Below are 56,887 nucleotides of genomic sequence, written 5' to 3'. Positions count from 1 at the left end.
TCAGGGCATCCTGCCAGAGGGTTTATTGTTGCTGGAGTAGTCCGGTAGCGATGCGTTTTAACAGGTCGTTGAAAATCTATCTGCGTTGCCGAATACCGCGTCAAAAACAGGCTCACAGCCAAAGGCTGAACGTGCTTTAGCACGTCCCCGAAGGGGCGAGCGGAGCGAGTCAAATGCTCATTTAGTTCACTAAACTCCGCTTTTTCGCCTGTTTTTTCCTTGTCTCGGCTACCTCGATAACGTTTTTCAACAGCCTGCTAAACCAGCTTGATATCCTCTGCTCGGGTCACTCGGGCAATACGCGGGAAAACATGGTCAATCACCATGGTATGCAGTTCCGCGTTACTGCTGGTGCAGCCGTCCTCCACGATCACCACGTTATAGCCCAGCTCCCAGGCATGACGGGCGGTAGATTCCACGCCGAAGTTGGTGGCAATCCCCGCCAGCACAATGGTTCTGATACCACGGCGGCGCAGTTGCAGGTCCAGCTCAGTGCCGGTAAATGCACCCCACTGGTGCTTGGTAATCAGCAGATCCCCCGGCTCCTCCAGCCCCTCCGCCAGCTCACTCCATTCTGCTGGCAATCCGCCCTCGGGGCGCTGCGACGGACGATCCGTCAGCCCGGTCGGCATATCGGCAAAGTCATCAGCCCAGGCCACATTGACCAGCACCACCGGGGCACCCGCCGTACGAAACTGTCTGGCCAGATCCCTGCCAGTGACAAAGACATCCATGGCGTCATGGGGTTCGGTCTGCATGGCCAGAATGCCTTTCTGCAGATCGATCAGCACCAGCGCGGTCGAAGGGGCGTCAAGGTAAGTCATGGCGTACTCCTGCCAGTCAGCAACAAAAGAAAAAGCTGGAAAAGGTTGTAGCGGTATCTGTTAGCGCAAACAAGAGGCGCCGCACCCTGTTGCGGCGGCAAACGGCAAAACTGCCGGGAAATGTGGTCTAATACCGCGCGCCGCTGCCGCATCACTGCGGCAGGCATTGAGAAATGACTCTCACCTTACAAGCAAAAGGACATCGCTATGCGTCGCCATCTACTGGCTATGACCGTTGCAGCTACCCTGCTGGCCGGTTGCTCCGAACATGATCTCCCCTACTATCAGTCTCATCTGGATGAAGCCCAGACCAAGGTCAACGAGTGTAAGGATGCGCTCAAGACGGCCTTTGTCGCTCAGGACAAGGACGCCCTGAAAAAAGTGGCTGAGGATGGGGAATGCCGGGCTGCCGATCAGGCCCGGCGCGAATACCAGCAACAGCTGGCCGAGCAGGAACGGACCCTGCGGGAAGAAGAAGCGAAAAAGCAGAAAGCGGAAGCCGAGCGGCAATATGCGGCGGATTACGAGCAGGCCAAAACCGATCTGGCCGGGCTCAGCGATGACGCGTTTTTCGATTACAGCAAGCAATGCAAACTGGTCATCTTTGGTCAGCCCAGCGCACAGTGTAAAGCCTTCACGGAGCTGGAACCCGCACGTACAGAAGCGGCGGTGGTGGCATTGATCACCCGCTTCCCCAAAGAACAGCTGATCACCTACAAGAAAGACCACTGTCAGGGCATCAACTTCAGCGAAAGCCAGTGTCAGCTGTCAGAAAAGGCGGTGGATAAGCAGCACGACGATCAGATTGCGCTCTATCTGAATAACCGCGACCAGCTCAAAACAGACTTCAACAGCTGCAACGAGCAGATCACCCAGCTCAAGAAAGAGCGCAAATACGATGAGTCTTCCGAGTTCGCCCACACCTACCAATGCAAACTGGCACTGGAAGCGGCAGGACATATGAAGGTGTATGGCTACGGCAAGCCGCTGTAAGCACGGTACATCGTCGCTGCGGGTAAGGCACTGCCCGCAGCCTTCAGGACTTATCCCATCAAGGAACAGATGCAATGACTGCTTCACCAAGAAAGCCATGGAGTGCTTTCCTGCTATCGATACTGACCACCGGTGTCGGCCAGATCTATGCAGGGTATCCCCTGCGCGGAATGCTCATACTGCTGGCCAAGTATGTCCCTTATGTCGCTATCGGGCTGGCAGGCGGCCTGTCTACCCTGTCTGGCTTTATCGCTGCCACCGTCATTACCGCCAGCATCCATATCATCGCCCTGGTGGATGCGGTGTTGCTGGCCAGAAAGGGCCGCACCTATACCCTGCGCGCTTTCAATCGCGGGTATGTCTATTTACTGGCAGCCATGATGGCGATTGCGATGCTCTGCACGCTGACGGTCTATCGCATCCCGCTATTTGGCTTTGGACACTATCGTATTTCCAGCAATGCCATGGCCCCCACCCTGTCAGCGGACGACCAGATACTGGTGGATACCCGGGCCACCTCAGCCCACATCGGCGACATCATTATTTTCAGGCCGCCACAGCACCCTGACACGCTTTACAGCATGAGGGTTGCCGCCACAGGTGGTGATCGTCTTGCTATTCAGAATGGTGATGTTCTGGTGAATGGAGTGGCACAGCCCGCACTGACCGTTACTGCAGACCAGCGGCAACTCCCCCAGTCAGTCACTTTCCCTGAGCTGGAAATTCCGCCGGGTCAGCTGTTCGTGCTGGGTGATTATCGGGACAACAGCAATGACAGCCGCTACTGGGGTTTTGTGCCGGAAGAGAATGTGGTCGGGACCGTCACAGCCATCTTTTACTCAGCCGACCTGCACAAAATTGGCACCCTGAAACAATGAATATCCTCCGCAACGCCTTGCTGTGTGTGCTACTGCTGGCAGGCAACGTTGCCTCGGCCAGTCCCCTTCTGGCAGAGGCCGAGGGCGACCTTGATCGTGATGGTATGGCTGAGCGGGTGACCGTTGAAAATGTGCCCCCTTCACGTGCATCTGCACCGCCCGCGGGGCAACGTGTGATCAATATCTACCGACGTCATGGTACGCAGTGGCAGCTCTGGCACAGCGCCAGCGGTGCCGTTATGTCAGAGGGCAGTGGCGGGATGCTGGGTGATGCCTTTGACAACCTGACGATTGAACGCGGCTGTCTGGTGGTCAGTCATTATGGCGGCGGAGGAGATGCCCGCTGGGGCATGACCCACCGGTACCGCTATGATCAGGGCCGCTGGCGGCTGATTGGTGCAACCATTGAGCATACCGAACTGTATAGCAGCAGACGCACACTGGACTTCAATCTCGCCACCGGCAAGGCCATCTATACCGAAGCCCGTCAGGACGACTCAGGGCAGGATCATCACACCTACTCAGTGACCTGGCATGTTGCCGTCAAGCCTGTCCCGCTGGGCTATACGCCCGGCAGCCAGCAACTCCGCATTCCCGGTCGTTCATTCAGCATCGGCTATTAACTGAGGTTCCAGCCGCCCTGCTGCATCGCCAGCAGGGCATTTCGCCTTATTAGAACTGTTCACATTCTTACTAAATCTGCGCCCAGCTTGTTCGTCTTACCTCTCTGTAGACTACCTCCCCCTATCGTCCAAGCTGGCTATGTCTGACAAAACCACTTTATCTACGGCGCGCCTGATCAGCCGCCGACGGCTGCTGTGTGCGCTGGCGACAGCCCCCGGCTGGCCGCTGCTGGCACACGCAGCCAGTTCTACACCAGCCATGCAGCGCATTGCCGCGCTTGACTGGGCCAGTGCCGAAAACCTGCTGGCACTGGGCATCACGCCCCTGACCCTGCCGGAAATCGACCGTTACCGCCAACTGGTGATGGCCCCTGCCGTGCCCGACAATGTGCATGAGCTGGGCCTGCGTTCAGAACCCAATATGGAGCTGCTGCAGGCACTGCGCCCTGACGTGCTGGTGATGAATCCTGAGCTGGCGCCATTGCAGCGACAGCTGGAGCAAATTGCCCCGGTGGTGCAGTTTGAAGCACAAGGGTTCGCGGGGGATCTGCGACTGGCCAGCAACCAGCCCATTGATCAGATCGAACATGGCAGTCAGGCACTGCAACAGCTGGCCAGTCAGCTCGGCTATGGCGAGCAGGCGGCGGCTTATATCGCCGATGCCAGTCGCCAGTTTAGTGAGGCCAGAGCAACACTGGCGCCTTACGCCGGTCGTCCGCTGTATCTGATCAGCCTGATTGATGCCCGCCGTACGCTGGTGTTCTGCAGCAATAGCCTGTTTCAGGACGTCTTCAACCGGCTGGGCCTGCGCAATGCCTGGACCACTCCCGGCTCGGCCTTTGGCCACCTGACGGTCACCCTGGACCAGCTGGCAGCCAACAGAGAAGCGGTACTGGTCAATATCGGCAATGAGCGTCTGGTTCAGGGTGCGCTGGCGATGAAAATCCCGGTACTGAACAGCCTCCCTGCGGTGCAGCAGAAACGCGTCGTGCTGCTGCCACAAACCCTGTTCTACGGTGGCCTGCCTTCGGCCCTGCGCCTGACTCAGTTACTGGCCAGCCGTCTGCCACTGGCTGAAGGAGCCCTCCATGGTTGATCACGCTGTTGCCAGCAACGCCCCGCTGCGCGCGACGCCTGTGCGCCTGTTGCCTGCACTGTTGGGTGTCGGCGCCCTGTTGCTCTGTGTGCTGCTGATCTGGGCCAACTTTCAGCGGCAGCTGCCCGGCACGCTCTGGTGGCAGGCGATTACCCAGCCTGATACCACCGCCACCGATCAGGTCATGCTGCACTTTACCTATCTGCCGCGTCTGGTGGTGGCCGTGCTGGCCGGAGCTGCACTGGCGCTGGCCGGTGCCATCTTTCAGCATCTGCTGCGTAACCCGCTGGCCGAACCCGCCACCCTCGGTATTTCTGCCGGAGCCCAGTTAGCCCTCAGCATCGCCACGGTCTGGTTCCCTGCTGCGCTGTATATCGGCAAGCTCTGGGTGGCCATGGCCGGCGCAGGCATTGCCCTGTTTGCGGTGATGGGGCTGGCCTGGCGACAGGGGCTGTCGCCGGTGACCGTCACCCTGACCGGGCTGATTGTCAGTCTCTACTGCAGCACCCTGAGCGCCGTGATTGCCTTGTTCAATCACGACATGCTGATTGGTCTGTTCCTGTGGGGAGCGGGCTATCTCGATCAGAATGACTGGAGCAGTGCGCTCTACCTGCTGCCGCGCCTGAGCGTGCTGGCGCTACTGGCACTGGTGCTGTTGCGGCCACTGACCATTCTCGGTCTGGATGACAGCAGCGCCCGCTCGCTCGGCGTGCCTGTCAGCTGGTTCCGCTTTGCCGCGCTGGCCCTGTCGGTGGCCCTTACCGCCATGACCGTTGCTGTGGTCGGGGTGATCAGCTTTATCGGGCTGGCAGCGCCTGCCGTTGCCCGCCTGCTCGGTGCCCGTCGTCTGGGGCAACAGCTGCTGTGGTCGCCGGTCTGTGGCGCCTTGCTGCTGCTGACCACCGATCAGCTGGTGCAACTGCTGCCCACCACCTATCGCGCCTTCCCCACCGGCGCCATGACCGCCCTGCTCGGCGCGCCGCTGCTGCTGGTGTTACTGCCCCGGTTGAAGGAAGCACAACCCCTGCTGCACAGCGCCAGTCAGGCCGTGCGCCGGGTACAGCGCCCGCTGCTGATTACTCTCAGCCTGTTGCTGCTGGTGCCGGTCCTGCTGTGGGTCGCCCTTTGTGCAGGTCACGACGCCAGCGGCTGGCACTGGCTGGCCAGCACCGATGAACTCAGTCAGGGGCTGCTGCAGCTGCGCTATCCCCGCGCTGTCGCGGCGTTCTGCGGCGGTGCCATGCTGGCACTGGCCGGTGGCATTCTGCAGCGGATGACCGGCAATCCCATGGCCGCCCCGGAAGTGCTGGGCATTGCCTCCGGCGCCATGCTCGGCGTTATCGTGCTGATGTTTACCGCGGTGGCACCGACCCGCGCCATGCAGATTGGTGCCGGTGCAGCCGGTGCACTGCTGGTCCTGCTGGGGATGTTACTGCTGTCCCGCCGCGAACATTTCTCCGGCTCTCGCCTGCTGCTGGCTGGCGTGGCGATCAGCTCGGTTTCCGGTCTGATCATGGCGGTGCTGAAATCCGCCCAGGACCCACGCCTCGGGCAGCTGCTCTCCTGGCTGGCGGGGTCGACCTATCACGTGGTCGCTGCTGAAGCCCTGTGGTCTGTGCTGGTGCTGCTGGTGGGGATGGCACTGATACCACTGATTGCCCGCTGGCTGACCCTGCTGCCACTGGGAGTACAGACCGCCGCCAGCCTTGGCCTCAACCGCCGGGCTGCCAGCCTCAGCCTTTTGTTGCTAACCGCCATCCTGACGGCCGCTGCCACCATCAGTGTTGGCCCGCTGAGTTTTGTCGGTCTGATGGGGCCACACTTTGCCCGTATGGCCGGTTTTCAGCGGGCCGGTAGCCAGCTGCTGGTCGCTACCCTGTTTGGCGGTCTGGTTCTGCTGGTATCGGACTGGCTGGGCCGCACCCTGATTTTCCCCTTCCAGATTCCTGCCGGGTTGCTGGCGGCCATTATCGGTGGCCCCTTCCTGCTGCATCTGATCGCCCGACGCACCTGACGCCCGAGGACGTACCATGAATAGCCAGACTGCTGTTTCCCAAAGCGAGCCATCGCAGGCCGACGCCACCCCGGCTACTGCCGAAGCCCCGCAGAATCTCTACCGCCCGCTGACGGTGCTACGCAGTGAAGTGCTGTCGCCGGAAATGCGGCGCCTGACACTACAGGGCGAAGACCTGTCACCCTTCGACACCCTCGATAACCTGCATGTCCGTTTCTATGTGCCAGTGGACCTGTCACTCCCCTGCGAGTGGCCCACTGCCGATGAAGAAGGCCGCCCGCAGCTCACTAAAACGCAGGGTGCCAATAACGTCACCATGCGTTACTACACCATCCGTCGTCTGGATGTCGCCCGCGGCGAGGTGGATATCGACTTTGTGACCCATGGCCATGCGGGCCCGGCCTCCAACTTTGCCCGAGCCGCCAAACCCGGTGACCGCTGCGCCATGTCCGGCCCCTGTGGTTTTAGCGTCAAGCCTGCCGACTGGTATCTGCTGGCGGGGGATGAAACCGCCCTGCCCGCCATCGCCCGCCTGCTCGACAACCTGCCGGCCCATTGTCAGGGCAGTGTGCATATTGAAGTTTCCCGCCCCGGCTGTGAGGTGGTAATGCCCAGCCATCCCGGCCTGCCGGTGCAGTGGCACTATCGCAACAGTAACCTTGCTAGCAGCAATCGCGCTGCTGATAACCATAGCGTCGCTGACAGCCCTAGCGCTGATCATGACGCTGGTGTTGCTTATGAAGACAGCGGCCTGTCAGATCTGCCACAGGCGCTGGCCAGTGTCCGCTTCCCCGAACAGCCCGACAGTGGCTTTATCTGGGTGGCCGGTGAATACGAGCTGCTGCGCCGCTGTCAGGCAGCCGCACTGGCTGATCGCCACTGGCCCAAAGAGCGCCTGCTCGGCGTCCCTTACTGGCGCCGCAAAGCCGATAACTAAAGCAGGCGCGTATCCGCTTGCCGCGTATTCGTACTCCTCTGCAGCTTCCGGCTGCAGAGCACTCCCGGAACTCAGCGATGAACCCAGCCATGAACTCAGCCGAGACGACGCCCAACACCAGCCGCCCCCTGCACCTTTTTACCCTCGATAAGGTCAGCTTCGACGTTCCCGGTCGGCAGCTGCTGGCACCGCTGACGCTGGCACTGCCCGCCCGCAAGATCATCGGCCTGATCGGCCACAACGGCTCAGGGAAATCCACCCTGCTGAAAATTCTGGCCCGTCAGCAACAGGCCAGCGGCGGCACCGCCCGCTTCGAGGAAAAGCCCCTGCAACGCTGGAGCGAACGTGACTTTGCCCGCAAGGTCGCCTATTTGCCGCAGTACACCCCGGCAGCCACCGGCCTGTCGGTGCGCGAGCTGATTGCCCTAGGGCGTTATCCCTGGCACGGCGCACTAGGCCGCTTTGGCAAGCAGGATGCCGACAAGGTGGAAGAAGCCATGGCGCTGACCGACGTGACCGCACTGGCAGATCAGCTGGTCGATACCCTGTCAGGCGGCGAGCGCCAGCGGGTCTGGCTGGCCATGCTGGTCGCACAGGACACCGAATGCCTGCTACTGGATGAGCCGATCTCGGCGCTGGATATTGCCCACCAGATCGACGTGCTGGCACTGGTGCAGCGACTGTCGCAGGAAAAGGGGCTGGGGGTGATCGTGGTGCTGCACGACGTCAATCTGGCCGCCCGTTACTGTGATGAAATCATCGCCCTGCATTCCGGCAGGATGATCGCACGCGGCACGGCAGAAAAGATCATGACGCCGGAACAGTTGCAGGCCATCTACGGCCTGAAGATGGAAGTGATTCGCCAGCCGGGTACCGGCCATACCGTGGCACTAGCCTGCTAGACAGCAGCGACGATTCAGGATGACGACCCTTCTCCCGTCAGGGGCGGGTCAGCGCTCTCAACAATGCGTCATCAAAATCCTAAATAATAACGATTTGTATTCGTCTCCTAATCTGTGGCGCCTTAACCGCTTTGCCGAACCCAGGCAGCAAGGGTTCAATTTCCCCAAAAATACAGTAACGACAGACCTGTTTTGGCGCCCCCCACCATGTTGAGCAACGTGATAACGCCTTATAGGACCTGACTCCATGAAATCAGCTGTACCCTTCACCGCCCTGAGGAAGACCCCTCTCAGTCTGGCCGTCACCCAAGCCCTGCTATTGAGCCTCGGTGTAACTGGCCATGCACTGGCTGCCAGCACTGGCGAAACCACGCTGGAGCTGCCGACGCTGGATGTCAGCTCGGAAGCACTGAAAGCACAGGGCGGCGCGGAAGATGGTTACAAGGTCGATACCGCCACCGATATCGGCTTCCTGAAAAACCGGGAACTGAAGGATACGCCCTATTCGGTACAGGTGATTTCCAAGGAAGTTATCCAGAACCAGATCGCCTCTTCACCCGATGATCTGCTGACCCGCAATGCCTCGGTCAATATTGTTGCCCCGGATAGTTCCAACTCCATGCAGAACATGAATATCCGTGGCTTTTCCGTCTATTCCACTTCCGGCTCCGTCGCTATCGATGGCCTGCGCACCCTGTATCTCAAACGTATACCCACCAGCAATATTGAAAATATTGAAGTCTTAAATGGTCTGTCGGGCTTTCTCTACGGTGCGGCCCTGCCTGGCGGATTTATCAACTACCAGCTGAAAAAGCCAGTCTATGAGCGCATTACCAATGTCACCGTCGGTAATTACGGTGGCAGCAACTACTTTGCCCATGCAGACCTCGGCGGCTCACTGAACCAGACCGATACCCTTGCCTATCGCCTGAATGTGATGACACGCAATGGTGATACGGCGATCGACGGGAATAACGTTTCGGAAACCAATATCGACGGCGCACTGGAATGGAAAGTTACCGATAAAGTGACAGCAGAGATTGATGCCAGCCATAACAACAATCGAACAGAGCGAGGGACCACTTTCTGGCAATTGGGACTGGAGCCAACCACACTGGATACCAACAAAAACTGGTCACAAAAGTGGGTAACAGACAAGCTCACCACTGATCGCATTGCCAGCAAGGTGACTTGGGATATCAACGATATATTTTCCGTTCGTGGAGCCTACGCTTACACCGAGAACCGGCGTGATACCGTACTCAGCAGTAGCAACGTTCTTACCAATGCCTTCGGTACCGTGGATTTGATCCCCGCATTGTCATTGACTGGGGCTTCACATATCAAAGAAAACTCCTACTACCTCTATCTCGATTCAAAATTCAATACAGGGTCTGTTGAACACACGCTGACGACCGGACTATCAGGTGTAGACAACAAATGGTTGCGAACCCAAAGTACCACTGTTCCCGTATATACCCAGCGTGAGAGCTGGCCAACACTGAATTATTTTGATTTACCCGCTTATTCCACCAGTGATGAGGAATATATGGGTACTCATACCAAAATGGATAACGTTACCATTGGTGATCAGATCAAGCTGAATGACCAGTGGGAAGTACTGGCGGGTGCTACCTATACGTCGATTGATTCCACCTATAAAGCCAGTGCATCTGGCACTCCCAAGAATTATGACGAAAGCAAAACCACGCCCAGTCTGTCTCTGGTATACAAACCCATGCCCTGGCTCAGCACCTATGCCAGTTATATGAAAGGTGTAGAGGCCGGTGGTGGCAGCACATCTGACTCACCACTTCCCCCAGCTATCAGCGAACAGTATGAAATCGGTGCCAAAGCCGAGCTGGGTGGCAGTCTGGTGACCGTAGCACTGTTTGATATCGACAAGCCTTATGACTATCTGACCAGTGCCAGCACCTATGCGCGTAATGGTCGTGAGAGACACCGCGGTATTGAACTGACCACCAGCGGCAAGGTCACCAACAAGCTGACACTGATGGGTGGCGTAACCCTGCTTGACGCCAAGGTGGAAGACACCCAATCCGGTATAGAAGGTAATCAACCTGTGGCCGTGCCTGAAGTGATGGCCAAGGTGTACGGCGAATACGCGATCAGTGCGGTACCCGGCTTGACTGCGACTGCCGGGGTCTACTACACCGGCTCTCAATATATTGATACCACCAACAACTATAAGCTGCCGTCCTACACCATCGGCGATATCGGTGCTCGTTATGAACTTAACCAGTTCAAAACCCCGGTTACCCTGCGCATGAATGTGAAGAACGTCACCGACAAGGATTACTGGCTGAGCCCCTACTATCTGGGATCACCCCGTACTGTCGCCTTCTCGGTGGAAACGAAATTCTGATAAGAGTTCTCTGACTAAGAAAGTAGTTTCAGCAGAAATAAAGAAAGGGCCGAAAAGGCCCTTTCTTTATTATCGTGTGAATTGCAATACCTGCTGGTGTTTTTCAATTCTTATTCACGCTGAGAACCAAAGACCTAATACTGTATTTGATGGCAAATAAATCACAGCGCCATCGTTGCGATATTTTAATGTTGGCAGACCATTAACAAAAATAGTTACGCCATCTTCTGACCGAAAGCAAGCTGTGCTCTATTTATGCAACAATGCCCGGCCGGAGTGCACTTGAGTAACTTGTTATCTGTTTTTGTTTGAACCATGCAATGCGACCACCTTGCCAGATTTGTTTTTATTTGGCTTGACCGTCTTTACCTTACTTATCAGTTGAGGCGACACGTTCCATTTTTGACCAGACTCAGTAATGACCGTAACCGTTTTCTTGTTGAATTTTGTAAGTATGCCTATTTGGCGGTCACGCCCCGGAGGCTGGAAACTCACCTGTTCACCAGGAGAAAATTGCATCATTTCTTTATGATTATGAAATGATTCGATAAATTTTAGTCTCTCAACAATTCTATGATTTAAAGAAACAAGTTCTTCTTCCGTTAATTCGTCAATATCAATTTCTATAGCCATGATCAGGTCTCGATTCTTTTTTACACATAACGCCGCGCTCTACAGAAAATTTGGAGCGCAGCGTAAAAACTGTCCGACAGCAGCGCTTTTTTAGCCGATTTTTGCACCGATACCCCGCTGAAAGTCTTCAATGACTCTCTTTTCAAATACGCTATCGCCAAAACGACTAAGCTCTCGGTTACGCAGGTTATTCACAACAACATCTAGAGAATCGTCTTTCTTAAAAATCCGCTCATTCAAAAATTTCTCTGAAATTTCAGTGGGCAGTCCATATTCTTCAAGTGCAGAAAAAGATGAAGGCTGAAATAGATGCTCAATCGTCATGGCAAAAGGTAAATAATTGCATGAGCGTAACCCCTTTAATTGCAGCACATGATTCGCAACGTCATTAAGTGCTATCAAATATTTAGGATAATTGAATGATGCCCAGCCCCTCAAAAAAGCAAGTACATTTTCCACTGCCTCATCTGGAGAGGTATTCCGCACTATTTGGTTTGATATCATTTCCCTCCTAAATCGTGGAACATTGCGAGATGCATACAGCTTCCACACCCATAGAGTCATCATGCTTGCACTGCGCATAGCGCCCTGTCTGGCTGACGGCGCCCCGCCTAGTTGCGTCCAGATAATTTCAGAAGTTAGTTTGATGTCATCGTATTGAGGCTTTGAAGACCACGCAAATCTCTCTAAATCTCGATAGCTAGATTTTAGCAAGTGATTTGCAGTATCCAATAGATATTCAGGTTCGATGCCAGAGTGTCTCTTGAGAAGCTCAATCGGAAGAAGCTTTTGATTTAGTATAGTTTCAACTTTTTCTCTAAGAGACGCTGGAATATCTTTCGCAGGAAGATTAATAAGTAGACTGCTTGGAGTGTTCTCTCCAGGGTTGATGGCCGGCATATCGACAAAAGGAAGCTCTTCTTCAGGAGGAGCATCAAAGACAAAGATATTTCCAATGAAATGACGAAACATTCGACCTGTTCGCCCTTTGATATTACTAAACGTGAAAAAATCTAGGGATTTTTTATTAAGTTTATTGTCATAAATAACTACATTTTTAGCAGAAGTATTTACCCCCTCAATTAGCGTAGATGTACAGAGTAATACCTTTATCTTGCCTTCTTCGAACGCACGAATCATAAAACGACCAAGTGAGCGCGGGAGTCGTCCATGATGAATTCCGATTCCGTGCCGAAGAGCTACGGATACTAACCACTTATCATGGTAATTTTCAGAAGTCCACTTTGCCGCCTCCAAAAGCTCTTGGTCTTGAGTTATTTCCAGCTTCCGTATATCAAGATATGATTTGATTAACTTTCTGGTGCTTGCAGGAGATTGACAGTAAACCATCGTTTGGCCTTCAATTTCATCCAAAAGCTTGGCCAATGCTTCATTTCTGTTTGGTTTTTTCCTCAGAAAGTGAAGCTCAATGGCTACAGTTTGAAAGTCTTCTACAAGAAATTTACAGTTTAGTTTTTCTTTTACGACGTCTGGTATGGACTTAATTGAAGGGCCCAATAAATAAAACTGAGCTCCAGTATTGCACAGTCGGAGGAACGCCTGATTTAAAAGTGTGGATCGCCCTCCATCATTTGATATAGACAACTTGTAGAATTCATCTATGACAAAGAAGTCAGCTTCAGGAATTTCTTCCTCCATAGAAAGATAACGCTCTTGCGTAAGGACAAAGATATTTCTTTCTGTAATTTTTTGGTTGCTAGAAGTGACTATCGAATATTCTTCAACAAACCTCGACATCCTTCGTCTCGTTTCTTCTACAAGCGCTAGCGTTGGAACAATCAAAACAACATTGTCAAACTTTTTAGCCGAAATAATTATATCAATTAACAGGCTTTTACCGAATGAGGTTGGGGCACTCAAGATGACGGAACTTCCTGACATGAGCCAGTGCAAGACACGAGCCTGTGATCTATGTAGAACATAGTCTCCCATTATGCCATCAGCCCTATGCGCAGCATGCATAAGCGCATTTCTTAACGATAGATCTCCAAGATTTGAAACATATGGATAAAGTCCTACTTGCATAGTTAGATCATTAAGTATTTCTCTATAGGCGAGACCAAGGGAATCTTGGTTTTCGAGAGCACGGATCACGAGATCACGACCCATATTGATGTTAGAGGAACAAATACTAGCTATATCAGAAAGCAAAGAGAAAGGATCGTCAGTCCACTTCTGTGACTTTATTTTTTCACGAATTTCAGCAATGTTACTCATATTTGAAGCGCCTTAAGTCGTTCATCAAGTGCTGCTATGAGCTTCTTTTTTTCTCTTAATGGGACAAGAATGACGTGGGCAGTGAGCGGAAAATCTTGGGTGAACCTATTTTTATACTCGGAACCAATCTTTTCCCTTAGACGGGCATACGTATTAATAAGCTCGCCTCTAATTTTCTCCCTATATTCATCGTTACTCACTCCACTGACTCCAACCACGTCACTGTCATAGGTGAGCAATATTGGAATGCAGGCTTTTTTGAAAACCTCATCCAAAGATGTATTTGCATGCAATAGTTTCTTTAGCTTTTCTGCTTCCGGCCATGAGGGATCAATTTTATTTTTTATTAGAATAAATTCTGACCTTAAATAATCGGTCTCCAAATGATCAACAATCTCTTTTGAAACATCATAAATAGCTTTTGTTATATTTTCATAAAACTTTGTTTCTCCGATCCACAATTCAAGATCGTTGTCCTTTCTCACAACATGCACAGCATCAAATCCCTTTACTGTTTCGTTAACGGCACTTTTGTAATAAATTTTACTAACAGCTGGTAGAGTTTCGTAAACTTGGCGGATTGCTATATGTAGTAATAGTTCACCGAACTCACCTCTCAGTCCATACTTTTCTGTTTGATAAACAATTTTTGCTGCTTTTTTTGTCATCCGCAGCGCATTAGCGTGACCAATTTCACTTAACTCTGAATATTCAAGTGCGAATTCCGGCAGCCATTCCATCATATGATCTGCTAACTGCTCATTTCTCCATTGCCCACGCTCAAATCCAGCACAGAGAGCCAAGTCGTCACCTGTTTCACTGATCTCATGGAAGATGATGTTTAAAAAACTGTCTGGATGTTCCATTTGGTCTCTTTTTCTGTCGTATTCAGATAGCTGAACCTTATCGGCTAACGCCCAAAGCAGCGAGGTCCAGCCCCGTAGGGGCGATGCTGCCTTTGCTTGTTAGTTTACTCATCTGGTTGTTCGGGCGTTTTAGCAATTGTCCATTTATCACCAACCTTGTTTCTCCAAGCATGGAAGCCAGGTTCAATTGTGGCGACCTCAAATACAGTAGGATCAATTTTTGTAATTTCTTCTAGCCCAACTAGCTTGGCATCTTCTATTGTGTATTCAACATTGCTTACAAACTGCCAACCATCATCCTCTAGATCGTGATACACAACCTGAATAGGACATTCACCTACGATGATTTGACGAATTGTGAATACGGCGCAGTTCTTTGGCTGGTCAAATGGCCACTCCACTTCCTTTTTCTTAAACATTCCGAACATTGCTCGATCCTATTTTAAATAGCTAACAGTATGTTAATGAAGTCTCCGACCTCATAACAATTATTAAAAGGTATACCTTTTAGCAAGCCCTATCTTAAAAGCAGTCACGTAAGACTTTGATTTTAAGAGAAATAATAAATTAACCAACACAAAGATGACTCATTAAAAGGTATTTAAATCAACAACAGACCATCCAAAAGGTATACCTTCTTTCAGATTTTTCAAGGATGAAATACTCGGAGCTTGCATACCACAACTTCCCATTCTCACGGGTGGGGAACACTGCTTCTACCGCGATTATCTCATGGCTACTCTGAACATCAGGCGTTAGCTCAAGTCTGTTGCGGCAAAAACTCGGACGGACTGCCAGTTGCCCGTGACACTTACTTTTTTGGTTACGCGTTAATAGACCAGAGAACATCACTCTTTGGCTTGATATTCGCTATCGATCATCCTAGGCTCTTTTACAAATTTAAAAATCTGAAGAGTAGGCAATAATAAAACTGAGTGAATTATTTTCTACTCCGACATTAAAACCATCAAACTTAATACTCCCTCCACCTTTGAGTTTAATAAGTAAAATGCTCACAATAAAGAATCAGCCTATTCTTGCCATCGCCATTTTTATAGCGATAGCTCTGATTATCTACGCAACGTTTGTAAAACATATTTCTGAGTTGGAATACAAAACGTTTATCAAACCCGGTGGTGAATATCATATTACGGTTTACAGCTATACCAGCCTGATTTCACTGATGCCAGGAAGCTCAGGTGACAGACCCGGAGTGATAAAACTCTATAACAAATCCAACCAGTTAGTTGCAGAGAAAGATATTGAGATGCTGCAATTGATTGATAATGTGGAATGGTCTGACACCGGCGTACATATACCACTTATGGTGGATTGGGCACTACCAGTAAATTCCAGAAAAGAGACCATTAAAAAGAAAAGGGCCAAAAGGCCCTTTATGTAACATAAACATCATATGATGTTTCACACTGAGTTGATAGATTGCAGCCTTATTGGCCATTTTTAAGGAAGATCAACTCCGCCATTGGGTTGCTTACAGCGAGAAATGCGGTTTATAGACTTAATCCAACCTCTCACAAAACCATATTTATTCAGTGCTATTACTGCATACTCAGAACAAGATGGATCAAATAAGCAAGAATTTCTCAAAGACTGCGGAGCTATCACTCTATAAAACTCTATGAGTTTTATCGAAAGCCAGACCAATTTTATTTTTCCTTTCTAAACGTGATCACGTAGTAGCTGTTACTCTCTGCTTTCTTTCCACTTAGCGCATCAAAACAACCAGGCTGGACTTGCACACCTATACTATCAACACGATGAAAGTCCCATCCATCAGCAGCATATTCATTTACGACATTTTCAAGATATGCAGCGGCTTCATTGCCTCTATGAGCTTTCATCTGGACTGCAATATTTGGCGGAATCTGAACCATTTTATATTCAAACATATTTACCCCTCTAGCTTTTTTCAGTTATTAAAAAGCGACGTTTCTTGCATACCTTTTTTCCAGCCATATCTCATAAGGAAGAAAAATATTTCCCAAATACAAGAAGGCTAGCCCAAGTATTGATACTGCTGCGAACAACAAGCCGCATTTTTCCATTACTCCATGAGCATTTTTAAACGTCATCAGTGACGTAAAAAATAATAGAGCACAAGAAAAAACCACATAGTAAAAATTTATACTGGTGTGGTTTTTCGTATGACTTGGCACTCTCCAATTAATGCCAACTTAGTATAAAAGTACAGTACTAGCCAATATAAAGCTTATTGAACTGCTAAATTTTAAAATAGCACACACTTTCAAAAACTGGCTTCCGCTTCATCTGGGCACTGAGCATAATTAGGTAAATCTTCCACTTTTTCAGGCATAGCAATAAACATATCTTTTATTAGCCATCGCCCTTGTTCTTTTGTATAAAGCAGACTGAAACTGACTGGGGAGTTAGAAGACTCATAGCCATTAACAGTTAAGCAACCAACATCGCCGTCAGCAGCCGTTTTTTCAAAATGTGATATTTCATTTTTCATAATGTGCGGAAACGATAAATTTGATACTACCTTATCTTCTGCATCTCCCTTTTTTATATCACTAAGAGCCTGATCAACCACTTCTTTAGCAAAGTACCCGACAAGTCCATCTATTTTATTTGACCTGTCCTTTATATGCTCTTCAAAGTTTTGATAGCTCTCGTACAAGGCTACATTAGCGGCACAGGCATAGACGGGAAGAAGGAAAAGAAGTGTAAGTATCTTCTTCATTATTCAGTTCCCCAAAATTCTTTTTAACTCAGCATCATAACTTGCATGTCTGAACTTAAGTGCTTTGGCTGCCCTGCATAGTAAACCAGAGCATGAGGTAATCATTTCATCCAAATCAAAATCACCCTTCACTTTCATACGCCCAAACTTCATATTTAGCGTGAGTGTATATCCTATCTTCATATCCTCTTCATTAGAAAATGAAATATTTATCGTTTTTATGTTTGCACCTATATTTTCCAGTACAGGTGAACCATTAAAAACCAATATACCGGCCTTACCTGAAAGCTTCGCATGCCCTTGTTCATCAACAGTAATGCTAGCACCGCCTGATAATAGAAGCTGGGTCGTTAATCCCTTATCTTTTGAATAGGCAATGCTAATAAACTTTCCAACAGCAACCTTTAATTCTGGACTACTCAATTCCATTTAATTCACCTTCCCTAATATAAGCAATAAAGGCCGTTAACCTGCCATAGTACATAATAGCTGTCAATGCGAGCCACGCTCTTCCAGTCATATCTCCTCAGCCAGCAGCCCGGCAATGGTGGGCTTCTGCATCAGATCACGCAGTTTGATGCTGACGTCGATGGCGTCGCTGCTGCGAATCTTGCTGATCACTTTCAGGCTCAGTAAGGAATCGCCTCCCAGTTCGTAGAAGTTGTCGTGGCGCCCTATCCGCTCGACCCCCAGCACCTCGGCCCAGATGGCCGCCAGTGCCTGCTCGGTCACCGTGCGCGGGGCTTCATAGTCAGTCGCCACAGACGGTGCCACCGCCGACAGCGCGGGCAGCGCATTGCGGTCGACCTTGCCATTGGGCGTCAGTGGCAGTTCGGCCAGCGCCACAATAGCCGCGGGCAGCATGTAGTCCGGCAGGGTGCGCGCCAGCTGTGCTTTCAGCCCGGCTTCGTTGAGGTCGGTGGTATCACGCAGCACTACATAGGCCAGCAGCCGTGGGCCATTGGCGGCCTGTTCTACCGTCACCACAGCATTAGCGATGTCGGGCTGTGCCAGCAGACAGGCCTCGATCTCCCCCAGCTCGATACGGAAACCGCGGATCTTCACCTGATGGTCAAGACGACCGAGGTAATCCACCGCGCCGTCTTCACGCCAGCGCACCAGATCGCCAGTGCGATACAGGCGCTCGCCCTGTGCAGAGAACGGGTTGGGCACAAAACGCTCGGCACTCAGGCCGGGGCGCTGGAAGTAGCCACGGGCCAGTTCACCGCCCAGATAAAGCTCACCGGCCACACCGACAGGTACCGGCTGCAACTGCGCATCCAGCACATAGGCCTGACGATCCCCCACCGGGGAGCCGATAGGCGCGTAGGCCGTATCCATCTCGGTGCTGACATCGACCTTCCACAGTAACGGCGTCACCACGGTTTCCGTCGGCCCGTAGCCGTTGATCAGGGTGCGCGGCCTGAGCGCACGGCGCACCAGATCATAGCTGTCACGGGGCACCGCCTCGCCACCAAAGCAGTAGGTCGCCACGCCCGGCGCTTCCCCTGTTGCTTCGGCCACTTCTGCCAGCTGGCGCAAATAGGCAGGCGGGAAGGCCACGGAGGTAACCTGCTGCTGTTTGAGCACCGCCAGTGTCTGCTCCGCGGTCCACAACTGGGCATCGCGCAGCACCAGCTTGCCGCCGCGGCTCAGGGTGGTCAGCCAGCGCTCATGGGCCCCGTCGAATGCGAAGGACATAAAGTGCAGCTCGCAGGAGTGGGTATCCATGCCATACAGATCGGCAATGGCGGCACAGTGCCGGGCAATGCTGCCCTGCGTTACCGCCACGCCCTTGGGCTGGCCGGTGGAGCCAGAGGTATAGATCAGATAAGCCAGCTGCTCAGGGTGAATGCTCAGCTGCGGCGCGGTAGCGGCCGCGCTCTGCCAGTGCGGCTCATCCAGCCACAGCACGGCGGGCGGCTGAGATACCAGCCCGCTGTGCGCATCGGCTTGCGGGTCAGAGGGCGGCAGCAGATGGGCCAGCGACGACTGGCTGATCACCAGACTGCAGCCACAGTCGGCCAGCATATACGCCAGTCGCTCACGAGGGTGAGCCGGGTCAAGAGGCACGTAAGCCGCACCACTTTTCATCACCGCCAGCAGGGCCACGGGCAGCTGCAGATGGCGCTCCAGCAGCACTGCTACCCGCTGCTCAGCGCCGATACCTCGGGCCAGCAGGGTGTTGGTCAGCTGATTGGCCTGCCGGTTCAGTTCGGCATAACTGAGGCTGTCACCACCATCGGCGCTGCTTAAGGCAATGGCCTGCGGCTGGCGCTCTGCCCATGCCGCCAGAGTGTGTTGCAACAACGGCGTCTGCCCATAACGCGGCGGATTGATACCGTAGCGCTGCAACTGCCCGGCTTCCTGCTCCGGTAGCAGTGTCACATCTGCCACACAGGCCTCTGGACGGCTCAGCAGGCACTCGGCCAGCTGCCCGATCAGGTGCAGCAACTGCGCCTGCAGGCGGCGCGCCACCGGCTCGGCAAAGCACTCACGCTGCCAGATCATCTTGATGCTCAGCTGCTCGGCCAGATGCACTTCGATATCCATCGGATAGTTGGTGACATCCACCGTGCCCTGCAGGCTAAAGCGCAGATCATCGGCACTGCCCTGACGCAGCGCGGCATCCACCGGATAGTTTTCAAACACCACGATGGAATCGAACAGCGCCTGCCCCGGCTGCCCGGCCCAGCGCTGCACGTCGGCCAGCGGTGTGGTTTCATGGTCACGCAGGGCCAGATTGGTTGACTGCAACTGCTGCAGCCAGACCTGCAACGGCTGCTGCGGCTCGCTGCCTGCCACCACCGGCAGGGTGTTGATATACAGCCCCAGCGCCTGTTCGGCTCCGGCCAGCGCCGCCGGACGCCCCGCCACCACCGAGCCAAACACCACCTGCGCCTTGCCGCTGTAACTTTGCAGCAAATGCACCCAGGCCGCCTGAATCAGGGTATTGAGAGTCACGCGAGCGGTGCGGGCGGCGCTGCTGAACACCGCCGTCTGCTCGCGGCTCCAGCTGTGCAGCAGCACGCCGTGGCCTGCTGCCGTGGCAGAGCCGGGCTGGACACTTTTCACCGTGCTGGCCAGCAGGGTCGGGCCATCCAGACGGGTAAGCTGAGTGCGCCACCATTGTTCACGCTGCGCCCGTACTGCAGGCTGATCGGCCGCTGCCAGCCAGCCCAGATAGTCGCCGTATTGCGCGGTGACCGGCGCCAGTGGCTGGCCACGGTAATGACGCAGCACTTCACTGATCAGCAGGGCATTACTCCAGCCATCGGTGATCAGATGGTGCTGGGTCAGGATCATCTGATAGCGGCCCTGACCGCAGCCCACCAGCATCACTTTCACCAGCGGCGGGCAACGCAGATCAAAACCACGCTGCAGTTCCGCTGCGGCCAGATGCTCCAGCGCTTCGGCACTGGCGTGCTCCTGCTCCACCACGGTCAGCGGCATGGTCACCTCACGGGCGATCCATTGCAGTTGTTGGCCGTCTACCTGCACAAAACCGGCACGCAGCGCCTCATGGCGGTCCAGCACTGCCTGCCAGGCGGCGCGGAAGCGTTCAACATCCAGCCCGTCGATATCCACCCGGGTCTGGATCAGATACGCCTGCTGCCCGGCATCGCCGCTGTGCAGGCTGTGATAAAGCATACCCTGCTGCATCGCCGACAGCGGATAAAGCTGGGCGAGCTGGGCCCACAGCGACGGCTGGCGATCCAGCGGCTGTCGATCCAGCGCTTGGGGCAACTGGTCCAGTTGCGTCTGGCTGAGCCCGGCCAGCGGCACATCACTGGGGGTCAGGCCACGGTGGGGCTGGCGGCAGTGTTCCAGCACGGCCAGCAGCTCAGTGCGATAGGCCTGCATCACCGCCTCGATGGCAGCCGGGGTATGGCAGTCACTGCTGAAACTCCAGCTGCAACGCAGCTCGCCCTGATACACCTGCGCGTTGATGGTCAGCGCATGCAGCAGCGGCGAATCGGCGGCCACCACGGCACCGCTGGCTTCGGTGGCGATCTGCCAGGGGCTGCCTTCACCAAAGCTGTTGTCGAACTGGCCCAGATAGTTGAACACCACCTCGGCGCGAGCGGCGGGCAGCTGCTGGCTGACGCGGGTCAGCAGGCCATAGCCGATGCCGTTATGGGGAATGGCACGCAGTTGCTCCTTGGTCTGTTTGATGCGCTGCCCCCGTTCACCGCCCTGCAGCACCAGCGGATAGAGGCTGGTGAACCAGCCGACGGTGCGGCTGAGATCCAGCGACGGCAGGCCGGGCGGGGTTTCGCGGCCATGGCCTTCCAGCTCGATACGCAGTTGCGGCTGGCCGCTCCAGTCACACAGCACCTGCGCCAGCGCCGCCAGCAGCAGGTCATTGATACGGGTGCGATAGGCCGCACCGGCTTCTTTCAGCAGCGTCCGGGTGTCAGCCTGATCAAGGGTGAAACTGAGGCTGAGCCGTTGGGCTTCGGTGCGCTGCCCCTGCGGGTTATCCAGCGGAATAGCCGCACTGACGGCCTGCACCTGCTGCCAGTAAGGCAGCTCACGGGCCAGCACAGCGGAATGGGCATAGTCATGCAGAGCCATCGCCCACTGCTGCACACTGCAGGTCTTGTCTGGCAAAGGCTGTGGCCGTGCCTGAGCTTGCGCCTGATAAGCCTGCTGCAAATCTTCCAGCAGCACCCGCCAGGACACGCCATCCACCACCAGATGGTGGATCACCAGCAGCAAGCGGCATGGCTGTTGCTCGACCTCGAACAGCACCGCCCGCAGCAGCGGCCCCTGCTGCAGATCAAGGCTTTGCTGCGCTTCGCCGCAGCGTTGCTCGATCTGCTGTCTGACCTCAGCCTCATTGCCCTTGATCGCCACGCGCTGCAGCACGGGCTGCGCACTGAATGGCGCGTAATGCTGTTGCCAGCGGCCCTGTTCATCCTGCTGATACACCATGCGCAGCGCATCGTGATGACGCAGCAGTTGCTGCAACGCCTGCTCCAGCAGTGCCGCATCACAGGGCATCCGGCTCTGTAACAGCAGCGCCTGATTCCAGTGCTGGCGCTGTGCCATCGGCAGGCTGAAGAACAGCTGCTGGAATGGCAGCAGCGGTACTTCTTCCGCACTGATGTCAGCGCTGATGGTCGACAGGGCAGATGTGGAATCTGCGCTGGCCAGAGGTTGTGCCACTGCCGCCACCGCCTGCAAGGTTTGCCGCTCGAACAGATCACGGGCACTCAGCTGCCAGCCAGCGCGCGCCGCACGGGAGACAATCTGCAGGCTGAGAATGGAATCGCCGCCCAGCTCGAAGAAGTTATCCAGCTGGCCGACCCGCTCCACTTTCAGCACTTCACACCAGATCGCCGCCAGCTGCTGCTCGGCCTCGCTGTCTGCCGCCCGGTATTCTGCCTGTTGCAGGGCGGGGGCAGGCAACGCCTTGCGATCCACCTTGCCGTTGGCACTCAGGGGCAGTTGCGCCAGGGCTACCCAGGCGGCAGGCAGCATGTAGTCGGGCAGCTGGGCCGCCAGTGCCTGCTGCAAGTGCGCCTGTTCAGCTGTTCCCGCCCAGTAGGCCACCAGCTGATCACCGGCGCTGCCACGCAGGGCCACCACCACCGCATCGGTGACCCCCGGCTGCGCCCGCAGCAGGCTGTCGATCTCGCCCAGCTCAATGCGCAGACCACGAATCTTCACCTGATGATCAAGGCGGCCGAGGTACTCCAGCACCCCGTCCTCGCGCCAGCGCACCAGATCGCCGGTACGGTACAGCCGCTCACCGCTGGCCAGCGGATGCGGCACAAAGCGTTCGGCACTGAGATCCGGGCGCTGCACATAACCCCGGGCCAGCCCCGCGCCGCCCAGATACAGCTCACCGGCAATACCCACCGGCAGCGGGTTGAGGTCCGCATCCAGCACCCAGGTGCTGACGTTGGCAATGGGCGCGCCGATGGGCACGCTGCTGCGTCCGCTCTCTGCCCGGCACTGCCAGAAAGTGACATCAATGGCGGCCTCGGTCGGGCCATAAAGGTTATGCAGGGCCACCTGTGGCAGACGGCTCAGCACCTGCTGCTGGGTTTCCAGCGCCAGCGCCTCACCACTGCAGATAATCCGCCGCAGCGACGGGCACTGGCTGGCCGCCTCAAAGCCGATAAAGGCATTCAGCATGGACGGCACAAAATGCAGGGTGGTGATGCGCGCGGCGTTGATTACCGCCACCAGCTGCGCCGGATCACGATGGGCACCGGGTGCCGCCATCACCAGCCGGGCACCGCTCAGCAGCGGCCAGAAGAACTCCCACACCGACACGTCAAAGCTGAATGGCGTCTTTTGCAGCACCGCATCCTCTGTATCCAGCTGATAGGTCTGCTGCATCCACCACAGGCGGTTGAACAGCGCCGCGTGACTGTTACCGACGCCCTTGGGCCGCCCGGTGGAGCCGGAGGTATAGATCACATAGGCCAGCTGTTCGCCATGCACCGGCAGCGCCAGATTGCTGTCGGCCTCGTCACTGAGGGCCAGCTGATCCAGCGCCAGCAGCTCACACCCCGCCAGCGGTGCAGCCAGCGCGGCAAGCAGATGGGACTGGCTCAGCACCAGCTGCACAGCGCTTTGCGCCGCCATATAACTCAGGCGCTCGGCGGGATAATCCGGGTCCAGCGGCACATAGGCACCACCGGCCTTATGGATAGCCAGCAGGGCCACCACCAGCTCGATGGAACGCTCTGCCGCCACCCCCACCAGCGTATCGGCGGTGACGCCACGGCGGCGCAGATAATAGGCCAGCCGGTTGGCCTGCTGGTTCAGTTCGGCATAGCTCAGGCTGCGTTCACCGGCCTGCAGAGCAATGCGCTGTGGCTGGGCAGCGGCCTGCTGCTCAAACAGCTGAAACACCGGCTGCGCTGCGGGGTAAGGTTGCGGGTTCGTGCTCCACTGCTGCAGCCGGGTCTGTTCATCGGCGGCCAGCAGTGACAGGCAGGCCAGTGGCTGACCGCGCTGCTGCAGCTGGGGCAATTGCTGCAGGATGGCCAGCAGGTGCGCCGCCAGACGTGCCATCTGCGCGTCGCTGAACTGGCTGTGCTGGTAGCTGAACGCCAGCTGCAAACTGTCGTTGCCCTGCACGATCAGGGTCAGTGGATAGTTGGTCTGCTCGTGGATGGCAACCTTGCGCAGTTGCAGGCCATCCTGCCGTGCCTGTCCCAGTGCCTGATCGACCGGGTAATTCTCGAACACCACCAGCGTATCGAACAGCGCTTGCCGCGCCGCACTGAACAGCCGTTGCAGCTGATACAACGGCAGGTACTCATGCTCGCGCGCAGCCAGATTGTGCTGTTGCAGCTGCCGCAGCCAGTCACCGACCTGCTGTTGCGGGTCAATGCGGCTGATCAGCGGCAGAGTGTTGATAAACAGCCCCACCTGCTGCTCGATACCCGGCAGTTGCGCCGGGCGCCCGGCCACGGTGGCACCGGCACAGACCGTGCTCTGCCCGCTGTAGCCCTTGAGCAACTGCAGCCAGGCGCCCTGCACCAGCGTATTGAGGGTGACTTTCTGCTGCCGGGCGAACTGATAGAGCTGTGCCGTCTGCGCCTGATCCAGCTGCAGCTGATGCAGCCCATAGCCACCCTGAGCATCCGACTCAGCCTGAGTGCTGACGGGGCGTGCCAGGGTTGAGGCCAGATAGGTCGGCTCATCCAGCTGCGCCAGTTGCTGCTGCCACCACTGCAGGCTGACGGCCTGATCCTGCTGTTGCAGCCAGCCGATATAGTCGCGGAACTGCCCCTGCAGGGCGGGCAGCTCGGCGCCCTCATAGGCACGCAGCACCTCGGCCAGCAGCTGGCTGGTACTCCAGCCATCCAGCAACAGATGGTGGACGGTCCAGATAAAGTGGTAATGCCCTTCGCCCAGTTGCAACAGGGTCAGACGCATTAGCGGCGGTGTGGTCAGATCAAAGCCCTGCTGCAGGATGGCAGCAGCCACATCTTCCACCTCCGCCACGCTGCTCTGCCGTACTTCAAAGGGCAGCGCTACGGCCGCGGCGACCCACTGCAGTGACTGCTCGCCCTCTTCCCCGGCCAGACTGATAAAGCCCGTGCGCAGGATGGCATGGCGCTCCATCACCTGCTGCCAGGCGGCGCGGAAGGCATCCACATCGAGGCCGTGCATCTCTACCTGCAGCTGGTTGATATAGGCCGATGAGCCGGGGTCATAAAGGCTGTGGAACAGCATGCCCTGCTGCATCGGCGACAGCGGATAAAGGTCGGCCAGTGCCGGATAACGCTGCAGCGCCTGCTGGCGTACTGCGCCGCTGACCAGCTCAGCGCCTGTGTGAAGCGCCGCGCTGCCGGTGTTCTGTTCACTGTGGCTGCTTTCATCCGTGGCCAGCACCTGAGCCACCGCCGCCAGTGCCATCAGCGTCTGGCTGGCGAACAGCTGTTTCGGGGTCAGCAGCCAGCCTGCCTGCCGGGCACGGGCGACAATCTGCAGACTGAGGATGGAATCACCGCCCAGCTCGAAGAAGTTATCGTCGCGGCTGACCTGCTCGACTTTCAGCACCTCGGCCCAGATGGCCGCCAGTGCCTGCTCAGCAGCCCCTTGCGGAGCGGCAAAATCAGCACGCTGCAGTTCAGGGGCAGGCAGTGCCTTGCGGTCCACCTTGCCATTGGGGTTGAGAGGCAGCTGCGGCAGACACACCCAGGCAGCAGGCAGCATATATTCCGGCAGCAGCACCGCCAGTGCGCTGTGCAGCTGCGCGGCGGTTGCTGGCCCTGACCAGTAGGCCACCAATTGGAAGCCGGCCGGGCCGCGATGGGCCACCACCACGGCGTCATCCACCCCCGGCTGGGCCCGCAGCTGGCTGTCGATCTCGCCCAGCTCAATACGCAGACCGCGGATTTTCACCTGATGGTCGATACGGCCCAGATACTCGATCACGCCGTCGTCGCGCCAGCGCACCAGATCGCCGGTGCGGTACAGCCGCCCGCCGTCCAGCGCAAAGGGATGCGGCACAAAACGTTCAGCGGTCAGCCCCGGCTGCGCGGTGTAGCCTTCCGCCAGACAGATGCCACCGAGATACAGCTCACCGGCGATACCCTGAGGCACCGGCCGCAGTTGCGGGTCAAGAATCCAGGTGTGGACGTTGGCGATGGGCGCACCGATGGGCACGCTGTGCTGGCCTGCCTCCTCCCGGCACTGCCACCAGCTCACTTCGATGGCGGCTTCAGTCGGCCCGTAGAGGTTGAGCAGCTGCGCCTGTGGCAGGCGCGTCAGCACCTGCTGCTGGGTCTCCAGCGCCAGTGCTTCACCGCTGCAGATAATACGTTGCAGGGAGCGGCACTCCGCCGCCTCGCGGTAGGCCATAAAGGCATTCAGCATCGACGGCACAAAATGCACATGGCTGATCTGCTCGCGGCGGATCACCTCGGCAATCTGCGCCGGGTCGCGATGGGCACCGGGAGCAGCCATCACCAGACGGGCGCCGGTCATCAGCGGCCAGAAGAACTCCCACACCGACACGTCAAAACTGTAGGGCGTTTTCTGCAGCAGGCTGTCGCCCGCCTGCAGTGGCCACTGCTGCTGAATCCAGTACAGCCGGTTGTACAGCGAACGATGGCGGTTGCCCACGCCCTTGGGCCGTCCGGTGGAACCGGAGGTGTAGATCACATAGGCCAGCTGATCGCCATGCACCGGCAGGTCCGGGTTGTGCTCCGGCGCGCCATCGACCGCAGCCAGCACCTCGGGCTGCAGCTCGATAACCTCGCCGTCAAAGTCAGGCAGCTGCTGGCACAGGTGCAGCTGGCACAATACCAGTTGCACCCCGCTCTGGCCGATCATGTAGGCCAGTCGTTCGGCAGGGAAATCCGGGTCCAGCGGCACGTAGGCGGCACCGGCTTTCTGAATCGCCAGCAGACTGACCACCAGCTCCACGGAACGCTCGGCGGTAATCCCCACCACCCCGTGCTGACGGGCACCGCGCTGCAACAGCTGATGAGCCAGACGGTTGGCCCGCCGGTTCAGCTCGCCATAGCTCAGCTGCTGCTCCCCTGCTGTCAGGGCAATGCGCTGTGGCTGCAGGGCCTCCTGTTGCTCGAACAGCCGGAATACCGGCAGTGCCTCCGGGTAAGGCTGAGGGTCAGTGCTCCATTGCTGCAGACTGCTGAACTCTTCAGCAGCCAGCAGGCTGATCTGCGCCAGCGGCTGCTCTGCCTGCTGCAGTTGTTGCAGCAAGGTCAGCAGATGCTGGCCCATGCGCTCAATCTGGGCCTGACTGAAATGCTGGCACTGGTAGCCCAGCTCCAGACTCAGGCTCTCCTGCTGCGCACCGCCCGTCAGCTGCACAATCAGGCTGAGGGCGTAGTTGGTACGTTCATGGCTGACCAGTCGCTGCAACTGCAGGCCATCCGGCTGCTGCGCCAGTGCCTGCTCCACCGGATAGTTCTCGAACACCACCAGCGTGTCGAACAGCGCCTGCCCGGACTGACTGAACAGGCGTTGCAGCCGCGATAGCGGCAGGTATTCATGTTCCCGCGCTTGCAGCTGCTGGTGCTGCAGGCTGCGCAACCAGTCGGCTGACAGCAGCGTGGGCTGCGGCACACTGACTAGCGGCAGGGTGTTGATAAACAGACCGATCTGCTGCTCGATACCGGCCAGCACCGGCGGACGGCCAGCCACGGTCACGCCGGTACAGACGCTGGACTGGCCGCAGTAGCCCTGCAGCAACAGCAGCCAGGCGCCCTGCACCAGGGTATTGAGGGTAACTTTCTGCTGCCGGGCATAGTCCTGCAGCAGGCGGGTGTGCGCCGCGCTCAATGCCAGCGTATGCACCCCGTGCGGTTCGCCCTGCGGGTCAGGCTGTGGCCGGGCCACGGCATTGGCCAGATAGGTCGGCTCCTGCAGCTGGGCCAGCTGTTGCTGCCACCAGTCGAGGCTGCGCTGCTCATCCTGCTGTTGCAGCCAGCCGATATAGTCGCGGAACTGCCCCTGCACCGGCACCAGCGGCTGCCCCTGATAGCAGCGCAGCACTTCCGCCAGCAGCAGGCTGGTACTCCAGCCATCCAGCAGCAGGTGATGCACAGTCCAGATCATGCGCCAGCACTGTTTACCCGGCGCTGGCGTCTGCTCCACCAGCGCCACCCGCATCAGTGGCGGGCAGGCCAGATCAAAGCCTTGCTGCAGCTCTTCCAGTGCGACCTGCTCGGCATCACCGCGTACCTGCCGGAACGGCACCTCCACCTGCTGAGCCAGCCATTGCAACGGCCGCCCCTCCACCGTGATAAAGCCTGCCCGCAAGACACCGTGACGGGCTGCGACCTGATTCCAGGCCGCCTGAAAACGGGCGACATCCAGCGGCTGTGCAGCCGGGCTTTCAATCAGAATCTGCAGTTGGTTGATATAGGCCTGCCCGGCCTGCTGCTGATCACTCTGCTCAAAGCGGCTGTGGAACAGCAGCCCCTGCTGCATCGGTGACAACGGATACAGGTCCGCCACCGCCGCCAGCGGCTGACCGGTCAGCGCCGGCAGCTGCTGCAACTGGGCGGTGCTCAGCCCGGCCAGCGGCACATCGCTGGGGGTCAGCCCCGCCACGCCGCTGCAGCAGTGATCCAGCAGCTGACGCAGCTCGTCGGCAAAACGCTCGATCAGGCGGCTGATGGTGGCATCGTGATAGCGTTCGCGGCTGTAACTCCAGTTCAGGGTCAGACAGCCCTGATAAATCTGGCCGTTGATGCTCAGCTCATGGGCCAGAGGCGAGTCAGGCGCCACACTGCGCCCGGCCGGTTCACGGGCCTGCGTCCACTGGCTCTGTTCGGTATCGCTGAACTGCCCCAGATAGTTGAACAGCACCTGTGCCTGCGGCATGGCTGCCAGTGCCTGCTGCTGTTCGGTGCTGCCCAGATAGCGCAGCACGCCATAACCCAGCCCCTGCTGCGGTACGGCACGCAGCTGCTCCTTGACCCGGCACAGCGCCTCGCCCAGCGCACCGACCGGCTGTAACGCCTGCGGATAGAGGCTGGTCATCCAGCCAAGGCTGCGGCTCAGGTCCAGCTCCGCCGTGCCGGTCAGTTCGGCAACGGTGGCTGCTTCCCGGCCATGGCCTTCCAGATCAATCAGCACCGTGTCACTGTCCTGCCACTGACACAGGGCACGGCCCAGCGCAGTCAGCAGCAGATCATTGATACGGGTACGGTAGGCGGCCGGTGCCTCACTGAGCAGGCGCCGGGTATCAGACTCGCCCAGCACAAAGCGTTGCTGCTGTTGCTGCGCCTGAGTGGCACGGCCATCGTCATGATCACAGGGCAACGGTGTGGCGGCTGCGGCCTGCTGCTGCCAGTAGGGCAGCTCGGCGGCCAGTGCCGGTGACTGTGCCAGTGCCTGCAGCGCACGGCCCCAGGCCTGCGCACTGCTACTGCGAGCAGGCAGCGAAGGTGTACGCTGCGGCTGGGCCAGCAACGCCAGATAAAGTGACTGCAGATCATCCAGCAGCACCCGCCATGACACCCCGTCCACCAGCAAATGATGGGCCACCAGCAGCAGACGCCAGCTGCAGTCTTCCACCGCAATCAGCACGGCCCGCCACAGCGGCCCCTGTTCGATATGCAGACTGCGCTGCGCCTCATCGCAGATGGCGGCAATTTCCTCGGCGCTAGCGGCCTGACACTGCCACAGCAGTTCGCTGGTCGGCACCTCATCCACCGCCTGATAATGTTGCTGCCAGCCCTCGGGTTGGCGCTGATAGCGCAGCCGCAGGGTGTCGTGATGCTGTTGCAGCAGGTCCAGCGCGCGCGTCAGGGTATCAGCATAGATGGGCTCATCACTGTGCAGCAGTACCGCCTGGTTCCAGTGATGGAAATGCGCCATCGGCAGGCTGAAAAACCACTGCTGCAACGGCAGCAAGGGCGTGTCGCCTGCATCCGGCAACCCCGCTTGCGTCTGCTGTTCACGCCGGCAGGCGACCTGCGCCAGCTCTGCCAGCGTCTGATGCTCAAACAGCTGACGTGGCGTCAGCTGCCAGCCCGCGCGGGCAGCACGGGAGACAATCTGCAGACTGAGAATGGAGTCGCCGCCCAGCTCGAAAAAGTTCTGCTGACGGCCAATCTGCGGCAGCTTCAGTACCTGCTGCCAGACCTGCGCCAGCGCCAGTTCCGCCTCGCCCTGCGGTTGCTGTTCGGCCTGCAGTAGCTGGTCCGCCGTCGGCAGGGTGATGGCAGGCAACGCATTGCGATCCACCTTGCCATTGGCATTAAGCGGCAGCTGCGGCAGTGACTGCCACAGGCTGGGCACCATGTAATCCGGCAGCTGCGCGGCCAGCCGCGCTTTCAGCCGGGCTTGCGTGGTCTCGTCGCCCTGCTCGCCTCTGGCCACCCAGTACACCGCCAGACGCTTACCCTGTGTGCCCTGCTCTACCGCCACGACAACGGCCTGTTCGACTTCCGGCTGCGCCCGCAGCAGGGTTTCAATTTCCCCCAGCTCGATGCGGAAACCGCGAATTTTCACCTGATGATCGACCCGACCGAGGTAGTCGATATTGCCGTCACGACGCCAGCGCACCAGATCGCCACTGCGGTACAGCCGCTCGCCGCAGGTACTGAACGGATTGGGCACAAAGCGCTCGGCACTGAGGCCGGGGCGCTGCAAATAGCCGCGCGCCAGCCCGTGCTGGCCGCCCAGATACAGCTCACCGGCCATGCCGACCGGCAACGGATTCAGCTCGCTGTCCAGCACATAGGCCTGACGCTCGCCCACCACCGAACCAATAGGGGCATAACTGGCGCTGCAGGGCTGTTGTGGTGTCACCCGCCACAGCAGCGGTGTCACCACGGTTTCCGTAGGGCCATAGCCGTTGACCAGAAACTGCGGCCGCAAGGCCCGCCGCACCTGATCGAAACTCTCACGCGGCATGGCATCGCCACCGAAGCAGTAGGTGCGCACCGGCGGCGGGTTGCCGTCACGCTCGGCCCAGTCAGCCAGCTCGCGAATAAACACCGGCGGGAAGGTGGCCTCGGTAATGCCGTACTGCCACAGCGCCTGATAGGTCTGCTCCACTGACCACAGCTCATCGCCGCGCATCACCACCTGACCGCCGTGGGTCAGGGCGGTCAGCCAGCGTTCATGGGCACCATCAAAGGAGAAGGACATAAAGATCAGCTCGCGGCAGCTGTCACTCATGCCATAGCGCTCACCAATGGCGGCGCAGTGCATGGCAATACCAGCGTGGCTGACCAGCACGCCCTTGGGCTGGCCGGTGGAGCCGGAGGTATAGATCACATAGGCCGCCTGCTCAGGGTGCCATGCCAGTGCGGGTGCCTGTTGCAGGCCATTGAGCCGGGCTTCGCTTTCCAGCTGGTGCAGATCCAGCCGCTGCACGCCCGCGACTTCCGGCAGGGTCGCCTGCCGCTCACTCAGTACCCAGCCCATGCCGCTGTCGCTCATCATGTAACGCAGGCGTTCGGCAGGATAATGCAGATCCAGCGGCACATAGGCCGCCCCCGCACGCAGGATACCGAGGAAAGCCACCAGCAGATCAACACTGCGCGGCAGCGCTACCCCCACCAGGGTTTCCGGCCCGACGCCCTGTGTGGCCAGCACCGCAGCCAGCGCATCGGCACGGCGGTTGAGTTCACTGAAGCTCAGCTGCTGCTGCCCGTCACGCACGGCAATGGCATCGCCCTTACGTTCACCCCAACGGGCAATGCGCTGCTGCACCAGCGTATCGTCGGGCTGCTGCAGCTGACCTGTGCCCCACTGTTGCAGCTGTTGCCACTGCACGTCAGTCAGCAGTGAGACCGAGGCCAGACGGCGGCGACCATCGCCCACCAGCGCCTGCAGTAACTGCAGATAGTGTTCGGCCATGTCGGCGATGGTCTCGGCGGCGAACAGCTCACGGGCGTAGATCAGCGACAAGCGCAGGCTGCCGTCAGCGCCTTCTTCACTGGCCGCGACCAGCTCGAACTGCGCCGCGCCCCTGTCGCCCTGCTCGGTGTACAGACGCAAACCGGGCAGCTGCCAGCTGTGCTGGTTGCTCACGTCATGGCTGCGCAGATGGTTGAACATCACCTGAAACAGCGGGTTATGGCTGAGGCTGCGCGGCAGTTGCAGGCCATCCACCAGTGCATCGAAGGGCAGCTCCTGATGGGCCTGCGCCGCCAGCACAAACTGACGGCACTGGCTGAGCAGATCATCCACGCACATGGCGCTGTGAAACTGCGCAGGCATCACCTGCGAATTGACGAAGAAGCCGATCAGCTCCTGAGTTTCCGGGCGTTGACGGTTGGCCACCGGCACCCCGACCCGTACCTGCGACTGGCCGCTGTAGCGCTGCAGCAACCACTGGAAGCCTGCCAGCAACAACATAAAAGGCGTCATCCCCCGTTGCCGGGCGGTCTCCTGCAGCTGCTGCGCCAGAGCATCCGGCACCGCCACGCTCAGGGTATCCGCCTGATACTGCCCCTGCGGATGACGCGGATAATCCGTCGGCAGTGCCAGCAGCGGATGTTCCTGACCCAGCTGTTCGCGCCACCACTGCAGATGGCGCTCGGCCTCACCGGCCTCCAGCCAGAGCCGCTGCCAGCGGCTGTAATCGGCGTAGTCCACCTCAGGCGGTGTCACCTCGTGATCCTGCCCTGCCGCCGGACCGCAGCGACGGCGGTAACTGTCGCAGAAAGCAGCAATCAGCAGCGGCATGGAGGCATCGTCAGCGATGATATGGTGCATCACCAGCTGCAACAGATGGCGCTGCTCGCCGGTGCGATACAGACCGATGCGCAGTAATGGCCCTTGTTGCAGGTCGAACGGTTCCGCAACCAGCGCCGCCGCCCGCTGCCTGGCCTGCTGCACAGCCTGTCCGGCATCTGCCGCTGCAGACAGGCAATCCACTTCCTCATAACGGGGCGCCAGTTCCGGCAGTACATACTGCAGCACCTGCCCCTCGTCATCGGCGCGGAACAGTGTGCGCAGCGACGGCTGCTGCTGGATCAGCTCGGCAAAGCTGTCCTGCAGTGCGGCTACATCCAGCTGTCCTTCCAGCGTAATGCCTGCCTGCAGGTGATAGGCGTTGCTGTCTGGCTGCAGCTGCCAGAGAAACCATTGCTGCTGCTGGGCAAATGACAATGGTGCACTGTCTTCCCCTTCTTCCTGCCGCGGGCGGGCCGGAATCGGCAACTGCTCAGGGCGAATCCCCTGCTCGGCCATCTTCTGCAGAAATACCCGACGCTGCTCCGGATTCAGTTCGGCAAAACGCTCAGCCAGACGACGCAGTTTGTTCAAATCCATGGATCACAGCCTCGGTATTTCTCGTCAGAAAAGGGGGAAAAGCCGCACAAAACGTGCGAACAGCGCCTGCCCGCATACAGCAGACGTACCCAGAGAGGACGATGGATCAGGAGGGAAATTTAACCTTGGCAGGGGGCGTGAAAGGATCGAAAAAGAGATGAGAAAGAAGTGAGAACGGGGCTGAACAGGCGCTGCGCCGCTGGCAGCAGATACATTTCCCGCCTTGCCGGAACGGTATTTACCACTAGAATCGGGCGGCGGTTTGAGCGGCGGGAAGCCGTGGAGATGTATCTTGCCTCATACCAGGGACATCCATGCAGCCAGAAGGAGCTAAGGAAAGATGGCACGCATTCTCGAATACTTTGTCGGCGGAGGCGCGGATAAAGGGGATTTGCTTTCAAAAGTGGTCGGCGCGACCAATAACATCAAACTTCATGCTCAGGCTTACCGTGATCAGCAAAAGACTCCTGTTATTACTGATCACTACGGGCACGAGGAATACACTCAACTATTAATCCGCATTCAGGCTGACCTCAAGCGCGGCGATACGGTGAATCTGACGGGGCATAGCTGGGGTGGCGGTGCCGCTATTCGTATTGCGCAGAAACTTAAACAGCAGGGACAAAGCGTCAATATTCTAATTACTCTCGACCCGGTTTCTCTGCTGCCTCTGACCAGCCCGGTGGGTGCTCGTATCTGGGTCAACGTCTACCAGAAACAAACACTGGTCGATGCTATCGCTACCGTACCCGTGGTCGGCAACGCTGTTGCCGGTATTGCTTCTGCATTTAGTGCGCCTTTTGCTGACGATGCCTCTGACACCATTGCTACCCTTGGCGGTCAGCTGGGTTATCAGAACAAAGCCAATATCAATAAGGAAACAACAGTAGGCCATGCAGAAAGCGGTCTCATGTATATAGAGGCGCTAAATGCACTCACCGCCAAAGGGGAGCGAAGCTATTGAAAGCTTTATCTATTTTATTTTTAGGGATTGCATTAAGTGGCTGTGCAAAGAATGTAAAAGTCACTCCACTTTCCCTAAGCCCTGCAATCCTTATCAGTTATGCGGACTGTGGTGAGTATCGCGATGATTATTTAAGGCTGCACGTGCGTTTTGATTCACCCATGAAAACCTCAGCGGGGGCATTTGCAGCATGGGCTTATATCGACAGAGATAAAAACCATCCAAGCGATAATTCAAATGGGGATACGCGCGTTCTCTACAATGAGCAGGGCGAATATATTGATACCCTGATGGATGAAAGATCTCGGTATAAGGTATTCAGTGCCGGAGAAGAAGCTGATGTTCTCCTCTTTTCTGAGCTGATTGTTCCGACAGATAGTTCTCATGATCCAACTCAGCCGAAGCAAGGCATCAGTCTTCTGCACGACAACTATGATCAGTTACGCGTACAGATTCGCCTGACCAATATAGTAGGGGGCGCTGACAGCAACACCATGACGTTTAGCCGTGATGAAGTCATAAAAGCGCTAACTAATCAGTCAAAAACAGAAATCCGGGTGCCACTCAGCCCTCATGCAGAGTGCCCTAACAACACCAAATAGACGGTAACCAAGGCGAAATGCTGCAATCGTGGCATTTCGCTTTTAAGTATTTAAATAGGTAGCCAAAAGGAAAATAGGCTATTGAAAACACTATGGATATTAGCTCTTGGCGCCACATTGGCTGGCTGCACTAAGGAAATCAAAGTCACCCCTCTGTCACTCACGCCTGTCACTCTGGTTCGCTATGCAGACTGTGGTGAATATCGTGAAGACTATCTCAGGCTACACTTCCGTTTTGATTCGACGATCAAACCTGTAGATGGATCTTTTGCCACCTGGGCTTATCTGGATAACGACAAAAACCACCCCACCACCTCCGACGACTCAGGCAGCATGCTGCTCTACAAACAACAAGGGCAATTTGTTAGCCGTTATAACGGAAAGACCTTCCAACCCGGGGAAGAAGCGGATGCGCTCGTGTTTCAGGGGCTGACGGCAAAAGTGCCTGATGAACATGACACCTTTGACCCCGAACATCCGAGAGAGGGTATTAACCTGCTCAGGGATAACTATGATCAAGTGCGAATTCAGATTCGCCTGACCAATATCGCCAAATGGGCTGACAGCAACACCATGACGTTTAGCCGTGATGAAGTCATAAAAGCGCTAACTAATCAGCCAAAAACAGAAATCAGGGTGCCACTCAGCCCTCATGCAGAGTGCCCTAACAACACCAAGTAGACGATAACCAAGGCGAAATACTGCAATCGTGGCATTTCGCCTTATTTATTTTTAGCAGACAGCCAAAAGGATCATTGGCCATGCGCACTGTCAGGGATACTAATCAGAGCAAACGGGATTTGCTGCTCAAACGCCGGAATAACCGGAAACGCGCAGTAAAGCCCTTTTTCCAGTCATCGTTTTCTGTGCTGATGCCGCTGGCCATGCTTGGTATTGCTGCCAATACCTTTGTGCCGCACCACTTCAAACCCGGCGCGATGGTCAACGACTACGCCCTGCCCATCGTCATTACGGCACTGCTGGCCATTTATATGATGGGTTCCTGGATACTGGAGAAATGCAACCGCATGCTGTTTACCAGCAGCTCAGTAAAAAACCTGCTTATTTGCCACGGTCTGATGCTGCTGGCTGGCTATCTCTTGCTGAAACCACTGGTGACCTACTCCATTCCGTCACTTATCAATATGCAAACAGGCATAATTCAAACCGTCAGGGACAGTGCGCAAAAGCAAAAGGTGAGTACAAAGTATTGCCACTATGAGCTGAACCCAGAATCTCTGAAATCCGTCCATTTTCAGAATTGTATAGAGTGGCAAACCTACTCGGCATTACCAGAGGGTGAGCTGGCAATTGAAATGGACATTAGATCGTCGGCGTGGGGGATGACATTGCAGAGAATCAGGCGGGTCAATAATAAGCCTTATCCAGCCCATTAAAGTTTGAGCCCACTAACGTTTCAGAAAGGAAAGACGCACCGGCAAAGTCGTGCTTTGCCGGTAAAGAGCAGGTCCGGCTACTGGCCAGAACCCGCAGTTACTTCGACTCGATACGAATACCCTTCGGCTCGGTCTTGTCGATATACAGCTCGTAGCCCTTGTCCTTGTTCAGCACCACGGTGCCGTTGTCTTCGACCCGCTCCACCTTGTAGCCGGCCTTTTCCATCTGCTGCTGGGCAAAGTCCAGTGCGCTGTCGGGGGTGCCTGCCTTAAAGATCAGCTTTTCTGTCACGTTGTCCTCATGGAAGCCGTATTCATAGCCGGAGAAGCGGTCTTTGCCGACCATGGCTTCGATATTGACCACATCGGGGCCAGACAGAATCCAGTAAGCCAGGGTATCCGGCGTGGTTTCATAGTGCTCGCGAGAGCTGAGGCTGACAGCGTAGGCACCAAACAAACCAAGCACCATGATCAGAATGATGTTGCCTAATACAAAGGCCTTCATTGGGTTTTTCATCAACAAAACTCGGCATCAATACATTGAATCTCCCACAACCCAGCCTTCTTTATGGTCAGCCGGACCAGCCTGTGATCATGGGAACGGAGAATGGGGCCAGACTTTACTTGATTGACGAGTGAATGGGCAGGGTTAACAGGCACTGTTCATCCCGCTGGCGCGCATCGACTTGCTCGAAGCATCATTTGAAGCTAGCTTTAGCTAACTTTAGCTAAGGTGAGATAAACCCATGCAGGTCAATATGCACGAAGCCAAAACTCAACTCTCTAAACTGGGGGAGAAAGCCTGGGCTGGCGAGAAGGTCGTCATCGCCAAATCAGGCAAGCCCTATCTGGATCTGGTGCCGCACCGAGAACACCAGGCACCCCGCCAGCCTGGGCGCCTGAAAGGCCAAATTTCAATTGCAGAGGACTTTGATCACACGCCAGCTGACATTATTGCTGCCTTTGAAGGTGAACTGTGAAGCGGTTATTGCTGGATACACACGTCCTTTTATGGTGGCTGACAGACGACCCCATTCTGGGGGAGAAAGCCAAAGCCGCCATTCAGGACATACGCAATGAAGTGTACGTAAGCGCTGCCAGTACCTGGGAAATTTCCATTAAAAAGTCGTTGGGTAAGCTACAGGTGCCTGACGATATGAGCACCATGATTGAGGACGAAGGATTTATTGGCCTGCCTATCTCCCTCTATCACGGCGATCAGGCAGGCTTGTTACCCAAACTGCACAATGACCCATTTGATCGCATGCTGATCGCCCAGGCTCAAGCAGAAGGACTCATCTTGGTTACCCATGATGCGGCCATCATGCAGTACACCGTACAGACACTGGCAGCAAGCAAATAGCCTGCAAGTGCCAGAGCCTGCCCACTATCTGCGGTACAACAAATATTGGACATTGGCCTGTATCACCCGCTCCCCCATGCACTGATCAATCCATAAAACTATCCATCAGCGCCTCCAGCTCATCCAGCTTGTCTGCGGTCAGGCCCTGCCCCTGCTGACGATCGATGGCCGCCGCCAGGTCTGCCAGCTGCGGCTGCTCGTACACCAGCCGTACCGGCAGTGACAGCTGATGCGCTTCATTGATCCGGCTGATCAGGCTGACGGCCAGCAGTGAATGGCCACCGAGATCGAAGAAATGATCCTGCCGCCCCACCTGCTCCCGTCGCAGCAAGCTGCCCCACCACTGCGCCAGCTGCTGTTCCGTCGCCGTGGCAGGCGGTTCATAGAGGCGCTGCGCCTGCTCGGGCTGCGGCAACGCCTTGCGATCAACCTTGCCGTTGGGGGTCAGCGGCAGCGCGGGCAATACCGTCAGCGTAGCGGGCAGCATATAGTCAGGCAGCTGACTGGCCAGATAAGCGCGCAGCGCCGTCAGCGTCAGCGCCGGTTCTGTCGCCTCGGCATGAGGCTGGACATAGGCGGCGAGGAAGCTGCCCTGCGCCCCCTCCCGCACGCTGACCACCGCCTGATGCACGGCAGGATACCGCTCCAGCAGGGTTTCGATTTCCCCCAGCTCGATGCGGAAACCGCGCACCTTGACCTGATGATCAATGCGGCCCAGATACTCCAGCGCGCCGTCCACCCAGCGCACCAGATCGCCGGTGCGATACAGCCGCTCGCCATGGTCACTGAACGGACTGGCGATAAAGCGCTCGGCACTCAGTGCCGGATGACGGAAGTAACCGCGCGCCAGCCCCTCGCCACCGATCAGCAGCTCCCCGGCCACCCCGTCAGCGACCAGCTGTAGCTGCCGGTCCACCACAAACAGTGCGGTGGCCGCCAGCGGCTGGCCCAGAGTGATAGCATCGGGCTGCACCGCCGACAGGCTGGACCAGATGGTGGTTTCGGTCGGCCCGTACATGTTCCAAAGCTGCACGCCCTGCCCCAGCAGACTGTCTGCCAGTTCCACCGGCAGCGCCTCACCGCCACAGAGGGCACGAAAGCCCGTGGGTGCCTGCCAGCCGCTGTCCAGCAGCAGGCGCCAGCTGGCCGGTGTGGCCTGCATCAGCGTGATCTGCTGCTGATCAATCAGCCGCGCCAGCTGACGGCCATCACGCCGCTGTTCGGCATCGGCCAGCACCAGCGTGGCACCGCAGACCAGCGGCAGATACAGCTCCAGCGCCGCAATATCAAACGACAGGGAGGTGACCGCCAGCAGCCGGTCACGGGCATTCAGCCCCGGCTGAGCCGCCATACTGTGGAGGAAGTTGCCCAGCGCGCCGTGGCGCACCATCACCCCTTTGGGTAAGCCGGTCGAGCCGGAGGTATAGATCAGATAGGCCAGCTGGTCGGGATGAATAGCCAAGGCCGGATCAGTGCTGGGCTGGTCGGCCAGCGGCAGCTGATCCAGCGCCAGTGCCTGTACCCCGGCAGGCAGGAAGTCGACCTGCGCCAGCAGCGCCGACTGGCTCAGCAGCCAGCGCATACCGCTATGCTCTGCCATATAGCGCAAACGCTCAGCGGGGTATTCCGGGTCAAGAGGCACGTAGGTGGCTCCGGCCTTCAGCACCGCCAGCACGCTGATCAGCATCTCCGGGCCGCGCGTACAAGCCACGCCAATGGCCTGTTCGGCGCCTGCGCCCGCAGTCAGCAGCCCCGCAGTCAACAGATAGTGCGCCAACTGATTGGCGCGGCGATTCAGTTCGGCATAGCTCAGCGACTGCTGGCCAGAAACCAGTGCGGTTCGCTCAGGCTGCTGCCGTGCCTGCGCTTCAAACAGACGATGGATCAGCCCCTGCCCGGCACAGTCCGCCAGCGGTTGCTGATCATTACGACCACGCTGCAGCAATGCCTGCTGCTGCAGCGGGTTCAGCAGCTGCAGGTCAGCCAGCGGCAGCCGCGCCTGCTGTGGCCGGGTCATCTGTTCCAGCAAGCTCAGCCAGTGCTGGCCGAGCTGCTCAATCTGTGCCGCGCTGAAGCTGTCATGGCGGTATCGCCAGTCAAAGGTCAGACCCTCGCCGATGTAGATGGTCAGGGTCAGCGGATAGTGGGTCTGCTCGTGGTTAGCCACCTTCTGCATGCGTAGCGCACCACGGGCCGAGGGTAGCGCGATGTTGCGCAGTGCCGTGTCGACCGGGTAGTTCTCCACCACCAGCAGGGTATCGAACAGGGCCTGCGTCGTGCCGCTGGCAGCCAGACGCTGCAGCTGGGCCAGCGGTATATGTTCATGCTCGCGCACATGCAGCTGCTGTTGCTGCAACGCCTGCAACCAGTCGCCCAGTCGCTGCGACGGTGCCGGAGTGGCCACCACCGGCAGGGTATTGATAAACAGCCCCAGCACCTGCTCAATGCCGCTGATCTCCACCGGACGCCCGGCTACCGTCGCCCCCATGCACACCGTGGGCTGCCCGCTGTAGCGCTGCAACAGCAGCAGCCATGCGCCCTGCAACAGGGTATTGAGGGTAATGTGCTGAGCACGGGCATACTGCTGCCAGTGCGTGGTCTGGGCCGGAGTCAGTTGCCACTGGCGCTGCCCATAACCCGCGGCGGCGACCGGACGCGGCAGGCAGTTGGCCAGATAGGTCGGTTCACTTAAAGGTTGTAGAGCCTGCTGCCACTGTTCAAGGCTGGCATCGTTATCCTGACGCTGCAGCCAGCCGATATAGTCGCGGAACTGCGCGCGGGGTAGCGGCAGGCTTTCTCCGGCATAGAGCTTCAGCACCTCGGTCAGCAGCTGCGCCGTGCTCCAGCCATCCAGCAGCAGGTGGTGGACCGTCCAGATCAGCTCATACTGGTGCGCTGCCCTCGCCACCAGACACAGGCGCATCAGTGGTGGCTGCTGCAAGTCGAAGGGCCGGGCCAGTTCCTCACCGGCAATCACATCTGCATCGCCTTCGCTCAGGCGCAACGGCAGCTCCACCGCCGCCGCCAGCCACTGCAGGGGCTGTTGCTCATGCTCGATAAAACCGCTGCGCAGCGCGCCATGACGGGCCACCACCTGTTGCCAGGCAAAGCGGAAGCGGTCCAGATCGAAGCCTTCCCCGGTGATCGCCACCCGCAGCTGATTGACGTAGGCTCCACTGTCATCAAAGCGACTGTGGAACAGCATGCCCTGCTGCATGGGCGACAGCGGATACAGGTCCACCAGCGGATAGCGCGCCGCCACGGCACTGCGCACCTCCTCACTGACCAGGGTTTGCACCGCCTGTGGCGCAGCGGCTTGCTGCAACGGTTCCATCACGGTGGCCAGCGCCTGCAGGGTCTGATGTTCAAACAGCTGCCGTGGCACCAGCTTCCAGCCCTGCTGCCGGGCACGGGAGACAATCTGCAGGCTGAGAATGGAGTCGCCGCCGAGGGCGAAGAAGTTATCCTGCCGCCCGACCTGCTCGCGCTGCAGCACCTGCTGCCAGATCGTCGCCAGCAGCTGCTCCATCTCACCCTGCGGCGGCTGATAGCTCTGCGCTGTGGCAGGGTCAGCCTCGGCCCGCGCCGCCAGTGCCTTGCGATCCACCTTGCCATTGGGCGTCAGCGGTAGCTGCGGCAACAGCGTCAGGGTGGCAGGCAACATGTAATCGGGCAGATGCTGGCTGAGATAGTGACGCAGCTCCGCCAGCTCCAGCGTGTGCTGCGCTTCCACACAGGCCGCCAGATAGCCGCCACGCGGGTTGTCGCGCACCAGCACCACGCCCTGACGGACCGCCGGATGACGGTTGAGGTGCGCTTCGATCTCGCCCAGCTCAATGCGGAAACCGCGCACCTTGACCTGACTGTCGATGCGCCCCAGATACTCCAGCCGCCCGTCATGGCACCAGCGCACCAGATCGCCAGTGCGGTACAGGCGCTGGCCCTGCCCGCGGAAAGGGTCCGGCAGGAAACGTTCGGCGGTCAGGGCCGCGCGATCAAAATAGCCGCGCGCCAGCGCATCGCCGCCAATCAGCAGCTCTCCGGCAATACCGGCAGGCAGCAGGTTCAGTTCGGCATCCACCACCCGCAGATCCGTCGCAGCCAGTGGCTGGCCAAGATGGATGCTGTCCAGCCCGACGCGGGCGCAGGCCGACCAGATGGTGGTTTCGGTCGGCCCGTACATATTCCACAGCTCAACGCCCTGCTGCAGCAGGCTGTCGGCCAGATCACGGGGCAGTGCCTCGCCGCCGCAGAGCGCACGAAAACCGCGTGGCGCACGCCAGTGCTGATCCAGCAGCAGGCGCCAGCTGGCCGGGGTGGCCTGCATGACGCTGATCTGCTCGGCCTGCAGCAGGGCGGCCAGTGCCGCACCGTCCTGCCGCTGGGACTGACTGGCCAGCACCACGGTGCCGCCGCAGATCAGCGGCAGATACAGCTCCAGCGCGGCAATATCGAATGACAGTGACGTCACCGCCAGTAACCGCTCACCGGCGTGCAGGCCGGGCTGCTGCGCCATGCTCAGCAGGAAGTTGCTCAGCGCCTGCTGACGTACCATCACCCCTTTGGGCAGACCGGTGGAGCCGGAGGTATAGATCATATAGGCCAGCTGTTCAGCATGAACCGGCAGCGCCAGCCGCTGTGCGCTGAAGCAGCGCAGGTCGAGCTGATCCAGCAGCAGTGCCTGTTCTGGCGGCAGCGGCAGCTGATCCAGCAGCGAGGACTGGCTCAGCACCGTCGCCACCCCGCTCTGCTCCACCATGTACGCCAGCCGCTCACGGGGATAGTCCGGGTCCAGCGGAATATAGGCGGCACCGCACTTGAGCACGGCCAGCACGGCGGTCAGCAGATCGACCTGCCGGTCGAGAGCGACACCGACCCGGCTTTCACTGCTGATACCCCGGGCCTGCAGGGCATGGGCAAGCTGGTTGGCGCGCTGATCCAGCTGCCGATAACTCAGCCGCTGCCACGGCGCGGAGTGGTCACCTGACATCGGTGCTTCGGCGGCGAGTGCCACCAGTGCTTCAGCGTCAGGAGTGCGGTCTGCCTGTGCCTCGAACAGTTCGATCAGGGTCGGCAACACCTGCGCCCCAGGTTCACCGCAGCCCTGCTGCTGCCACGCCGCCGGGGTCGCCAGCGCCAGCTGTTGCAGCGGCAACGCCTGCTGCTGTTCATCCACCAGGGCGTGCAGCAACTGCAGATAGTTCTCCGCCAGCCGGGCAATGGTGGCCTCTTCAAACAGCTCGGCGGCATAGCTGAACGTCAGCTGCATCTCGCCGTGGTTATCCTGCAAAGCGCTGCGGCTGGCCTGAAGAGCGCTGCGGCTGTCCTGACAGGTCAGGCTCAGCTCGAACTGGGCCGCATTCTTGTGACTGGCCAGCGGCGTGATGGTCACACCGGGCAGATTCAGGGCCGCAGCCGCCGGTTGATGCAGATAGTTGAACAGACTCTGGAACAGCGGCGGATGGCTGAGGCTGCGTTCTACCTCCAGCCCGTCGACCAGCATGTCGAAGGGAATATCCTGATAGTTCTGTGCCTGCTGCACCTGCTGTCGCAGCTGCTCGGTCAGGCTGGCGACCGTCATGCCCTCACTGAAATGCAGTGGCAGCACCTGCGTATTGACAAAGAAGCCCACCAACCCCTGAGTTTCACCGCGCTGGCGGTTGGCCACCGGCACCCCGACCCGAATCTGCGTCTGCCCGCTGTAACGCTGGAGCAGCCAGTGCCAGGCCGCCAGCAGCGGCACAAACAGGGTCATACCCTGCTGCTGCCGGGCCTGCTGCCAGTGCTGCAGAGCCTGGCGCAGCGGTGCAGGAATGCTGAGTACGTAGTCGGCGCCCTGATATTCGGCCTCGCTGCGCCGGGGATGATCCACCGGCAAGGCCAGCAGCGGATGCGGTGCGGGCAGCTGCTGACGCCAGTACGCCAGCTGCCGGGTCTGCTCACCGGCCTCCAGCCAGTTGCGCTGCCACAGGGCGTAGTCGGCATAGTCGATGGGCAAGGGCGGCAATGGGCTGTCGGGTTGCGCATACAGCCGGGTAAATTCTTCCATCAGAATCTGCAGCGACCAGCCATCGGCGATGCTGTGATGCAACACCAGCAGCAGCTGATGTTCCGTTGCACTGAGGCGCAGCAGAGCGACACGCAGCAACGGGCCGTGCTGCAGATCGAAAGGTGTGCTGATCAGCTGTTGTTGCAGGCGCTGGCGCTGTGACGTTCTCTGCTCCACGGTCAGCAGGCTCAAATCCTCATAGCGCCACCACTGCTGGCGCGGCCAGTCGGGCTGCTGGAACTGCCGCAGCTGGCCGTCGTCGTCTTCAGCAAACACCGTGCGCAGGGCACCGTGACGCAGGATCAGGCTATGGAATACCGCGGCAATGCGCTCGGCCTGCACCCCGTCAGGCACCTCTGCCTGCAACTGTACCCCGCCATGAATATGGTAAGCGGCGCTGTCGGGCTGCCACTGCCACAGGAACCACTGCCGTTGCTGGGCGTAGGAAGGCAACACCCCCTGCGCCCAGTCATGGGGCTGGGCAATGATGGGCAGACGGGCAAAATCCAGCCCCTGTTTAGCCAGCGCCTGCAGAAACTGGGCGCGCTTGTCCGCAGGCAGAGCCGCAAAGCGACGGGCGATCAGCTGGCTGTCTGGCAGCGCGGCTGCAGCGGCATGTTGGGCATTCATCAGTCGTTCTCCAGGGCATCCAGCAGGGCACTCATGGCGTCCAGCTCGTCATGCTGTTGTTGCGGCTGCTGCTCAGCCAGACGGTCAAGCTCGGCGGCCAGTGCGGCCAGTTCGCCGAGCTGATACAGCGACTGCAGGCTGATCTCCAGCCCCAGCTGCTGACGGATACGGCTTTGCACCTGAATCAGTGCCAGTGAGTGGCCACCCAGCGCAAAAAACTGGTCATGACGGCCAATCTGGGTGTGCTGCAGCACCTCGCGCCAGATCTGCGCCAGTGCTATTTCACTGGCACTCTGTGGCGGTTCGGCACGGGTGCTGCTCAGCTGTGGCGCAGGCAGGGCACGGCGGTCCACCTTGCCGTTGGCATTGAGCGGCAGGCGCGCCAGCGTGACCCAGGCGGTGGGCAGCATATAGTCCGGCAGCTGGGCGGCCAGGGCGCTGCGCAGCTGTTCGCTGTCGAGCGGGCTGCTGCCACTCCAGTACGCCACCAGCTGCACACCGGCGCCGCTGTCACGGGCACAGACCACCGCTTCGCGCACACCGGCCACGGCACGCAGGCGGGCTTCGATCTCACCCAACTCGATCCGCTGACCACGCAGTTTGAGCTGATGATCCAGCCGCCCGAGGTAGTCGAGTACGCCATCTTCACGCCAGCGCACCAGATCACCAGTGCGGTACAACCGCCCACCTGCAGAGAAAGGATCGGGGATAAAACGCTCGGCACTGAGATCAGCCCGGCCGATATAGCCACGGGCCAACCCCACACCACCGAGATACAGCTCACCGGGTACACCCGGCGGCAGCGGATTAAGATCGGCATCCAGCACCCAGCAACTGACGTTGGCGATAGGCGCACCGATGGGCACCTGAGTGCGGCCCGGCTCGTCGCGGCACTGCCAGGCAGTGACATCAATGGCGGCCTCGGTCGGGCCATAGAGGTTATGCAGCTCCAGCTGCGGCAGCAGGCTCAGCAGCTGCTGCTGGGTCGACAGCGCCAGCGCTTCGCCACTGCAGATCACCCTCCGCAGGCTACTGCAGTCGGCGGCCAGCTCCGCAGGCTGATCCTGCCGCCCGGTAAGGAAGGCATCCAGCATCGAGGGGACGAAATGCAGGGTAGTCACGCCCTGCTCACGGATCAGCCGCCGCAGCCGTGCCGGGTCAGCCTGCGCTCCCGGTTCGGCCAGCAGCAGCCGGGCACCGCTCATCAGCGGCCAGAAGAACTCCCACACCGACACATCGAAGCTGTACGGGGTTTTCTGCAGCACCACATCATCGGCCTGCAGGGCATACCGCTGCTGCATCCAGAACAGCCGGTTGAACAGCGCACCGTGCTGGTTGCCCACGCCCTTGGGCGCGCCGGTCGAGCCGGAGGTGAAAATCACATAGGCCAGCTGTTGCGGCTGCACCGGCAGGTCGGGGTTAAAGACCGGCATGGCACTGACATCGACCTGCTGCAGGTCAATACAGTTCACCCCGGCACCACTGCCCTGACGCAACGCCGACGCCTGCGCCATCAAGGCCGTCAGGCTGAGGACCAGCCGCACGCCACTCTGCGTCACCATCGACTGCAAGCGCTCGGCCGGATAGGCCGGGTCCAGTGGCACATAGGCCGCACCGGCCTTCTGCACCGCCAGCAGGGCCAGCACCATTTCCACCGAACGCTCGGCCATCACCCCGACGCAGTCGTCAGGCTGTACGCCCGCCGCCAGCAGGGCATGGGCCAGTCGGTTGGCACGCTGGTTCAGCTCGGCATAACTGAGGGACAGATAGCTGCCCCCGGCATCGCTGCTGGCCAGCGTCAGTGCTACCCGTCGCGGCGTCTGCGCGGCCTGCTGCTCAAACAGCTGGAATACCGGCCGCGCAGCGGGATAGTCCGCCGGCGCCAGTGCCAGCCTGTCGCGCGGCTGGGTGCTGATGTGCTGCACCTGCTGCCGCTCTGCAGCGGGCAGCAGTTCGATCTGCGCCAGTGGCCGTTGCGGCTGCTGCAACTCATCCAGCAGCTGCAGCAGATGCTGGCCGATGCGCTCCACCACATCAGGCAGGAACACGCCGGGCTGATAACTCAGCTCGCACAGCAATCCCTCCGGCTGCTGATGCACCACCAGCAGCAACGGATAGTTGGTCTGCTCGCGACGGCTGAGGTTGCTGATGGCCAGCTCACCGGCCAGCTGCTGCAATGCCTTGTCGACCGGGTAGTTTTCAAACACCAGCAGGGTATCGAACAGCCCCTGACGGTTGTGCTCATGCTGTTGCCCCCATGCCGCCTGCAGATCAAACAGCGGCGTATGTTCGTGCTCACGGGCAGCCAGATTGTGCTGCTGCAATTGGCGCAGCCAGTCACCGACGGGCTGTTCCGGGCGCACCTCGGCCAGCAGCGGCAGGGTATTGATAAACAGGCCGGGCATGGCTTCCACCCCGGCCAGTTCCGCCGGACGCCCCGCCACCGTCACCCCGGTACACACCTGACGCTGGCCACAGTAACGCTGCAACAGCAGCAGCCATGCGCCTTGCAGCAGTGTATTGAGCGTCACCTGCTGGCTGCGGGCAAACTGCACCAACGCCTCGGAGCGCGTCGCCGTGACCGGCACCGTCAGGGTGACGGGCGCCTGTTCATTACCCGCTGCCGGGTTGCCAACAGCGCTGGCCAGATAGGTAGGCTGCTCCAGCACACTCAGCTGCTGCTGCCACCAGTCGAGACTGAGGGTGCGATCCTGCGCCTGTAGCCAGCCGATATAGTCGCGGTAGCTGGCGGTCTCGGCAGGCTCATAGTCGGCACCCTGCTGATAGCGCCGCAGCACTTCGGCAAACAGCAGCGAGGTGCTCCAGCCATCGGTGATCAGGTGATGCAGGGTCAGAATCAGGTGATAGGCGCCGCTCGCGGCTGTGGCCACCAGCGCCAGTTTCAGCAGTGGCGGCTGGCGCAGGTCGATGCCCTGCTGCAATTCTTCAGCCGCCAGCATAGCCAGCGCGTCCGCTCCCCATTGCGACTGCAATGCCGCCAGTGACAGGCGCCGCACCGGCAGCGGCTGCTGATGCGCCACCCACTGCAGGGGCACGCCTTGCGGCCCCTGTACGATGGCCGAACGCAGCACCGGGTGCTGATCCACCGTGGCCTGCCAGGCGGCAATAAAGCGCTCGGCGTCCAGCCCCTGCAGATCAAAGCGAATCTGATTGAGATAAGCACTGCCGTCCGGCTGATACAGGCTGTGGAACACCATCCCCTGCTGCATCGGCGACAGCGGATAGATATCCGCCAGATTGCCCAGCGGCTTGCCTTCCCGATGCACCGCCGCGGGCCAGTCGAGCGGCTGCAGTTGCGCGGTGGTCAGCCCGGCCAGCGTCAGATCCGGCGCAGCAGGTTGCCGGGCCTCGTCCACCAGTGCCAGCAGCGCCTGCTGCAGGGCGGCGGCAAATCCGGCCATATCATCTGCCGAATAGAGATCGGGCTGATAACGCAGGCTGAAACTGAACTGCCCGTCTACCACCTGAGCATCGATGATCAGACCATGGCTGGCCCGTGCCGCCGGGTCACGGCTGTCACCGCAACCTTCAGCCGCCAGCTGCAGACCCTGACCCTGCCCAAAACTAAATTGACCTAAATAGTTAAACAGCAGCGGTGCCTGTGGCAGTGCGGCCAGCCGTTGTTGCTGCTGCGCCGTTCCCAGCCAGCGCAGCAGACCAAAGCCCAGCCCCTGCGATGGCACGGCCTGGCGTTGCTGCTGCACCGCCTGCACCCGCGCCGCCCAGTCGGCCTGTGCATCAACGCCCAGCCACAGCGGATAAATCGCGGTAAACCAGCCGACACAGCGCGACAGATCGGGCTGCTCGGTATGGGATTCATTGTTGTTCGCTAAGTTATTGCTCGCTTCGTTATTGCTCGCTTCGTTATTGCTCGCTGCAACGTTGGGAAGTGGCCAGTCGGCAGGCCAGTCACGACCGTGACTTTCCACCTCCACCCACAGCCCATGACCACGCCACTGCTGCCAGGCACTGGCCAGTGCCGCCAGCAGCAGATCGTTGATCTGTGCCGAGAAATGACCGACACATCGGCTCAGCAACTGACGGCTATTGTGCTGATCCAGCGTCAGCTGCAACTGCCGCTGTTCGGCCAGCGTGGAGGTTACGGCAGTCTGTGTAACCTGTTGAATTGCAGCACTGTCTGCCAGCTGCTGCCAGTAGCCCAGCTCGGCTTGCAGTACCTCACTGGTCAGCTGTTGGTGTTGCAGCTCGGCATACTGCCAGGGCGCGCTGCCAGCGGGCAGTGACACCGGCTGGCCCTGTGCAAGCACTTGATAAGCCTGCTGTAAATCTTCCAGCAGGATGCGCCATGACACCCCGTCCACCAGCAGATGATGAATCACCAGTAACAGTCGCTGCTCACCTTGCGGCAGGTCGATCAGCACCGCGCGCCAGAGTGGCCCGTGTTGCAGATCCAGACTGCGCTGTGCGTGCTCACAGAGCTGGGTCAGCTCCTCCGTGCTAGTTGCTTCGCGTTGCCACAGCAGACCCTGACTGGCACTGGCCAGCGGCGCCAGATGCTGCTGCCACTGACCGCCACGGTCACGTTTAAAGCGCGCGGACAGCACCGGGTGAACAGCCACCAGCGCCACCAGCGCCTGTTGCAGCAGCTCGGCATCCAGCCCCTGCCCGTCCTGCTGCCACAGTGATGGCCTCAGCAGTAGCGCCTGATTCCAGTGCTGACGCTGGCTGACAGGCAGGGTAAAAAAGCGGGCCTGTAATGGCAGTAACGGCAGGCTGTCCGCTACAGACTGACTGACCGCAGGCTGACTGACCGCGGTAGCCGCCACCGCCGGTGCACTCGCCTTACGGGCAAAGGGGCTACCCTTGCCTATCTTGCTGGCAAAGGCAGAGCCTGTACGGGCGGGCGCTGCGCTGGCCTGCGCCAGCGGCGTCACTGCCTGCGCCAGGGTGGCAATATCACCGCTGTCGAATAACTGTTTGGGCGTCAGTTTCCAGCCTGCCTTACGGCAGCGGGCAACGATCTGCAGACTGAGAATGGAGTCGCCACCCAGGGCAAAGAAATTATCCCGACGCCCGACACGAAGCTGGTTCAGCACCTCGCCCCAGATCGTCGCCAGCAGGGTTTCCACCTCGCCCTGTGGCTGGTCGCTGCTTGGTTCGTCACTGACCGACTGCAGTGGTTGCTGGCGCTGCTGTTGTGGTAGCTGTTGGGCAAAACCCAGCAGCCCCTGCCGGTCAACCTTGCCATTGGCGGTCAGCGGCAAAGCGGGTAACAACAGCAACTGTGTCGGCAGCATATAGTCGGGCAGCGTGGCGGCCAGTTGCTGCAACAGCGTCGCGGGCTGCAACACCCGACCACTATCGGCGACAACAAACGCCAGTAACTGGGTGCGCCCTTCCGTCTGCTGCGCCAGCACTTCGGCCTGCCGCACGCCCGGCTGGGCCAGCAGCTGAGCTGCTACTTCCGCCAGTTCCAGCCGGTAACCACGTACCTTGACCTGATCATCGGCCCGGCCCAGATAGTGCAGGCTGCCGTCGTCCGCCAGCCGTGCCCGGTCGCCACTGCGATACAGGCGCTGGCCTGCATGCCAGGGGTCAGGAATAAAGCGTTCGGCGGTCAGTGCCGGGCGCTGCAGATAACCACGGGCCACACCGGCACCGCCCAGATACAACTCCCCCGCCACCCCCGGTGGCAGCGGTTGCAGGTCGGCATCCAGCACACAGGCAAAACAGCCTTGCAGCGGGATGCCGATAGCAGGGCCAGCCTCCACTGACTGCCCGGCAGGCAACACGCTGGTGAGTACGCCCACGGTGGTTTCCGTCGGGCCATAGTGGTTGATCAGCTGGCACTGCGGCGCCAGCGTACGCAACTGCGCCACCAGTGAGGCACTGAGGCTTTCACCACCGCTGATCAGCCGGTGGCGCGGCAGCAACTGTGCCGCGTCCTGCTCGGCAGCATGCAGCAGGGCGGCCAGATGACTGGGGACAATTTTCAGCACATCCGCCGGGTGACGCTGCAGGTAGTCCAGCAGCGCATGGGTGTCGGTCACCACCGGCTGCGACGGCAGGCTCAGGCTGCGGCCACTGCACAGGGCACCGAAGAGCACGGTATGGCCCAAATCCGCCGCCGGGGTGGAGACCATCATCATGGTAGTAGCGTCATCCGGCAGTGCCAGCCGTGCCAGCACCGCCGTCACGTAGTTGGCCAGCGCGCCGTGAGAAATCACCACGCCCTTGGGCTGCCCCGTGGAGCCGGAGGTATAGATCACATAGGCCGCCTGCTGCGGGTGCAGTGGCACCCTGAGCCACTCAGGCCGCATCGAATTATCGCTGGGGACGGTCAGAGGTAAACGCGGTAGCGCAGCGGCCCAGTCGGCCTGCCCTGTCTCTTCTTCTGTCTCTGCCGCCAGCAACAGCACCGCACCGCAGTCCTGCAGCTGATAGGCCAGACGCGCAGCAGGCAGCGCCGGGTCGAGGGGCACCCACACTGCGCCCACCTGCAGGATCGCCAGCATAGCCATCACTGCCTGCGGCGAGCGCTCGGCCAGCACCGCCACCCGTTGCTCCGGCTGCACACCGTACTGCCGCAGGCGCTGACTGAGCAACGCCACCTGTTGCTGCACCTCGGTCAGTGACCAGCGGCGTTCGCCATCGAGCAGCAGCGGACGGTCATCCGCCACCTGTGCCCAGGCTCGCTGCCAGCGTTCGGTCACGGGCAGGAACTCGCTGCCCTGCTCAGCAGATTCCATTGCAGGCTCCGGCAGCAGACTGAGGGGCTCCGCCAAACGCAGCTGATCCAGCGGCTGATCCTGCCGGATAGCGATCTGCTCCAGCAGCGCCTGCAGCTGACGGCCAAGCATGGCCAGAGTGGCAGGGCGGAACAGATCCGTGGCATAGGTAAAGCCCAGCTCAATGCCATTGCGCTGCTGGCAGACATCCAGACTGAGATCGAAATGCACCAGCCCGGTGAAGTGCTCGCGCAGGGCAAACTGCACCCCGCCAAACTCGGCACGGGGCATCGGCTGCTGCTCGGTCATCTTGATCTGGAACAGCGGGTTGACCCCGGCCTGGCGCTCCGGTGCTACCGCCTCGACCATCTGCTCAAAGCTGAGATCCAGATGCTGCTGCGCCTGTCGCAGTTCATCATTCACCTGTTGCAGCCACTGCGCCACGACGTAGTGCGGCTGCGGCTGCTGACGCACCACCGCGACATGGGTGAGATAGCCGACCAGTTCGGCGCTGTGGGGGTAATGTCGCAAGGCGCAGGGCACGCCAAGGCGAATATCACGCTGCCCGCTTAAACGGCTGAGCAGCACTGCGAAAGCGGCCTGCACCAGCACAAAGACGGAACAGTGCTGCGCTCTGGCCAGAGCCTGCAGGCTGGCGGTCAGCCCGGCAGGCAGCAGATGGTGATAACGCTGCCCCTGTTCACTGCGCGGGGCAGCGTGAGTCTGATCAGCAGGGGAATAATCCGCTGCCAGCGGCCGCGCTGGCTGCTCGCCACCCAGATGCTGTTGCCAGTACGCCGCCTGTCGCTGCGCCAGACTACGGCCCTCGCTATCGCACCCGGCCAGCTGTTGCTGCTGCCACTGCGCGAGATCAGCAAACTGCACCGGCAGTGCTGGCTGCGCGGGCTTCTGGCCCTGTGCATAACACTGATAGGCCAGACCAAAATCATTGAACAGCGCCTGCACCGAGGCACCGTCGGCAAGAATATGGTGGATCACCAGCACCAGCTGATGATGATCCTCGGCCAGCTGCAGCAGTCCGGTACGCACCGCAGGCGCCTGATCCAGCGCCAGTGGCTGGCGGCCCCATTGCTGCACCTGTGCGGCAGCCGCTGCGGTGACATCCACCTGCCCCAGCAGCGACAGCCGTTGTGGCTGCCACAATGCTCTGACCTGTTCGTCTTCGAGGCTCAGCAGCTGCTGACACAGCTGCCCCTGTTCTTCCCTGAACACCGAGCGCAGCGGCTCATGGCGGCTGCACAGGTAACGCAGTGCCTGCTGCAGAGCAAAGCCATCCAGCACACCCTGCAGGTCAATCACACCAACCATGTTGTAGGCGGCACTGTCCGGGTCCAGCTTCCAGGTCAGCCACAGGCTCTGCTGCGCCGCCGAGGTCGGCAGTGACTGCTGACGGTCAAGCAGCGTTACCGGCGGCAACGCCGGTTCGGCCAGCTGGCGCTGCTCGATCTGTGCGGCCATATGATCCAGCCGGTGAAACTCGAACACTTCACGGGCACTCAGTTGCACCTGCCAGCGCTGGGCAATCTGGCTGCACAGCGCCACGGCTTTGAGGGAGTTGCCACCGAGAGCGAAGAAGGAAGCATCACGGGTCAGCAGCAGAGGGCGACGCTCATCGTCCTGCAGCACGGTTTCCCACAACTGGGCCAGCGCAATCTCCACGGCGCCACGGGGGCTGATACCGCCCTGCGTCTGCCCTTCACTACGGCTCGGGCTGCCTGTGGTGACGCTATGGTTCAGGTGACGCAGCTGCCCCTGCTGATAAATGGCGTAGGCATCCAGACTGCCTTCCTGCCAGCCGTGGCGACAGGCGGACCGTTGCAGTTTGCCGCTGGAGGTTTTCGGCAGCGCACCGGGCTGCAGCAGGACAACCACTGCCAGCGGTTCCATCCAGATGCGGCTGACCACTTCATCCAGCGCCTGTACCAGCGCACCGGGCGCGGTGAGCTTCTGCACACTGCGGGAGACTTCCAGCGCCAGACCAATGCCTTCGCGACGCTGGCCCTGCTCATCCAGCGTGACGGCAAAGGCCGCCACCCTGCCCTTGCGTACCCAGTCAAGCTCGGTCTCGATAGCCGCTTCAATGTCCTGTGGATAAAGGTTCTGGCCACGAACGATGATCAGATCCTTGCAGCGCCCGGAGATGTACAGCTGCTGGTTGTGGATAAACCCCAGATCGCCGGTACGCAGCCAGCGGCGCCCCTGCCAGTCGACAAAACTGGCGGCGGTAGCCTCGGCATTACGCCAGTAGCCCTCGGCAACACTGGGGCCGCTGAACCAGATTTCGCCCACCTGATCCGGCTCGCGTTCAGCGAGGGTGGACGGGTCAACAATGGCCAGCTGGTGATCGGCCACCACGGTGCCGCAACTGACCTGCACACTGGCATTGACCTGCGTGGGCACTGCCTGCGCCTGCCCGCGGGCCAGTGCCTCTGTGGCAAAGGGCAATGTCAGCAGCCCCTGCCGGGCGGCTCGGGTGCTGACCATCAGGGTGGCTTCCGCCAGCCCGTAGCTGGGCATCAATGCCTCAGGCTCAAAGCCGGTGCCGTCCATATGGCTGACAAAATCCTGCAGGGTGGCGGCCCGCACCGGCTCAGCACCGGAGAACGCTACCCGCCAGTGGCTGAGATCCAGCCCCTGCAGCTGGCTGCGCCGCACCCGGTCAACACAGAGGCGATAGGCAAAGTCAGGCCCGCCCGATACCGTACCGCGGTGTCTGGCCACGGCCTCCAGCCAGCGACTGGGGCGCTCAAGAAAGAACTTCGGTGACATCAGTACCAGCGGCCGACCACTGAACACCGGCAGCAGCAGGCCACCGATCAGCCCCATGTCGTGATAGAGCGGCAACCAGCTGACAAATACGTCATCGTCCTGCACCTGCAGCTGGCGATACATCGCCACTTCATTGGCCAGCAGGTTGTCGTGGCTGACCATCACTCCCTTGGGCGCCGAGGTGGAGCCGGAGGTGTACTGCAAAAAGGCCAGATCACCCTGCTGTGGCTGCCAGTGCTGATAGTCCGCGGCCTGATGCAGATCGGTCTGATCGACTGCCACCACGTCGGCGGCCGACAAGCTGACTCCCGCCTGCTGCAGCGTCGTTGCCACCTCGCTGCTGGTCAGAATCCATTTCGCTGCAGCATCTTCAGCAATGCCCCGCAGGCGCTGCAGATGCTGCTCGCGCACCGACTCCGGCGGAAACACCGGCACCGCCACCACGCCGCTATAGAGACAGGCGAAAAAACCGGTGACGTAGTCCACCCCGGAATCCATCAGCAGCAAGGCCCGCTCGCCCACACAGGCATTACGCTGCAACTGTGCCGCCAGCGCCTGCGCCCGCTGCTGCAGAGCGAGGTAGCTGTAGGTGGTATCACCGCGGGCATCCACGGTAATCAGCGCCGTGGCCTGAGGACGAATGCGGGCAAAATGACTCAGGCTCTCGGCCAGAGAAGCAGCAACAAAGGGGGTGGCAGACATGGTGGACTCTCGTTCAGGCAGGGCAGAAGTGCCGGTCACAGGCAACGCAGGAGCAAGCGTTCAGAACATGTGCACGATCATGTGAGCTGGGCCAGACAAGGCGCAAAGCGCTGAGGAAGTATCATTCACTGGTCAGTCAGCGACTGGTCGCCGTGTGATTCCGCAGGCTTTTCCACGCCGGATGGCCGACGTGCAGCAGATCGTGAGCGCGTTCCTAGCGTGGACAACCAGAGAGGCAACGGAATGGCAGCGTGAGGGTAATAACGGCAGACAGCATGACGACTCCTTGGTAATCCTTGAGGCGCTCACAGAGGTGAGAACGTTTCTTATTTGTGATTGACGATGGAGTGCCGGAGGAATTTAGCGGGGGGATGGGGTGACTACTATGCTGCAGACAGGTTCAGCGCCTGCCACTAAGCGCTGACAGCCTGCAATGGATCACCAGCACACAGGCCTGCAAAAAAGTCATCGAGACGCTGTGCTATCAGGATATGGTCATCAGGTTCAGGAGAAATGACATGCTGGCGTCGCTGTGATCGAATCAGCGCATCGCTCAACACCATTTTTTCCTGTTGTTTCAATACATCCATTACTTCTCTTGTCACCGGTGATAACAACGCCGATACGTCGTACCCCAGCAGAAAAGCACCAATTCGAGCTTCCTGATATTCCAACTGCTCCAGTGGCAGAAAGGACTCCCACAGCCGATCTCTTTGCAGATACGGGTATTGATCAAGCAGGGTCAAAAAGTCACTGGCGTCTTTGTTGCTTTGTTGCCGTCGCTCCCGCCACGCCACCAGCTTCAGTAATGCCAGCCCTGCCATAGAGCATACTTTCAGTTCTGTCGAACCATCCAGTTCAACGGTGATCGCGGCAGCGAATGCTTCCTCAAATCCAGCAACCGACATTACGGTTTCAAACTCGGGTGGCCAGGCTATTTCCCCTTCAGCAGAAGCAATGCCACCAAAGGGGATGATGTCTACCGGCAATCCGCTGGGTTGATGATACAGACGGTGCGGCTCACGAGTAGCTGTCAGTCCTGCTGCCACCAGCGCAGAGCGTACTGACTGATATTCAGACCAGTCTGCAACCATAATCGCGGTATCAATATCTTTGGTCTGCCGGCCCGGATCACGACCAAAGACGTGGAACAGTAGAATCCCCCTCCGTCGCACCTGCAACAAAGTAGGCGCCCCCACCGTCCTGCAGACATCAATGAGCAGCCGTAATACCGGTTCAAACCCAGGGCGCAGGGAGTGTTTTAAGGTGTAGGAAGCGCTCATTGATTTTCTCCGCAGCCTCAATATTGCGACTATCGCCAGAAGCCAGTAATTCAGCGATAGCTAACAGCGCCTGACCTCGTTTATCTACAGAGAGGCGCTGCCCCCAGAAAGCAGGCACCAACCATAAGCGTCCGGCAGCATCCGGTTTACAGCGCAGTTGCCTGATTCGCTCAGCGAGCGGCACTTCGGTAAACAGCATCAACTGTTCAGCCTGCAAGTACTCAGTCAGTAACTCTGCGGCTACTTCGCCACTCCAGAGGTCTCCCGCTACCAGCACGATGTCATGCCAGCTCAAGGGGGCACTGAGGCGCATTCCGCCCAGTTTGGCGCGCAACTGACTGCGATAATGGGTAAGCCATTCATGAATCAGAGGCTGCTGGCGCACGAAACTCTGCCCTTCGCATTGCCAGGACAATCCTTCTGCCTTGAGTAAAGCCAGAGTATTGCTGACCACGCCCACAGAGACGCCTGCACAGTCAGCCATCGTACGAATGGAGGCATTCTGCAGGGCAGGATCAGCTAACAAGGCAAACACGCAGCGCACTGTCGCCGCCGTCCAGCCTGCTCGCGCAGGTAGCTTAACCGTCGCAGCCGTGCGGCCACTTATCCACAGATATAAACCTTCTGACTGAACACGGGCATTCCCCGCAGCATCAATGAAGTTAATCCCCTGTTCACTGCACTTTTCAGCCAGAAAGTCCGACAACGGGTTGCATATCAGCACGCTATCAGGCTGTTTGACCAACTGTTGCAGACTTTCCTTACGGTGAATCTGCTTGATCACCATAGCTAACCGCACCTGCTGGCTGCCTGCTGTAATAATCAGCTCAGCTCCCTCAGCATAGGCACTGACTGATGGGGGGAGATGAGCGAGTGCCTGCACAAGAAGTTCTTGATTGTTCATTTTTTCATTCTATTCACGATTCATGAACGATAGAAAATTATGAACACACTCGATGAAAGATCAAGGGGGATGTGACATCTAACAGGCTGTTGAAAAACGTTATCGAGACCGCCGAGACAAGGAAAAAACAGGCGAA

30 protein-coding genes are annotated in these 56,887 nt (G+C 58.9%); 15 read left to right on the top strand and 15 right to left on the bottom strand.

The features are described 5' to 3' along the window. Nucleotides 1–257 precede the first annotated feature (257 nt). A complete protein-coding gene (locus tag WH50_RS04310; RefSeq protein ID WP_110186204.1) occupies nt 258–824 on the bottom strand; it encodes a hydrolase in 567 nt (188 codons plus the stop codon). Nucleotides 825–1,031: 207 nt separating this feature from the next. On the opposite strand from WH50_RS04310, the gene WH50_RS04305 reads away from it, so the two are divergent. The 8 genes from WH50_RS04305 to WH50_RS04270 all read left to right on the top strand — a co-directional run bounded on the left by WH50_RS04305 (nt 1,032) and on the right by WH50_RS04270 (nt 10,653). Further along, nucleotides 1,032–1,817, top strand: a complete 786-nt coding sequence (locus WH50_RS04305) for a hypothetical protein (protein ID WP_110186203.1) — start codon at nt 1,032–1,034, stop codon at nt 1,815–1,817. Between the two features lie 74 nt (nt 1,818–1,891). Further along, complete coding sequence (gene lepB, locus WH50_RS04300) at nt 1,892–2,695, top strand: signal peptidase I (protein WP_110186202.1); 804 nt, start codon at nt 1,892–1,894, stop codon at nt 2,693–2,695. Then, nucleotides 2,692–3,318, top strand: a complete 627-nt coding sequence (locus WH50_RS04295) for a hypothetical protein (RefSeq protein ID WP_110186201.1) — start codon at nt 2,692–2,694, stop codon at nt 3,316–3,318. The genes lepB and WH50_RS04295 overlap by 4 nt, the downstream gene beginning before the upstream one ends. A 139-nt stretch (nt 3,319–3,457) precedes the next feature. Beyond that, nucleotides 3,458–4,414 (top strand): ABC transporter substrate-binding protein, encoded by a 957-nt coding sequence (locus WH50_RS04290; protein ID WP_110186200.1) that lies wholly within the window; start codon nt 3,458–3,460, stop codon nt 4,412–4,414. Next, the gene (fhuB, locus tag WH50_RS04285; protein WP_110186199.1) at nt 4,407–6,428 is read left to right on the top strand and encodes a Fe(3+)-hydroxamate ABC transporter permease FhuB; all 2,022 of its coding nucleotides are present in this window, start codon (nt 4,407–4,409) and stop codon (nt 6,426–6,428) included. The genes WH50_RS04290 and fhuB overlap by 8 nt, the downstream gene beginning before the upstream one ends. A 16-nt stretch (nt 6,429–6,444) precedes the next feature. Beyond that, the gene (locus WH50_RS04280; protein WP_110186198.1) at nt 6,445–7,365 is read left to right on the top strand and encodes a siderophore-interacting protein; all 921 of its coding nucleotides are present in this window, start codon (nt 6,445–6,447) and stop codon (nt 7,363–7,365) included. Nucleotides 7,366–7,454: 89 nt separating this feature from the next. Further along, on the top strand, nt 7,455–8,267 hold the full coding sequence (locus WH50_RS04275) for an ATP-binding cassette domain-containing protein (protein ID WP_207780174.1): 813 nt from the start codon (nt 7,455–7,457) through the stop codon (nt 8,265–8,267). A gap of 247 nt (nt 8,268–8,514) precedes the next feature. Then, the gene (locus WH50_RS04270; protein WP_110186197.1) at nt 8,515–10,653 is read left to right on the top strand and encodes a TonB-dependent siderophore receptor; all 2,139 of its coding nucleotides are present in this window, start codon (nt 8,515–8,517) and stop codon (nt 10,651–10,653) included. Nucleotides 10,654–10,947: 294 nt separating this feature from the next. Here the strand turns inward: WH50_RS04270 and WH50_RS04265 are convergent, their stop codons facing one another. The 4 genes from WH50_RS04265 to WH50_RS04250 all read right to left on the bottom strand — a co-directional run bounded on the left by WH50_RS04265 (nt 10,948) and on the right by WH50_RS04250 (nt 14,818). Beyond that, nucleotides 10,948–11,286, bottom strand: a complete 339-nt coding sequence (locus WH50_RS04265; protein ID WP_207780173.1) for a hypothetical protein — start codon at nt 11,284–11,286, stop codon at nt 10,948–10,950. 90 nt (nt 11,287–11,376) lie between these two features. Continuing rightward, nucleotides 11,377–13,524 carry a DEAD/DEAH box helicase gene (locus WH50_RS04260; protein WP_110186196.1) on the bottom strand — a complete coding sequence of 716 codons (2,148 nt, stop codon included), beginning with the start codon at nt 13,522–13,524 and terminating at the stop codon, nt 11,377–11,379. Further along, nucleotides 13,521–14,390 carry a HamA C-terminal domain-containing protein gene (locus WH50_RS04255; protein WP_110186195.1) on the bottom strand — a complete coding sequence of 290 codons (870 nt, stop codon included), beginning with the start codon at nt 14,388–14,390 and terminating at the stop codon, nt 13,521–13,523. The genes WH50_RS04260 and WH50_RS04255 overlap by 4 nt, the downstream gene beginning before the upstream one ends. Nucleotides 14,391–14,494: 104 nt before the next feature. Next, nucleotides 14,495–14,818, bottom strand: a complete 324-nt coding sequence (locus WH50_RS04250) for a hypothetical protein (RefSeq protein ID WP_133251241.1) — start codon at nt 14,816–14,818, stop codon at nt 14,495–14,497. A gap of 581 nt (nt 14,819–15,399) precedes the next feature. On the opposite strand from WH50_RS04250, the gene WH50_RS04245 reads away from it, so the two are divergent. Continuing rightward, nucleotides 15,400–15,792, top strand: coding sequence for a hypothetical protein (locus tag WH50_RS04245; protein ID WP_110186193.1), 393 nt, complete (start codon nt 15,400–15,402; stop codon nt 15,790–15,792). Between the two features lie 59 nt (nt 15,793–15,851). Here the strand turns inward: WH50_RS04245 and yidD are convergent, their stop codons facing one another. The 5 genes from yidD to WH50_RS04220 form a co-directional block, all read right to left on the bottom strand. Continuing rightward, a complete protein-coding gene (yidD, locus tag WH50_RS04240) occupies nt 15,852–16,055 on the bottom strand; it encodes a membrane protein insertion efficiency factor YidD (RefSeq protein ID WP_110186192.1) in 204 nt (67 codons plus the stop codon). A gap of 2 nt (nt 16,056–16,057) precedes the next feature. Further along, complete coding sequence (locus WH50_RS04235; RefSeq protein WP_110186191.1) at nt 16,058–16,300, bottom strand: DUF4177 domain-containing protein; 243 nt, start codon at nt 16,298–16,300, stop codon at nt 16,058–16,060. Nucleotides 16,301–16,656: 356 nt separating this feature from the next. Beyond that, a complete protein-coding gene (locus WH50_RS04230; RefSeq protein ID WP_110186190.1) occupies nt 16,657–17,115 on the bottom strand; it encodes a hypothetical protein in 459 nt (152 codons plus the stop codon). Nucleotides 17,116–17,118: 3 nt separating this feature from the next. Then, entirely contained in the window at nt 17,119–17,544 is a 426-nt protein-coding gene (locus tag WH50_RS04225; RefSeq protein ID WP_110186189.1) for a hypothetical protein, read from the bottom strand. Between the two features lie 87 nt (nt 17,545–17,631). Beyond that, entirely contained in the window at nt 17,632–33,357 is a 15,726-nt protein-coding gene (locus tag WH50_RS04220; RefSeq protein ID WP_110186188.1) for a non-ribosomal peptide synthase/polyketide synthase, read from the bottom strand. A gap of 340 nt (nt 33,358–33,697) precedes the next feature. Between WH50_RS04220 and WH50_RS04215 the strand changes: the two genes are divergently transcribed. The 4 genes from WH50_RS04215 to WH50_RS04200 all read left to right on the top strand — a co-directional run bounded on the left by WH50_RS04215 (nt 33,698) and on the right by WH50_RS04200 (nt 36,320). Further along, the gene (locus WH50_RS04215; RefSeq protein WP_110186187.1) at nt 33,698–34,321 is read left to right on the top strand and encodes an alpha/beta hydrolase family protein; all 624 of its coding nucleotides are present in this window, start codon (nt 33,698–33,700) and stop codon (nt 34,319–34,321) included. Next, nucleotides 34,318–34,923: a hypothetical protein gene (locus WH50_RS04210; RefSeq protein ID WP_133251240.1), complete on the top strand. Its 606-nt coding sequence runs from the start codon at nt 34,318–34,320 to the stop codon at nt 34,921–34,923. The genes WH50_RS04215 and WH50_RS04210 overlap by 4 nt, the downstream gene beginning before the upstream one ends. Nucleotides 34,924–35,004: 81 nt before the next feature. Next, complete coding sequence (locus WH50_RS04205) at nt 35,005–35,604, top strand: hypothetical protein (protein ID WP_133251239.1); 600 nt, start codon at nt 35,005–35,007, stop codon at nt 35,602–35,604. Between the two features lie 80 nt (nt 35,605–35,684). After that, complete coding sequence (locus WH50_RS04200; RefSeq protein WP_110186184.1) at nt 35,685–36,320, top strand: hypothetical protein; 636 nt, start codon at nt 35,685–35,687, stop codon at nt 36,318–36,320. A 97-nt stretch (nt 36,321–36,417) separates the two neighbouring features. On the opposite strand, the gene WH50_RS04195 is transcribed toward WH50_RS04200, so the two are convergent. After that, nucleotides 36,418–36,837, bottom strand: coding sequence for a hypothetical protein (locus WH50_RS04195; RefSeq protein WP_133251237.1), 420 nt, complete (start codon nt 36,835–36,837; stop codon nt 36,418–36,420). 229 nt (nt 36,838–37,066) lie between these two features. Here WH50_RS04195 and WH50_RS04190 point away from each other — a divergent pair, with 229 nt between their 5' ends. After that, complete coding sequence (locus tag WH50_RS04190) at nt 37,067–37,300, top strand: type II toxin-antitoxin system Phd/YefM family antitoxin (RefSeq protein WP_165838300.1); 234 nt, start codon at nt 37,067–37,069, stop codon at nt 37,298–37,300. Further along, nucleotides 37,297–37,683 (top strand): type II toxin-antitoxin system VapC family toxin, encoded by a 387-nt coding sequence (locus tag WH50_RS04185; RefSeq protein ID WP_110186182.1) that lies wholly within the window; start codon nt 37,297–37,299, stop codon nt 37,681–37,683. Before WH50_RS04190 ends, WH50_RS04185 begins: the two co-directional genes overlap by 4 nt. Before the next feature lie 85 nt (nt 37,684–37,768). On the opposite strand, the gene WH50_RS04180 is transcribed toward WH50_RS04185, so the two are convergent. The 4 genes from WH50_RS04180 to WH50_RS04165 all read right to left on the bottom strand — a co-directional run bounded on the left by WH50_RS04180 (nt 37,769) and on the right by WH50_RS04165 (nt 56,751). After that, nucleotides 37,769–44,362 carry a non-ribosomal peptide synthetase gene (locus tag WH50_RS04180; protein WP_110186181.1) on the bottom strand — a complete coding sequence of 2,198 codons (6,594 nt, stop codon included), beginning with the start codon at nt 44,360–44,362 and terminating at the stop codon, nt 37,769–37,771. Next, nucleotides 44,362–54,564, bottom strand: coding sequence for a non-ribosomal peptide synthetase (locus WH50_RS04175; protein ID WP_133251236.1), 10,203 nt, complete (start codon nt 54,562–54,564; stop codon nt 44,362–44,364). Before WH50_RS04175 ends, WH50_RS04180 begins: the two co-directional genes overlap by 1 nt. A 413-nt stretch (nt 54,565–54,977) precedes the next feature. Continuing rightward, complete coding sequence (locus WH50_RS04170) at nt 54,978–55,847, bottom strand: hypothetical protein (RefSeq protein ID WP_133251235.1); 870 nt, start codon at nt 55,845–55,847, stop codon at nt 54,978–54,980. Then, nucleotides 55,801–56,751 (bottom strand): type IV toxin-antitoxin system AbiEi family antitoxin, encoded by a 951-nt coding sequence (locus tag WH50_RS04165; protein WP_110186178.1) that lies wholly within the window; start codon nt 56,749–56,751, stop codon nt 55,801–55,803. Before WH50_RS04165 ends, WH50_RS04170 begins: the two co-directional genes overlap by 47 nt. Nucleotides 56,752–56,887: the final 136 nt, after the last annotated feature.

The organism is Pokkaliibacter plantistimulans, assembly GCF_003194385.1.
Lineage (GTDB): Bacteria > Pseudomonadota > Gammaproteobacteria > Pseudomonadales > Balneatricaceae > Pokkaliibacter > Pokkaliibacter plantistimulans.
Note: the sequence above shows the minus strand (reverse complement) of the source record. Positions and strands in the feature narration are given on the sequence as shown.

Bases quoted from the DNA above. Each gene is read 5' to 3' on its own strand.
- WH50_RS04310 (WP_110186204.1), bottom strand. From the start codon at position 824: ATGACTTACCTTGACGCCCCTTCGACCGCGCTGGTGCTGATCGATCTG.
- WH50_RS04305 (WP_110186203.1), top strand. From the start codon at position 1,032: ATGCGTCGCCATCTACTGGCTATGACCGTTGCAGCTACCCTGCTGGCC.
- lepB (WP_110186202.1), top strand. From the start codon at position 1,892: ATGACTGCTTCACCAAGAAAGCCATGGAGTGCTTTCCTGCTATCGATA.
- WH50_RS04295 (WP_110186201.1), top strand. From the start codon at position 2,692: ATGAATATCCTCCGCAACGCCTTGCTGTGTGTGCTACTGCTGGCAGGC.
- WH50_RS04290 (WP_110186200.1), top strand. From the start codon at position 3,458: ATGTCTGACAAAACCACTTTATCTACGGCGCGCCTGATCAGCCGCCGA.
- fhuB (WP_110186199.1), top strand. From the start codon at position 4,407: ATGGTTGATCACGCTGTTGCCAGCAACGCCCCGCTGCGCGCGACGCCT.
- WH50_RS04280 (WP_110186198.1), top strand. From the start codon at position 6,445: ATGAATAGCCAGACTGCTGTTTCCCAAAGCGAGCCATCGCAGGCCGAC.
- WH50_RS04275 (WP_207780174.1), top strand. From the start codon at position 7,455: ATGAACTCAGCCGAGACGACGCCCAACACCAGCCGCCCCCTGCACCTT.
- WH50_RS04270 (WP_110186197.1), top strand. From the start codon at position 8,515: ATGAAATCAGCTGTACCCTTCACCGCCCTGAGGAAGACCCCTCTCAGT.
- WH50_RS04265 (WP_207780173.1), bottom strand. From the start codon at position 11,286: ATGGCTATAGAAATTGATATTGACGAATTAACGGAAGAAGAACTTGTT.
- WH50_RS04260 (WP_110186196.1), bottom strand. From the start codon at position 13,524: ATGAGTAACATTGCTGAAATTCGTGAAAAAATAAAGTCACAGAAGTGG.
- WH50_RS04255 (WP_110186195.1), bottom strand. From the start codon at position 14,390: ATGGAACATCCAGACAGTTTTTTAAACATCATCTTCCATGAGATCAGT.
- WH50_RS04250 (WP_133251241.1), bottom strand. From the start codon at position 14,818: ATGTTCGGAATGTTTAAGAAAAAGGAAGTGGAGTGGCCATTTGACCAG.
- WH50_RS04245 (WP_110186193.1), top strand. From the start codon at position 15,400: ATGCTCACAATAAAGAATCAGCCTATTCTTGCCATCGCCATTTTTATA.
- WH50_RS04235 (WP_110186191.1), bottom strand. From the start codon at position 16,300: ATGTTTGAATATAAAATGGTTCAGATTCCGCCAAATATTGCAGTCCAG.
- WH50_RS04230 (WP_110186190.1), bottom strand. From the start codon at position 17,115: ATGAAGAAGATACTTACACTTCTTTTCCTTCTTCCCGTCTATGCCTGT.
- WH50_RS04225 (WP_110186189.1), bottom strand. From the start codon at position 17,544: ATGGAATTGAGTAGTCCAGAATTAAAGGTTGCTGTTGGAAAGTTTATT.
- WH50_RS04220 (WP_110186188.1), bottom strand. From the start codon at position 33,357: ATGGATTTGAACAAACTGCGTCGTCTGGCTGAGCGTTTTGCCGAACTG.
- WH50_RS04215 (WP_110186187.1), top strand. From the start codon at position 33,698: ATGGCACGCATTCTCGAATACTTTGTCGGCGGAGGCGCGGATAAAGGG.
- WH50_RS04200 (WP_110186184.1), top strand. From the start codon at position 35,685: ATGCGCACTGTCAGGGATACTAATCAGAGCAAACGGGATTTGCTGCTC.
- WH50_RS04195 (WP_133251237.1), bottom strand. From the start codon at position 36,837: ATGAAAAACCCAATGAAGGCCTTTGTATTAGGCAACATCATTCTGATC.
- WH50_RS04190 (WP_165838300.1), top strand. From the start codon at position 37,067: ATGCAGGTCAATATGCACGAAGCCAAAACTCAACTCTCTAAACTGGGG.
- WH50_RS04180 (WP_110186181.1), bottom strand. From the start codon at position 44,362: ATGAATGCCCAACATGCCGCTGCAGCCGCGCTGCCAGACAGCCAGCTG.
- WH50_RS04175 (WP_133251236.1), bottom strand. From the start codon at position 54,564: ATGTCTGCCACCCCCTTTGTTGCTGCTTCTCTGGCCGAGAGCCTGAGT.
- WH50_RS04170 (WP_133251235.1), bottom strand. From the start codon at position 55,847: ATGAGCGCTTCCTACACCTTAAAACACTCCCTGCGCCCTGGGTTTGAA.
- WH50_RS04165 (WP_110186178.1), bottom strand. From the start codon at position 56,751: ATGAACAATCAAGAACTTCTTGTGCAGGCACTCGCTCATCTCCCCCCA.